The sequence below is a fragment of the Pseudomonas sp. SORGH_AS_0211 genome (assembly GCF_031453455.1).
GTDB classification, from domain to species: domain Bacteria; phylum Pseudomonadota; class Gammaproteobacteria; order Pseudomonadales; family Pseudomonadaceae; genus Chryseomonas; species Chryseomonas aestiva.
This window is the reverse complement of record NZ_JAVIZV010000001.1, coordinates 170987-227552: the sequence shown is the minus strand read 5'-3', so window position 1 is coordinate 227552 and position 56566 is coordinate 170987. Positions and strand designations below refer to the sequence as shown.

The window sequence follows — 56566 nt, the reverse complement described above, 5'->3', positions numbered from 1 at the left end:
GGCTCCTCCAGCAGGGTCTGGTAGCAATCCGCGACGAAATCCGGCAGCGGTTGCTCGGCATAGTCGTGCCAGAGGCGCGCCAGGCAGTGATCGAAGAAGACATCCACCAGCAGTCCGGCCACCCGCCGCCGCGCCGCGGGCAACCGTGTCTTGGCCCTGATCACCAGGAGGTGGTCGTCGGTATAGACATCGATGCGCCGGTGCAGCCGGATACCGGCGGCGATTCCAGCGGGCCAGGCGTCCGCCGAGCCCTTGACGAAATCGCCATAGAGACTGCCAAGGCGGTCTTCGCGGCTGGGGCCGCCCAGGTGCAGGTGCGCGAGATAATTCATCCCCTCAGCATACTCCAGCCGCAATCGGGCGGTTTTCCTGGACGACCCGCGGCTGCTAGGCTCGGACCTCCCTTCCCTTTCCGCTGGAGTCGTCATGCCCGTTCGCGCCGTGTTCCTCGACTATGCCTCTCTCGACCTCGGCGATCTGGACCCGGCGCCCTTGCGCGCGGTGTTCGACGAGCTGGAACTCCATCCGGCGAGCGCCCCGGACGAGGTTGCAGCGCGCCTGGCCGGTGCCCAGGTCGCCATCGTCAACAAGGTGGTGCTGGACGCCCGGACCCTGGCCGCCTGCCCGGAATTGAAACTGGTACTGGTCAGCGCCACCGGTACCAACAACATCGACCTGGAAACCACACGCGCTCAGGGCGTGCGCGTCTGCAACTGCCAGGGCTATGGCACCGCCTCGGTCGCCCAGCACACCCTGGCGCTGCTGCTGGCCCTAGCCACCCGCCTGCCGGATTACCAGACGGACGTCCGCGCCGGGCGCTGGCAGACCGCCAGCCAGTTCTGCCTGCTTGATCACCCCATCGTCGAGCTGGAAGGCAAGACCCTCGGCCTGCTCGGCCTCGGCGAGCTGGGCAGCGCGGTCAAGCGGCTGGCCGAAGCCTTCGGCATGCGGACCCTGGTGGGCCAGTTGCCCGGTCGCCCGGCCCGCCCGGGCAGCCTGCCGCTGGCCGAGCTCCTGCCCCAGGTGGATGCCCTGACGATGCACTGCCCGCTGACCGAACAGACCCGCGGCTTGATCGGCGCAGCGGAACTGGCGGCGATGAAATCCACGGCCTTCCTGGTCAACACCGCCCGCGGCGGCATCGTCGACGAACAGGCCCTGGCCGATTGCCTGAGACGCGGCCACCTGGCCGGCGCCGCCACCGATGTGCTCAGCGTGGAGCCCCCGCGCGACGGCAATCCGCTGCTGGCCGGGGACATTCCGCGGCTGATCGTCACCCCGCACAACGCCTGGGGCAGTCGCGAGGCGCGCCAGCGGATCATCGGCCAGCTCGCCGCCAATGCCGAAGGCCATTTCGCCGGCACGCCGCAACGGGTGGTCTGCTAAAGTTCGCGCTTTTTTCGCCAGGTAGCCCCATGGATCCGCGCAGCGAAGTCCTCCTCCGTCACCCCGAGCGCTTTGGCGGCGCCTTGCTGCTGGCCGGCTTGCCGGCCGATGACCTGCTCGGCACCCTGCCCGCGGCCAGCGGCTGGAGCTGGCATGCGGGCGAGGCCGAACAACTGACACGGCGCTTTCCCGGGCGCGTCAGCCTGGGGATCGAACCCCCGGCGGGCGACTTCGCCAGTGCCGTGCTGTTTCTGCCCAAGTCCCGTGAGGCCACCGACTTCCTGCTTACCGCCCTGACTCGCTGCCTGCCGGCCGAGGGCAGCCTCTACCTGGTTGGAGAAAAGAAGGCCGGTATCGAACGCGCCGCACGCCAGCTGGGTGCCTTCGGTAAGGCCAGCAAGCTCGACAGTGCCCGCCATTGCCAGCTGTGGGTGGTCCAGGGACCGCGCACCTCGGCCGATCCGCAGCCGGACGCCTGGCTGCAACGCCAGCCACTGGACCGGGCAGGGGTGAACCTGGACATCCTCAGCCTGCCGGGCGTGTTCAGCCACGGGCGGCTGGACGTGGGCACGGCGCTGCTGCTGGAACAGCTCGACGGTCTGCCCGAGGGCGCGGTGCTGGACTTCGGTTGCGGCGCCGGCGTGGTCGGCGCCGCCCTGGCTCGCCGCTATCCCGCCAGCACCCTGCATCTGCTGGACGTGGACGCCTTCGCCGTCGCCAGCAGTCGCCGGACCCTGGCGGCCAACGGTCTGAGCGGAACGGTGATCAGTGGTGATGGCATCGCCGCGGCGCCCACGGGACTGGCCGCCATCGTCAGCAATCCGCCCTTCCACAGTGGCGTGAAGACCGACTATCGCACCACCGAGACCCTGCTGGCCGAGGCGGTGCGTCATCTCAGGCCCGGCGGCGAATTGCGCCTGGTGGCCAACAGCTTCCTGCGCTATCCGCCACTGATCGAGGCGGCCTTCGGCAATTGCCGTACCCTGGCCGAACGCGACGGCTTCAAGATCTACAGCGCGCGACGGCGGTAGCGAAAAGCCTGGCCGTTGGGCTTCGCTGCGCTCAGCACCAACCTACGCGGCATCCGCAGGTTGGGTTGAGACGGCGCCATCGTCGAAGCCCAACAGTTGCGGTCGAACCGCGGCAACGTTGCCCCCGCAGTACCCAACCAGCCCCCTCTCCCCCTTGGAGAGGATTGGGGTGAGGGAATCCTCAACCCCAGGACCGAAAAACCTCAACCCTTCTTCGCCGCCTCGTACAGCGGCATCACCTTGGGAATCGCCGCCTGCAAGGCCTTGGTACGGTTGGCGTCGGACGGGTGGGTACTGAGGAATTCCGCCGGCTGCTTGCCCTGGCTGGCCTGGGCCATCTTCTGCCAGAGGGTGATGGCGGCATTGGGGTTGTAGCCGGCGCGCGCCGAGAGCTCCAGGCCGATCAGGTCGGCCTCGTTCTCGTTGCCACGGCTGAACGGCAGGGTCAGGGCCACCTGGGACACCTGGTCGGCCAGCTGCATGCCACCCTGACCGACGCCCAGCAGGGCGCCACCGAGGTTCTCGCCCATCTGGATGGCATAGGCCCGCGACATCTGTTCGCGGCTGTGCTCGCGCAGGGCGTGGGCGATCTCGTGGCCCATTACCGCCGCCAGCTCGTCATCGGTCAGCTTGAGCTGATCGATCAGCCCGCTGTAGACGAAGATCTTGCCACCCGGGCCGCAATTGGCGTTGAGTTCGTCGCTCTGCACCAGGTTGACCTGCCAGTCCCAGTTCACCGCATCCGGGCGGAAGGCCGCGGTCTGCGGGATCAGGCGCTTGGCGATGGCGGCCACGCGCTTGCCGTCGGCGGTGTCGTTGGCCAGCTTGCCGGCGGACTGGGCCTCGCTGACCGTCTTGGCATAGGACTGGGCGTACATCTGGTTGACCTGCTGCTCGGACAGCATGCTGAACATGTACTGCTTGCGCTGCACCCCGACCGCACCACCCGAGGTGGTATTGACGGTCTGGCAGGCGACCAGCAGCAGGCTCAGGGACAGGCCTGCGAGGGGAAGGATACGGCGCATGGGAATCTCCAGGTATCGAGGCGGATACAGTCTAGAGAGGGGCGTCAGACCCGGCAACGTCCGGTAACGCCCGGCAACGCTCTCTTGCCAGGCGACCGGAGGCCTCAATGGATAGACGTTACCGCCGATAGCCCCGGCATCGAACGTTCCCGGAGTCCCCCATGAATTCCCGCTCCATCCGCACCTCCATCACCCTGCTGGCCGGTGCCTGCATCCTGGCGGTGGTCGCTGCCCTGATCGCCTATACCCTGTTCGCCGGTCAGCGCACCCGCGCCCTGGTCGACAGCCACACCGAGGCGCTGGCCGCCACCGCCGCCGAAGCCCGCCTGACGGCCGAGGCCGAGGCCGTGGGCAACCAGCTGCAACGCCAGCTGGACGTCCCCCTGCAACTGGCCAATCAGCTGGCGCAACTCAGCGTGGCCATGGGCAGTCCGGGCGACCAGCAGGTCGAGCTGGATCGCCAGGGCCTGGTCCGCCTGCTGGGCCAGACCCTCAAGCGCCAGCCCGGCCTGCTCAGCCTCTATACCGTCTGGGAGCCCAATGCCATCGATGGCCAGGACGACCGCCATCGGGGCGACGCCGCGGCCGGCTACGACGAGCAGGGGCGCTTCACCCCCTGGTGGCACAAGACCCTCGACGGCGACGTGACGGTGGAACCGATCGGCCCGACCGTGGAAAGCCAGACCCGCCTGCCCTCGGGCGTGCGCGAAGGCGAGTACTACCTCTGTCCGCGGGAAAATCGCACCACCTGCGTGCTCGACCCCATGCCCGACACGGTCAACGAGCAGCAGGTGCTGATCGCCTCCTTCAACGTGCCCATCCTGGTCGGCGCCGCCTTCAAGGGCGTGGTCGGTGCCGACGTGCCGCTGGACTTCATCCAGCGCCAGCTGGTCAAGGCCAATGGCCGCCTCTATGGCGGCGTGGGCCGCATGGCCCTGGTGGCCGGGCGCGGCACCCTGGTCGCCTACACCGCCGACGCCAGCCAGCTGGGCAAACCGGCCGAACCGGCGCTGGGCGCGACCCTGGCCGGCCTCAAGGACCTGGGCGACGGCGTCACCCGTCGCTTCGACGCCCAGAGCGAGCGCTATCAGGTCTATCTGCCGCTGCGCTTCGCCGGCGACGACCGCCAGGTCTGGACGCTGATCATCGAATTGCCCCGCGAAGCCGTGCTGGCCGACCTCTACAGCCTCAAGGACACCCTGGGCAGCCAACGCCACCAGGACGTGGTCGGCATGCTGCTGGTGGGCCTGGCAGTAGCCGGCGCCGGTCTGCTGGTGCTCTGGCTGATCAGCCTGCGCATCGCCCGGCCGCTGCGGCAGATGGTGACCATGCTCGACGCCATCGGTCAGGGTGACGGAGACCTCACCCAGCGCCTCGCCACCGAGCGCCGCGACGAGGTCGGCGCCATGGCCGGCGGCTTCAACCGCTTCCTGGCCTCGCTGCAGGGCCTCATCGGCAAACTGATCCATTCGGTGGGCGAGGTGGCCTCGGCCGCCGAGCACACCTCCCATATCGCCCAGCGCACCCGCGACGGCGTGGAGCGCCAGCTGCAGGAGATCGAGCAACTGGCCACCGCCATGCAGGAGATGACCGCCACCGCCCAGGACGTAGCCGGCAACGCCGGTCGCGCGGCGCGGGCGGCCACCGAGGCGGACGGCGCGGTCAACCAGGGCCAGCGCCTGGTGCAGCAGAACGTCGCCAGCAGCGCCGCCCTCGCCGAGGAGATCGAGCGCGCGGTGGAGCAGGTCCGGCGGGTCGCCGAGGACAGCGAGAACATCGGTTCCATCCTCACCACCATCAATGGCATCGCCGAGCAGACCAACCTGCTGGCGCTCAACGCCGCCATCGAGGCGGCACGCGCCGGTGAGCAGGGTCGCGGCTTCGCCGTGGTGGCCGACGAGGTGCGCAACCTGGCGCAAAAGACCCAGGTGGCCACCGGCGAGATTCAGGCGATGATCCAGCGCCTGCAGCAAGGCACCCGCGAAGCGGTGACGGTGATGCAGGCCAGCGGTGCCCAGACCAGCAACCAGGTCGCCCAGACCGAAGCCACCCGGCGCGCCCTGGACACCATCCTGGCGGCGGTAGGCGAGATCACCAGCATGAATCTGCAGATCGCCAGCGCGGCGGAAGAACAGAGCGCGGTGGCCGAGGACATCAACCGCAATGTGGTCAACATCGGCCAGAGCGCCCAGGCGGTCCACGGCGAAGCCGACAGCGCCTCCCGCGCCGGCCAGCAGCTGCGCGAACTCGCCGAACAGCAACGCCAACTGGCAGGGCGGTTCCGGGTCTAGCCCCCTTGCCCTCGTGCGCTACCCCGTCCCACTGGGAGAAGGCCGCGTCTGCAGCGGCAACGGGCCGGCGCAAGGACGCAGGGCTACAGCGGCGTCAGACACTCCGGCCCGTCCACCTCGGGTCGGTTGACGATATCGGCCAGCACTCGCTCGCGCAGCGGCATGCCGCCCGCGGCCAGCAGCTCCTGCAGGGCTTCGGGCGAGCTGTCCGGATCCTGCCAGAGGGCACGCCCCGCTTCATCGAGCAGGATGGGCCGCCGTAACGGGCCGGCGGCCTGGGTGACCATGGCCACCGACAGCCAGAGCTGATCCCCGGCCGGATAGGCTTCCCAGAGCGCGGCGAACCAGGCCAGGGGTTCGCCATTGAGCATCCAGTAGGGGCGCTTGCGGTGGTTGCCGCGCCATTCATAGAAGCCGTTGGCCGGCAGTAGGCAACGCCGCAGGCGAAAGGGCTCGCGAAACATCGGCTGGGTGGCCAGGCTTTCGGCGCGGGCATGGGTGGGGGTGCGGGAAAGATCGGTGAGCCAGGGCGGGGTCAGTCCCCAGCGGCCGCTGTCGACCCGCTCGCCCTCCGCCGTGCGCCGCTGCAGCAGCACCTGCTGATGGGGAGAGATGTTCCAGCGCGGCGGGTGTTTCTCGGCAAATCCCGGCAGGGTGGCGAATTCGGCAGGCCAGCGGAACAGGGCGTAGCGTCCGGACATGAAGACCTTTTTAGCAGACGAGGATGCCCTGCTCGGGAGAAGGATCCTCTCCCGGCAGGGGCGTGGCGGCATTGTACGCGGCGATCAGCGCCTGCGCGCGCTGGGCCTCCTCGTCATCGACCAGCAGGCCGAGCAAGCCTGCCGCTGGCAGGTCGCCGATGCCACCGAGCAGGTGGCGACCGGCGAGGAAGCCACTGATGCCCTCGCTGGCGAGCACCGCCAGGAGCAGTTCGCCCTCGTGCAGCGACCCCGGCTCATAGATGCGGCGCATCAGTCATCCTCCCGCCGAACCTCGAGATTCCAGTCCTCGCCGTCGGTATGCAGGCCGAAGCGGATCGGTCGGCAGCAGACTTCGCAGTCTTCGTAGTAGTCCTGATCACCGCCGCTGAGGTCGAGCACCACCTCGCCCGGTTCGCCGCAATAAGGGCAATCGTATTCCTGGCTTTCCAGCATCTGCCTGTACTCCTTGACCGCCAACCTGCCGCCCATCCGGCCACTGGCGCTTGCATCTGGCGCCACGCCCACTACTATGGCCGCCGGAATTTCTACAAGAGAACACCATGGGCGAGTTCGAAGCCATTCGACCCTATAACGACGCGGAAGTCCCCGGGGTTCTGGCCCGCCTGATCGACGACGACCACTTCATCGGCATCCTTGCCGGCTACCGGTTCCCGCGCCTGTCCAGGGGACTGGGCTGGGTAGTGCGCCCCCTGCTGCGCACCCGCCTGCGCCAGGAACTGAGTGGTATCCAGAGCGTCGCCGCGCTGCAGGACAAGCTCGAACCCTATGTGGATCGCGCCATCGAGAAGGCCTCCGACGGCGTTACCTACTCCGGCATCGACCAGCTGCGTAGCGGCCGTGCCTATCTGTTCCTGGCCAACCACCGCGACATCGTGATGGACCCGGCCTTCGTCAACTATGCCGTCTACCACGCCGGTCTGCCAACGCCCCGCATCGCCATCGGCGACAACCTGCTGCAGAAGCCCTTCGTCAGCGACCTGATGCGGCTGAACAAGAGCTTCATCGTGCACCGCTCCATCAGCGGCCGGCGCGAAAAGCTGGCGGCGTACCAGAATCTGTCCGCCTACATCAATCACTCGATCCGCCAGGACGGCCAATCCATCTGGATCGCCCAGGCCGAGGGCCGGGCCAAGGACGGCGACGATCGCACCGATTCGGCCATCCTCAAGATGTTCCACATGAGCTGCAAGGACGAGCCCTTCGCCGAGCTGGTCAAGGCGCTGAACATCGTCCCGGTGTCCATCAGCTACGAATTCGATCCCTGCGACCAGGCCAAGGCCCGCGAACTGCACACCCGCGCCGCCACCGGCAGCTACGCCAAGGCCCCGGGCGAGGACGACGTCAGCATCGCCCGGGGCATCACCGGCTACAAGGGCCGGGTGCACGTGGCCTTTGGCGAGCCGGTCACGGGTGAGTTCGAGGATGCCAAGGCGCTGGCCCAGGAAATGGACCGGCAGATTCTCGGCAACTACCGGCTGTTCCCGGCCAGTTACCTGGCCTATGCCGCCTGGGAGGGCCGCGATCCGGACCTGGCCGTGCCCGCGGTGGACACCCTGTTTCCCGCCGAGGAAATCGAGGTCGCCCGCGGCGAGTGGGAAAGGCGTCTGGCCGAGTGCCCGGCGGAATACCGGACGCAACTGGTGCGCCAGTACGCCCAGCCGGTGCTGAACAAGTACCGCGTCCTGGCCGGTCTGGAATAGCCCACGCGCGCTCATGAAAAAGCCCGGCACGAGCCGGGCTTTTTTGTGCGCGTCAGGTGCTCAACGACCGCTGAGCACCTGGACCACGGTCGGATCCTTGAACACCCGGGTCAGGGCGTCGCTCAGCACATCGCTGACCAGCTTGGTGTTGGCCTCGGCGTTGGGCGCCATGCCGAAGCGCTGGTTGAGGCTGGCGCCATAGCGGCCGCGGTAGCCGCGCTGGCTGTTGCGCACGTCGACCTGGAAGGCCGCGGCGACATCGGAGGCGGTGACGTACAGCTCCTTGGGCGACTGATAGTTCAGTTCGGCCAGGGTCAGGGTCAGCTGGGGCGCGCCCGGGCCGGCATTGGGCGACGGGGTGAAGCCCATCTGACGGACCGCCTTCTCGGCTTCGGCCTGCAGCTTGGGAATCACGTCCTGGGTCTGCACCACCACCACGCTGGTGTCGGGATAGAGACCGCCGCGGGTGCCGAGGGTGAAGGAGGAGCGGCCGTCGACCACCCGGACCGAGACCGGCTGGCCCTGGCCGACCGGGGCGATGGGCGCGGTGATCTGGGGTTGCGGACTCAATTGCTGAGGGCTGCTGGCGCAGCCGGCCAGGGTCAGACCAGTGGCGGCGAGCAGGCCGAGCAACAGGCGATAGCGCATGCAGAGACTCCGAAGAAAGGGACAGGGGGCAGTATACCCAGCCCCCCAGCGGCGTCGATAGACCGGCCTTCCGGACAAGGAAACGCCGGCACGGGGCCGGCGTCGTTCAGACCAGGTGTTACGGCTTGGCCGCCAGCGGCGGCCGGGTCTGGCTGCGTTCCAGCCAGCCGCCACCGAGCGCCTTGTACAGGGTGACCTCGCTGTTGAGCTGGTTGAGTCTGTCGGTGATCAACTGCTGCTGGGCGCTATACAGCGAGCGCTGGGCGTCGAGTACCGTGAGGTAGTTGTCGATGCCCTGGCGATAGCGCAGGTTAGCCAGGTCGTAGTACTCCTGGCTGGCCTGCACCAGGTCCTGCTGGGCCTGCAGCTGGTCGTCGTAGGTGCCCTTCGCCGCCAGGGCATCGGCCACTTCACGGAAGGCGGTCTGGATCGACTTCTCGTAGGTGGCGACGTTGATGTCCTTCTGGATCTTCGCCGCATCCAGGCTGGCCTTGAGACTGCCGGCCGTGAAGATCGGGATGTTGATGCTTGGCGAGAAGGTCCAGTAGCCGGAACCGGCGTCGAACAGGCCATTGAGATCCCGGCTGGCCGTACCGCCCTGGGCGGTCAGGCTGATGCGCGGGAAGAAGGCCGCCCGGGCCGCGCCGATGTTGGCGTTGGCGGCGCGCAGCTGCAGTTCGGACTGGAGGATGTCCGGACGCTTCTGCAGGAGATCCGACGGCAGGTTGGCCGGCAGATCGGCGAGCAGATCGGTGCCGTCCAGCCCCTTGCTCTGCGGCAGCTCCGCCGGAATCGAGGTACCCAGCAGCAGGGTCAGGGCATTGCGATCCTGGGCCACCTGGCGGGTGTATTGCGCCAGATTCGCCCGCGCCCCTTCCAGGGCGGTGCGCGACTGGCGCAGGTCCAGGCCGCTGGCCACGCCATTCTCCACGGTCTGGCGGGTCAGGTCGTAGGAGCGCTGATAGGCCGCCAGGGTCTCGCGGGTCAGTTGCAGCATGCGCTGGTCGGTGAGCCAGGCGTAGTAGGCGTTGGCCACTTCCGAGACCAGCGAGATCTGGGTGCTGCGGCGTCCTTCGCTGGTGGCGAAGTAGTTGAGCAGCGCCTGCTCGCTGAGGCTGCGCAGGCGACCGAAGAGGTCCAGCTCATAGGAGGTGAACCCCAGGGTCACGCTGTACTGGCTGCTGATGCTGCCACCACCGCCGCCCGCGCCATTGGCGCTGTTGCCGGCGAGCAGTTCGCGGATGGCGGAGACCTGGCTCAGGTCCTCCGGCTGGCGGGTACGGGTCCCGGTGCCGCTGACCGCGATGTCGGGAAACAGCTCGGCGCGCTGCACGCGGTATTGCGCCTGGTAGAGGCGCACGTTCAGCGCCGCCTGGCGCAGGTCGCGGTTGTTGTCCAGCGACAGCTGGATCAGCTGCTGCAGGGCCGGATCGCGATAGAAATCGCGCCAGCCGATGTCGGCCGCCTGCTGGTCGCGATTGACCGTCAGGGCATCGTAGGCCTGGCCATGGGGCCAGGCGTTCTCCACCGGCGCATTGGGTCGCTGGTAATCGGGGATCAGGCTGCAGCCGGACACGGCCAGCATGCCCACGACCACCGCCAAGACAGACTTCTTCATATCAGTGTCCTTCCTTGCCATGGGCTTCCTGGTCCTTGGTGGCCTTGTCCTTGAACAGGCTGCTGACCACCACGTAGAACATGGGAATCCAGAAGATCGCCAGGATCGTGGCGGTGAGCATGCCGCCGATCACGCCGGTACCCACGGCGTGCTGGCTGCCGGAGCTGGCGCCCGAGGAGATCGCCAGGGGCACCACGCCCAGGATGAAGGCCATGGAGGTCATGATGATGGGGCGCAGGCGCATGCGCGAGGCTTCCACCGCCGCATCGACGATGTTCTTGCCGCCTTCGTGCAGCTCCTTGGCGAATTCCACGATCAGGATGGCGTTCTTCGCTGCCAGGCCGATGGTCGTCAACAGACCGACCTGGAAGAAGACGTCGTTGGCCAGACCACGGAAGTAGGTGGCCAGCAGGGCCCCCACCACCCCCAGCGGCACCACCAGGATGACCGCGATCGGGATCGACCAGCTCTCGTACAGCGCCGCCAGACAGAGGAACACCACCAGCAGCGACAGCGCATAGAGCGCCGGCGCCTGGGAGCCCGACAGCCGCTCCTCGTAGGACAGACCGGTCCAGGCGATACCCACGCCCTGCGGCAGGTCCTTGGCCATGCGCTCGATCTCGGCCATGGCGTCACCGGTGCTGTAGCCGGGCGCTGCGGAACCGAGGATCTCCAACGAGGAGATGCCGTTGTAGCGCTCCAGCTTGGGCGAGCCGTAGATCCACTCGCCGCGGGCGAAGGCCGACACCGGCACCATCTCGCCAGCGCTGTTGCGCACGTACCACTTGTTGAAATCCTCGGGATTCATTCGCGCGCTGGCTTCGCCCTGCAGGTACACCTTCTTCACCCGACCGCGATCGATGAAGTCGTTGACGTAGCTGGACGCCCAGCCGATGGACAGTGTCTGGTTCACGTCGCTCTGCGACAGGCCCAGGGCGCGCACCTTTTCGTCGTCGACGATGAGCTTGAACTGCGGCTCGTCGTTGAGGCCGTTCGGACGGGTCTGCATCAGCTTGGAATTCTGCGCGGCCATGCCGAGCAGCTGGTTGCGCGCGGCCATGAGCGCCTCGTGGCCGATGCCGCCCTGGTCCTGCAGGTAGAAGTCGAAGCCGGTGGCGTTACCCAGCTCCAGTACCGCCGGCGGGACGATGGCATAGACGATGGCGTCCTTGATGCCCGACAGGTAGCCCATGGCCCGACCGGCCACGGCGCTGGCGCCGTCCTTGGCGTCCGGGCGCTGTTCCCAGGGCTTGAGCTGGATGAACGCCAGACCCGAGCTCTGGCCGCGACCGGCGAAGTTGAAGCCGTTGACGGTGAACATCGAGCTGACCGCGCTCGAATCGTTCTTCATCATCATCTCGCGCATGGTGTCGAGCACCTTCTGCGTCCGCTCGGCACTGGAGCCCGGCGGCGTGGTGACCTGGGCGAAGATCACGCCCTGGTCTTCTTCCGGCAGGAAGGACGACTGGATGCGGGTGAAGAGGAACACCATGACGCCGACAATCAGCACATAGAGCAGCAGGAAGGGCACCTTGTGCCGGATCACCGTGGCCACGCTGCGCTCGTAGCGATGCTGACCGCTTTCGAAGGTGCGGTTGAACCAGCCGAAGAAGCCACGCTTCTCGTGATGGCCCTGCTTGACCGGCTTGAGTAGGGTGGCGCACAGCGCCGGGGTCAGGATCAGGGCCACCAGCACCGACAACACCATCGAGGAAACGATGGTGATGGAGAACTGGCGATAGATCACCCCGGTGGAGCCACCGAAGAAGGCCATGGGCACGAACACCGCCGACAGCACTAGGGCGATACCGACCAGGGCGCCCTGGATCTGACCCATGGACTTGCGGGTCGCCTCCTTGGGCGAGAGCCCCTCCTCGGCCATCACCCGCTCGACGTTTTCCACCACTACGATGGCATCGTCCACCAGCAGGCCGATGGCGAGCACCATGCCGAACATGGTCAGGATGTTGATGGTGAAACCGGCGGCCAGCAGCACCGCGAAGGTGCCCAGGAGCACCACGGGTACGGCGATGGTGGGGATCAGGGTGGCCCGGAAGTTCTGCAGGAACAGGAACATCACCAGGAACACCAGCAGGATCGCCTCGCCCAGGGTCTTGACCACCTCGTGGATCGAGGCGGTCACCACCGGGGTGGTGTCATAGGGATAGACCACTTCCATGCCCGGCGGCATGAACGGCTTGAGGCGTTCGATGGTGGCGCGGACCGCCTTGGCGGTGTCCAGGGCATTGGCCCCGGTGGCCAGACGCAGGGCCATGCCGGAGGCCGGCTTGCCGTCGAACTGGGCATCGATGGAGTAGTTCTCGCCTCCCAGTTCGACCCGCGCCACATCGCGCAGGCGTACCTGGGCACCGCTCTGATCGACCTTGAGGAAGATCTTGCCGAACTCCTCGACGCTGGTCAGGCGGGTCTTGCCGATGATGGTGGCGTTGAGCTGCTGCCCTGGCACCGCCGGCAGGCCGCCGAGCTGACCGGAGGCGATCTGCACGTTCTGGCTCTGGATGGCGCTGCTGACGTCGACCGGCGTGAGCTGGTACTTCACCAGCTTCTGCGGATCCAGCCAGATGCGCATGGCGTACTGGGCGCCAAACACCTGGAAGTCGCCGACACCGGTGGTCCGCGCGATGGGATCGCGCATGTTGGAGACGATGTAGTTGGACAGGTCTTCCTTGGTCAGGGAGCCGTCCATGGACACCAGGCCCACCACCATCATGAAGTTGCGCTGGTACTTGGCGACGCGCATGCCCTGCTGCTGGACTTCCTGCGGCAGCAGCGGCGTCGCCAGCTGCAGCTTGTTCTGCACCTGGACCTGGGCGATGTCCGGGTTGGTACCCTGGTTGAAGGTCACGATGATGGTCATGCTGCCATCGGAGTTGGACTCCGAGGAGATGTACCTGAGGTTGTCGATCCCGTTCATCTGCTGTTCGATGACCTGGACCACGGTGTCCTGCACCGTCTGCGCCGAGGCGCCCGGGTAGCTCACCTGGATCGAGACCGCCGGTGCGGCGATGTTCGGGTACTGGTTGATCGGCAGATTGAGGATCGACAGGATGCCGGCGAGCATGATCACCAGGGCGATTACCCAGGCGAAGATGGGCCGGTCAATGAAGAACTTGGACATCAGGCGCTCCCCTTACTGACCCTGACCCGCCGGCTTCTGCTCGGCGGAGGCGATGTTGCTCGCCGGCTTGGCGGTGACGGTGGCACCCGGCTTGATCTTCTGCAGGCCTTCGGTGATGACCTTGTCACCGGCCTTGAGGCCGTCGGTAACCAGCCAGTCGGAGCCCACGGTTCGCTCGGTCTTGAGGATCCGCTGCTCGACCTTGCCTTCGCCGTTGACCACCATGGCGGTGGGCTGGCCCTTGAGATCGCGGGTCACGCCCTGTTGCGGTACCAGCAAGGCATTCTGGCGCACCCCGGACTGCAGCTCGGCACGGACGAACATGCCGGGCAGCAGCAGCTTGTCGGGGTTGGGGAATTCGGCGCGGATGGTCACCGAGCCGGTGCCCTGGTCCACCGACACCTCGGCGAACTTGAGCTTGCCGGGACGGCTATAGGCACTGCCGTCTTCCAGCATCAGCTTGACCTCGGCGGCATTCTCGCCCTGCACCTTCTGCAGCTGACCGCTGTCCAGCTCGCGGCGCAGGCGCAGCAGATCGGTGGCGGACTGGGTCACGTCGACATAGATGGGATCGAGCTGGGTGATGCTGGTCAGGGCGGAGGTCTGGTCGGCAGTGACCAGGGCGCCTTCGGTCATCATCGAGCGTCCGATGCGCCCGGAGATGGGCGCGGCGACCTTGGTGTAGGCCAGGTTGATCTCGGCATTGCGCAGGGCGGCCCTGGCCGACTCCACCTGGGCTTCGTTCTGCCGCTGCATGGACAGCGCATCGTCGGCTTCCTGCTTGCTGATCGCCTGCTCCTTGACCAGGGCGCCATAGCGCTGGGCCTTGAGCCGGTTGGAAGCCAGGGTCGCCTGGGCCTGGGCCAGGGAGGCCTTGGCCGAATTGACGTTGGCCTCGTAGGTGCGCGGATCGATCTGATAGAGCTGGGTGCCGGCCTTCACGTCGGCGCCTTCGGTGAAATAGCGCTTGAGCAGGATGCCGCTCACCTGCGGCCGCACCTCGGCGATGCGGAAGGCGGCGGTGCGCCCGGGAAGCTCATCGGTCAGGGTCACGGTACGAGGATGCATCGTCACCACCCCGACCTCTGCGGGCTTCTGCTGCTGTTGCTGCTGGTCCTTGTTGTCCTGCTTGCCGCAGGCACCCAGGGCCAGGGCCACGGCCAGCAGGGCGGGAGCGAAAAAGGCATGCGCCGGCTTGATCTGCATATCAAAAGTCCTTGAAAGCGGGGAAATGAGCATGCGCAGCGCGCCTTGTGGATCCGCACCGGCTCGAGCATAGGAATTATTATCAGACGAATATACTTACGTTCACGACTGTTTGTAAATAACCCAAGCGCCATGCTCGGGTATCGCCGGATGCTCCGACGCCTCGTGAAAACGGCTATTCCGACAAAAGTCAGGCCCGTGCGACCGACCTCGGTAGCAGACCATGAGGTGCGAGCCGAGTTCTGCCGGGGAATCCCGGTGTCGCCCGCCTCGTCGGCAAAAACGACCAGGCATAAAAATGCCGGACGAATCCGGCATCTTTGGTTACAACCCGAGGGCGTCCCGTTACTGGCGCACGCCTTCGAAGGACAGCATGAATTCCACTTCCTGGGATTTCGGGCCGAGGTCCTTCTGGATGTTGAAATCCTTGAGCTTGAGGGTGGTGGTGCCCTCGAAGCCGGCGCGGTAGCCACCCCACGGGTCCTTGCCCTCGCCCATGAAGTGGGCCTTGATGGTGACCGGCTTGGTCACGCCGTTCAGGGTCAGGTTGCCGGTGACGTCGGCGGTGCCGTCGCCGGTGGCGGTGACCTTGGTGGATTCGAAGCTGGCCTGGGGGTGGGCGGCGACGTTGAGGAAGTCGGCGCTGCGCAGGTGCTTGTCACGCTCGGCGTGGTTGGTGTCGACGCTGTCGGTGTTGATGGTCACCTTGACCTTGTCGGCGGACGGATCCTTGGCATCGAAGCTGAAGTTGCCATCGAAGTCCTTGAAGGTGCCGTACAGCCAGCTGTAGCCCAGGTGCTGGATACGGAACTGGATGAAGGCGTGCTGGCCCTGCTTGTCGATCTTGTAGTCGGCGGCCATGGCCTGGCCGGCGCCCAGCAGAGCGGTACCCAGGGCCAGGGCGGCAACGGTTTTCTTCAGCATTGGATGGAGCTCCAGGTGGTGGTGGGAAGCGAACATCAGGAAGGGGTATGGACCCGGCCGAGCATGCGGACCAGGGTGCCGTCGCGGTCGACGAAATGGTGCTTGAGTGCGGCCAGGATGTGCAGACCGGCCAGGACGATCAGCGTCCAGGCGAACCAGAGGTGGATCTTGCCGGCGGTATCGGCCTGATCCGGCAGGCCGCTCAGGATCGCCGGGACGTTGAACCAGCCGAACACATCGATGGCCACGCCATCGGCGGTGGAGATCAGGTAGCCAGCCACCATCACGGTGAGCATCAGCCCATAGAGCAGGAAGTGCCCGGCACCCGCGGCGCGGCGTACCAGGGGGCTGCCCTCCACCGGCGGCGGCGGACTGACCAGGCGCCAGAGCAGGCGCAGCACCAGGGCGATCAGCAAGAGGATGCCGGCGCTCTTATGCAGTTCGGGGGCGGTGTGGTACCAGGTGTCGTAGTAGTCCAGGGTGCGCATCCACAGGCCGGAGGCGAACATGGCGACGATCGCCAGGGCCATGACCCAATGCAGAACCAGACTTACCAGACCGTAGCGAAGGCCATCGTTGCGCCAGTGCATCGCTTTTATCTCCTGAAAAAGCTTTGCCTAAGCCTAGCCGCAAACGTATCGATGGAAAGCGAAAAAAGTATCGAATCAATATCGAAGGAATCGATGGATCGGACGGCACGCGAAGGCCCCGTCCGCTCCGGCCCAGACGCTGCGCGATGGCAGCGCCCGAGCCTAGGCCGGGATCAGAACGACCAGTGGAACAGCTTCCAGAAGAAGCCGTGCTCGCCACTGTCCTTGGCCGGCGCAGCTGCGGCAGCCTTGGGCGCGGAGGTCGGCTGGGCAGCGGTCTTGGCACTGGCCACGACCGGCACCACGGCCTTGCCGGCCTTGAGGTCGCGGACCTGACCGGCAGCGCGCTGACCGCTGGCCAGGGCGCCTTCCAGGGTGCCCGGATGCAGCGGATCGGTGTGCTCGCCGGCGAAGATCACCCGGCCGGCGGGCTTTTCCCACAGCCGCCAGTAGCGGGTGATCTGGCCCGGACCATAGGCCAGATAGGCACCGCCCACGCCCGGATCGCGGCTGTAGCGGCGGACCTCGTAGCCGGAGAAGGCCCCGCGCGCCTTGGGATAGAAGGCGTGGAAGCGGATCAGCACCTGGTCGACCATCTGCTTGTCGCCAAAGGCCTGCACCAGACGCGCGCTGTCACCGGCCAGGTTGACCAGCACATTGGCGCCGCCCTTGACGTCCGGCTCCACCCACAGCATGCCCAGGCCCTGGTCGCTGTAGATTTCGCCACTCATGCGCGACTTGCTGTCCCACACCGGGGTCTTGAACTTGAGCAGGATCTGGTCGCGCCAGCCATAGGTGGTGCCCTTGATCGCCGCCTGCTGAGTAGCATCCAGCGCCGGGGTCATCTGCACCTGGCCGAGGGCGCGCAGCGGCACCGCCATCACCACGTAGTCGGCCTTGTAGCCGGTGGCACCGGCCTTGACCACGACACCGTCCTTGTCCTGGACGATGCTGGAGACCTTGTTGTCAGTCTTGATCGTCTTGATCTGCTTGACGAAGGCCTGGGCCAGGACGTCGCTGCCACCGGGCAGACGGGAGGCGCGCAGGTCCTTGTCCTCGACGCCGCGATAGACGCGGGTCTGCTGGGCCAGATAGAGCAGCGACAGCCGCGAGGGCTCGTCGTAGCGGACGCGGATGCGCTGGTTGATCAGCTGGCGGGCCACCGGCGGCAGGTTCTGCTTGTCCAGCCAGGTGGCGGCGTTGATCTGGTCGAGGGCGTGCAGGGTCGGGGTGGCGGTCGGCTGCAGCGGATCGCTGATGGCGGCGGCCAGGTCGTCCAGGGACTTGTCGACGCGCTTGAGGGCATCGGCCACGGCCGGCATCTTCTGCGCCAGGTCTTCCTGGGAATAGTACTGGCCTTCGATCAGATAGCCCGGGGTGCGCACGAAGGACGGCGCGTCCACGGTCTTGAGCTTGAAGGTGTCCAGGTAGTGGTTGAGCACCGGCTGGGCCTTGGTGTCGCCGATCCATTCGCTGGAGGCGAGACCGGAACGACCGCCGACGCGCGCGCCGGCTTCCAGCAGGGTCACGTTCCAGCCGGCCTGCTGCAGTTCATAGGCCGAGGCCAGGCCGGCCATGCCGGCACCGACCACGATCACCGAGGGACCACTCGGCGCGACGGGTGCCGCGGCAGCCTTTTCCGGCGCCTTGTGCGTCTCCTTATGGGCCTTCTCGGCAGCACCTGCGCTCAGGCTGGTAGCGAATACGCCGGCTGCCAAGCAGACGGTAAAACCTGTCCAACGCGACGACATCTTTTCTAGACTCCTGGGACCGGGAAACGGCGGTGGCGCAGCATACGCCAGCGGCCCCTGAGCCACTAGCTGCCGCCACGACCGGCAATCGGCCCGCGCCTTGCTCCCGTCGCGCGCCCTGGCTTAGGCTTGCGCCCCCTTTTTCTCGCCAGGCCCGCCGCCAGGAGACGCCAATGACCAATCACGACTGGATGCGCCGTGACCTGGAGGTGCTCTGGCACCCCTGCACCCAGATGAAGGATCACGAGCAACTGCCGGTGATCCCGATCCGCCGCGGCGAAGGCGTCTGGCTGGAGGACTTCGACGGCAAGCGCTACCTGGATGCCGTCAGTTCCTGGTGGGTCAATGTCTTCGGCCACGCCAATCCGCGCATCAACGACCGCATCAAGGCCCAGGTCGACCAGCTGGAGCACGTCATCCTCGCCGGCTTCAGCCACCAGCCGGTGATCGAGTTGTCCGAGCGCCTGGTCGCCCTGACCCCGGCCGGCCTCGACCGGGTGTTCTATGCCGACAACGGCTCCTCGTGCATCGAGGTGGCGCTGAAGATGAGCTACCACTACTGGCGCAACGTGGGCCAGCCGGAAAAGCGCCGCTTCGTCACCCTGACCAACAGCTACCACGGCGAGACGGTGGCGGCCATGTCGGTGGGTGACGTGGCGCTGTTCACCGAGACCTACCAGGGCCTCTTGCTGGACACCCTCAAGGTGCCCAGTCCCGATTGCTACCTGCGTCCCGAGGGCATGGACTGGGAAGCGCATTCGCGGCAGATGTTCGCGCACATGGAGCGCACCCTGGCCGAGCACCATGCCAGCGTCGCCGCGGTCATCGTCGAGCCGCTGATCCAGGGCGCCACCGGCATGCGCATGTACCATCCGGTCTATCTGCGCCTCCTGCGCGAGGCCTGCGACCGCTATGGCGTGCACCTGATCCACGACGAGATCGCCGTGGGCTTCGGTCGCACCGGCACGATGTTCGCCTGTGAACAGGCCGGCATCCGCCCGGATTTCCTCTGCCTGTCCAAGGCCCTCACCGGCGGCTACCTGCCGCTGGCCGCCTGCCTGACCACCGATGCGGTCTACCAGGCCTTCTACGACGACTACCACACGCTGCGCGCCTTCCTGCACTCGCACAGCTACACCGGCAATCCGCTGGCCTGCGCTGCCGCCCTGGCGACCCTGGACATCTTCGCCCAGGACGACGTCATCGAGGCCAACAAGCCCCTGGCCCGACGCATGGCCGAGGCCACCGCGCACCTGGTCGATCATCCCCACGTCGGCGAGGTACGCCAGACCGGCATGGCCCTGGCCATCGAGATGAGCGCCGACAAGGCCCGCCGCACGCCCTACCCCTGGCAGGAGCGCCGCGGCCTCGCCGTCTATCAGCACGCCCTCTCCCGTGGCGCCCTGTTGCGGCCCCTGGGCAACGTGGTCTACTTCCTGCCGCCCTATGTCATCACCCCCGAGCAGATCGACTTCCTCGCCGAGGTGGCGAGCGAAGGCATCGACCTCGCCACCCGTACCTCGGTCAGCGTCGCCCTGAGCGACCTGCACCCCAACCACCGCGATCCCGGCTGATCTGGAGTCCGCCATGCGTCTCACCCGCTGCCACCTCGACCTGCCCCTGGCCCTCGGCCACCTCGACCTGCCCGAGGCCCAGGCCCACTACCTGGGCCGCGTGCTGCGCCTGGCGCCGGGGGATGCCGTGCAACTGTTCGACGGCAGTGGCCGGGAATACCTCGGCCAGGTCGTTGCGGTGGGCAAGAAGACCCTCAGCGTCGACCTGACCGAGGAACTGCCCGGCCAACCCGATTCGCCGCTGCGGATCCACCTCGGCCAGGGCCTGTCCCGCGGCGAGCGCATGGACTGGGCGATCCAGAAGGCCACCGAACTGGGCGTGGCCGAGATCACCCCGCTGGTCAGCGAACGCTGCGAGGTGCGCCTCAAGGACGAGCGCGCCGACAAGCGCCTGCAGCACTGGCGCCAGGTGGCCATCAGCGCCTGCGAACAGTGCGGTCGCTCCACGGTGCCGCTGATCCATCCGCCGCAGCTGCTGGCCGACTGGCAGGCCGGGCTGGACGCCGACCTCAAGCTGGTCCTGCACCCGGTGGCCGCCGCCCTGGAAAGCCATGCCCGGCCCACCCGCCTGGCCCTGCTGATCGGCCCGGAAGGCGGCCTGAGCGAGGCCGAAGTCACGGCCGCCCGCGCCGCCGGTTTCCAGCCGGCCCGCCTGGGGCCGCGGGTGCTGCGCACCGAGACCGCGCCGGTGGTGGCCCTGAGCGTGGCCCAGCAACTCTGGGGTGATTTCCAGACCCCTTGATCTGCCCCGCGGGCCGCTGTCCTCGGCGGTCCGTCCCTTCCCCACGGATAGTTTTGGAGCCCCGGATGACCCTGCCCTCTCGCCCTTACGCCGCCTTCCTGTTCGACATGGACGGCACCCTGCTCACCAGCGTGGCATCCGCCGAACGCGCCTGGAGCACCTGGGCACTCGGCCACGGCCTCGATCCGGCGGACGTCCTCGCCGTGATGCACGGGGTGCGGGCGGTGGAAACGGTGAAACGCTTCGCCCCGGCGGGTGCGGACATCGACGCCGAGACCCGCGCCATCACCGAACTGGAGATCGCCGATGTCGCCGACATCCAGGAGATCCCCGGCGCGGCAGCCTTCCTCGCCAGTCTGCCAGCCGGCAGCTGGGCGCTGGTCACCTCGGCCTCGCGCCGGCTGGCGGAAGTGCGGCTCGCCGCGGCCGGCATGGCCCTGCCGCCAGTGATGATCTGCGCCGAAGACGTCACCCAGGGCAAGCCCGCGCCGGACTGCTTCCTGGCGGGTGCGCGCAAGCTGGGGGTGGCGATCGGCGACTGTCTGGTGTTCGAGGATGCCCACGCCGGCTTTGCCGCGGCCAAGGCCGCCGGCGCCGATGCGGTAGCCATCACCGCCACCCATCGCCAGCCACTGGAGCTGGGCCTGCCGACCCTGGCGGACTACCGCGGAGTTGCTGTCAGCCTGGATGAAAACGGCGGGATGCGCCTGACCCGGAAGGACTAGGGTGGTGTTCAAGAAGTTCGTGCACGAATTGGCGAGCGATTTTTGGGCTTGGGCCAGGCGCCGCGACGAGTCATAGCAGGGCTATGGCGAGGAGTGGCAACGCCGCCCAGGACGAAAAATCATCGCCGAAATTGTGCAGTCAACGTCTGAAGCACCACGCTAGAACACGCCTGCAGCGGCCAGCCGTTCTTCCACGCCGATCAGATCGGGAATGCGCGCCGTGCCGCCTTCGTAGGCCACGGCGCCCAGCTCCAGGGCGGCCAGGGGCACCTCGGCGGCGACCAGCTCGGGGGTGATGCGCAACGAGCGCGGAATGCTGCGGATCAGCAGGGCCAGGAAGCGCACCCGCTCACGCCCGCCCAGGGCGTTGAGGATGGCCACCCGCGCATGGCGATCGCCATCGAATTGCGCGGCACTGCCGCTGGACAGCGCCTCGAAACTGATCAGCGGCAGGCGCAGATCGCGCCAGGCGACCTGGCCCAGGCACCAATCCGGCTGCACCGGCAGCGGCCGGATCTCGCGGCAGGGCACCAGCTCGGCGACCGCCGCGTTGGGCAGCAGCAGGGTACGATCGGCCAGGGTCAGCAGCAGACCGGTCAGGTGTTCGGCGGGAGCGGCGGTCGACATGGGTAATTCCTTTAGCTTCGCTGCTCGGCCAGGCGCGCCACCAGGGCTTCGGCCAGGCCGCGGGGATCGGCGGTAAGGGTCGCGAGACCCGATTCGCGCAGGCTTTCCGGCATGCTCGGGACGATGCAGGTGCTCGCCGACTGGGTCCAGAGCGTGCCACCGCGACGCCGCACATAGGCCGCCGAGGCGGTGCCGTCGTTGCCCATGCCGCTGAAGACGATGACCCCGCAGCGCGCGCCGAAGTGCTGCGCCAGGTTGAGCATCATCTGGCTGATCGACGGCGTATAGGGCTCGGGCCAGGCGCGCTCGACGATGTCCAGGGCACCTAAGGCGCGAAAGGTCAGTTCCTGCTGGGTCGGCACCACCACCACCTCGCCGCAGCGCACCGGCTCACCCGGGCGCGCGCCCTGGATATGCCACTGACTGTGCCGGCCGACCGCGCGCAGCAGGCTGGCGGCAAAGCCGTCGCCGATATGCTGGGCATAGAGGAAGCCGACCGGCAGACCACCCGGCAGGGCGTCGAGAAAGGCCTTCACCGCCGCCGGACCGCCCAGGGAGGCAGCCAGCAACCAGACCTCGGGGGCCGGATCGCCGGCTGGCAGCGGCAGATTGGCTAGGGGTTCCGGCAGGGTCAGGCGCGGCGGTCGCGGCTGGTCCTGCAGCAGGGTCTCCAGCGCCGGGCCGACCGCCGCCACCGGATCGCCGATCAGCCGCTTGAGCTTGCCGATCAGGCGCTTCTCCCATTGCGTGAAGGGGTTGGTGAAACGCTCTGGGGCCTGGCCTTCACCGAACAGGATGGGCACCTCGGCGCCCTCCAGCAGTGCGTCCACCAGCGGCGACTCCTCCGTCTGGCTCAGATCGATCAGCCACAGGTCGGTCGCTACCGTGGGCCAGGCCGCTTCGTCGAAACGCTCCGGATCGCTGTTGAGGACGACGTGATAGCCATTGTCGGCCAGCACCTGCTGCAGCACGTGGCGCTGCAGCGGACTGTCGGCCAGGATGGCGACGCGGGCGGTGTGCATCTCAGTCATCTTGCCTGACCAACCGATGGATGTGGGCCAGGAGTTCGCTCTCCTGGTAGGGCTTGCCCAGGTATTCGTTCACGCCTAGGCTCAGCGCCCGCTCGCGGTGCTTTTCCCCGGTCCGGGAGGTGATCATCACGATCGGTAGGTCCTTGAGGCGCGCGTCATGGCGCACCAGGGTCGCCACCTCGAAGCCGTCCATGCGTGGCATCTCGATGTCCAGCAGCAGGATGTCCGGCTGCCGCTCCTGCAACTGGGCGATGGCATCCACCCCGTCCTTGGCGGTGAAGACCTCCATGCCGTGGCGTTCCAGCAGGCGACTGGTGACCTTGCGCACCGTGACCGAATCGTCCACCACCATGACCAGCGCCGGCCGGGTGACCTCGGCCACCGTGGCCGGACCCTGCGCCAGGCGGGCGAGCTCTTCGCCGCTGGCGCCCTGGCTGCGGATCATCGCCAGGAGGTCGAGAATCACCACCACGCGCCCGTCCCCCAGCAGGGTGGCACCGGACAGACCCGGTACCCCGGCGAATTGCGGACCGAGGCTCTTCACCACGATCTCCCGCGAGCCGGCCACCGCATCCACCTGCACGGCCACCGCGTATTCGGCGGAACGCACCAGCACCACTGGCAGCGGCAGACTCTGGCCGCTCAGCTTGGGCTGCTGGCCGTTGTTGAGCAGATGCCCCAGGTAGCGCAGGTCATAGTGCTGGCCGCCATATTCGAAGGTCGTCGCCCCCGGGCGGTAATAGCGCTCGAGATCGGCCGCGGTCACCCGCACGATGCCCTCGATGGTGTTCAGCGGCACGGCATAGAGGTCATCGCCGGCATGCACCATCAGCGCGCGGTTCACCGACACGGTGAACGGCAGGCGGATGGTGAAGCGCGTCCCCTCGCCCGCCACGCTGTGGATGTCCATGTTGCCGCCGAGTTGCTTCACCTCCTGGTGCACCACGTCCATGCCCACGCCACGCCCGGAAATCTGGGTGACGGTCGGCGCCGTGGAGAAACCGGATTCGAGGATGAATTGCAGCAGCTCCTGATCGGTGAGTTGCGCGTCTTCCGCCATCAGGCCGCGCTCGATGGCCTTGCGGCGCACCGCGGCCAGGTCGATGCCACGGCCGTCATCGGCCAGGGTCAGAATGATGTCGCCGCCTTCACGGCGCAGATCCAGGCTGATCACGCCCTCGGCCGGCTTGCCGGCGCGCTGGCGTCCGGCGGCGTCCTCGACCCCGTGGTCGATGGCGTTGCGCAGCATGTGCTCCAGCGGCGGAATGATCCGCTCCAGCACCGTGCGGTCCAGCTCGCCTTCGGCGTTGCCGACCCGCAGTTCGATCGGCTTGTCCAGTTCGGCGCTGACCTGGCGTACCACCCGGTGCAGCCGCGGCACCATGCGCTCGAAAGGCACCATGCGGGTCTGCATGAGGCTTTCCTGCAACTCGGTGTTGACCCGCGCCTGCTGCAGCAGCAGGGTCTCGGCATCGCGATTGCGCTGGCCCAGGGTGTTCTTCAGATCCAGGAGGTCGGAAGCCGATTCGAACAGCGCCCGGGACAGCTGCTGCAGCTGGGAATAGCGATCCAGCTCCAGGGGGTCGAAATCCTCGTAGCCGGCACGATCCACGTCTTCGTGGTGGCGACTGATGATCTGCGCCTGGGTCTCGGTATCCAGCCGGCGCAGCTGATCGCGGACCCGCTCGATGGTGGCTTCCATCTCGCCGAGGGTGGTACCGATGTCGCTGACCTGCTGTTCGACGCGACCGCGGAAGATCGAGGTCTCGCCGGCCAGGTTGACCAGCTGCTCCAGCAACGCGGCCGGCACCCGCACCAGCTCCTGGGAGGAACGCCGCTGCGCCGCCTGCTGACGAACCTGCTGCAGGCGCTGCACGAAGGGCAACGGCGCAACCACCGTCGCTGGCGTCTCGGCCGCCACCATGACGGGTGCCGCGATGTCCTGCTCAGGCGATATGGCGAGCGGGCTCGCGACGACGGACTCGGCGTCCGGGCCTGGCGTCTCGCTCTCCCCGGCCAGGTCCGCGGCCGCTGGCCGCTCAGGCGCGATCGCGGCTTCGGCTTCGGCTTCGGCTTCGGCTTCGGCTTCGGCCGGCTCGACCGGCACCGGGGCGGCGGCCGGCAGTGCCAGCTGAGCCACCGCCAGCTGCAGTCCGTCGACCCCCTGGGTCGCCAGAGCGCGTATCCGCTCGCGGTCGCCCTCGCTCAACCCCACGGCGAGCGAGCGCAATTCCGCCAGTTGCTGTTCCAGGTCATGGGCCTGCTCACCCAGGCCGTGCAGACCGGCCAGGCGCGCCCCCCCCTTGAGGGTATGCAGGCAGCGCAGCAACTCGTCCACCGCCACGTCGGGCGCGGCCGGCCAGTCCGCCAGGGCCTCGTCCATGCTGACCAGCAGGTCCTGGGCTTCCTCCATGAAGATTTCGAGGATTTCGGCATCGGTGTCGGCGTCGAAGACCGGTGCGGCGACCACGGGCGCGGCCGTCACGCTGGCCGTCAGCGGCTCGCCGCGGTAGTCACGCAAGGCCTCGACCAGGTCGGCGGCCGGCGCCGGGGCCTGCCCCCGGGCCAGTACTTCGAGTTGCTCGTGCAGGCGGTCGTGGCAGCGCTGCAGCAGGCTGCCCAGGTCGGCACCGGGCTTGATCCGTCCCCGCGCCAGCCCCTCGTAGAAGGCCTCCAGGGCATGGGCCAGATCGCCGATGGCATCCACCTCGGCCAGACGCGCACCGCCCTTGAGGGTGTGCAGGTCGCGCAGCAGGGACTCCAGTTCGAGACTGTTGTGCGGTTCGGCTTCCCAGGCGCGCAGCGAGGTCGCCATGCTGTCGAGCAGGTCGCGACTCTCTTCGATGTAGATGGCCAGCAACTCGGCGTCGGGCCCCTCGTCCGCCTCCGGCGCGGCGGCCAGGGGCGGCGGCGCCCACAGCGGCGACTCGGCATCCGTCGGCTGGTCCGCGATAGCTTCGCCGAGCTCGGGCTCGCTCGGGGCAGACCCGGCGGCGTCCGACCCCGGCCGTTCATCGAGCTGACCGGTACGGATGCGCTGCAGGCGCTCCACCTGCTCGGCGTGCTCACTCACCGGGTCACCCGCCGCCAGCTCTTCGAGCTGCGCGGCAAGGCAGCCATGGGCGTCACGCAGGGGGTTGGCCAGTTCGGCGCCACCGGCGAGACGGCCATCGAGCAGGCCTTCATAGATGGCGTCCAGCTCCGTCGCCAGATGCGCGACCGGCATCACCCCGGCGAGATGGGCGCCGCCCTTGAGGGTATGCAGATCGCGCTGCAGGGTGCCGAGGTGGAAGCGCTGCTGCGGCTCCACCAGCCAACGCTTCAGTGCCCGGTCGGCGCTGTCCAGCAGGTCCTGGGCTTCCTCGAGGAAGATCAGCTGCATCTCCGGATCGACCGGCTCGGGCTCGACCGCGACGGCATCCGCCGGCTCGCTGTCCACCAACGGCGGCAGCGGCTCTTCCGACGGCTCCGGCGACTCCAGATCAGGCTCGGCTTCGGCTTCGGCTTCGGCTTCGGCTTCGGCTTCGGCTTCGGCTTCGGCTTCGGCTTCGGCTTCGGCTTCGGCTTCGGCTTCGGCGGGCAGTTCGACGTCCAGCGCCAGCTCGGGTGCGACCGGCGTGGCCGTTGCCGGATCGAAGAGGTCTTCGGGTTCGGGCTCGGCCAGCAGGGTGGTGGCCGCCATGGGCAACCCGGCGAGAATGCCGGCCAGCAGGCCGCGCAGGCCCTGGATCCGCTCCTCGCTCGGCGTGGCCCGCATGCCACCGGCCAGCTGGTTGAGCATGCTGATCAGGGCTTCCTGGGCCTCTGCCGTTTCGCGGAAGAAGGCGTCGTCGGCGGGCAGCGAACCGCTCGCCGCGGCGGCATAGACCACCTGCAGCGCTTCAGCAAGTTGCTCGACATCGGCCAGTCCAACCCGGGCGGCCCCATCGGCAAAGGTATTCAGGCGCTCGGCCAGCAGATCCGGGCAGGCCGCCTGGTCACCACCGGTCCGCCAGGCATGCAGGCGCTCATCGGCCTCCAGCAGCAGGTCCATTCCCGGCATCAGGAAATCGGTCAGCCGCAGGATGTCACGCTGCTCCGGCAGCGGCGCCTCGGGCAGCGGCAACTGGGGATCCAGCTCCTCCAGCAGCGCTTCGCAGGACGAGATGACTTCCGGCGCGCCTGCCAGCGGCGTTGCCAGCGCCCCTTCGTCGAGTTCGCCCAGTCGCCGCTCCAGCAACTCGGCACCCCGGGCCAGCAAGGCGCACTCGGATTCGGCGAAGGCGACATGGGCGAGCTTGTATTCCTTGGCCAGCCGTTCCAGGGCGGATGCCAGCTCGGCCATCGGCGAGCTGCCTGCCATATGGGCACTGCCCTTGAGGGTGTGCAGGGCACGCAGCAGATTGTCGGAGACCGGCTGGGCACTGCCGGCTTCGGACTGCTCGAGAAAGCGGCGCACGGTTTCCAGGTGCGCCTGGGCCTCGGTGCGGAAGATATCCAGCAGCTGGGTATCGGCTTCGGCGGCGACGGGTGCCGCGACCTCAGGCTCAAGCCCCTCCGCTTCGGGGGGCGTCGCCGGCGCGGAGGCGGCTGTGCTGCCCGGTGGGGTACGCTCGGGCAAGGCTTCGTTACGGGCTAACGCATGAGCGGCGTGGGCCAACCAGTCGACGTCGTCGCGCTGCCGCTGCCGATTCTCGGCGTACTCCTCGACCAGCTCCGGCAGCAGGGCGCAGGTCTGCTCGACCACCGTCTGCAGGGCGGCGCTGTGGGCGACGCTGTGGTCCAGGCGGCGATTGAAGAGATTTTCCAGGGCCCAGGCCAATTCGCCGATGACCAGTGCCTGGACCATGCGGCCACTGCCCTTGAGGGTGTGAAAATTGCGCCGCAATTCACTCAGCGCGGTGCGCTGCTCGGGTTCGGCCTCCCAGATCGGCAGCCAGCGTTCCAGCTCCGCCTGGACCTCGCCGGCCTCTTCGATAAAGACCTCGCGCAGTTCGTCCTCGACCGGCTCGGCGTCGGCCGCGGGTGGCAGCAGCGCTTGCGGCACCTGCGCCGCCGGAGGATTGATGGGATTGACCGGCGCGGCCAAGACCTCGGCGATCGCATCGGCATCGGCGGTCGCCAGCGACAGGCTGTCCGCCTCGCTGTCGGCCGGCAGCTCCCGGGGTTCCTCGTGCGCGGGCGCGGTCTCGCCAAGCGGCTCGTCATCCGCCCCCTCGGCGTCTGCGTCTGCGTCTGCGTCCAGAAGATCGGCGGTCAGCGGCGCTTCCGCTGCGATTGGCTCGAGTTCGTCGGGGGCAGCTTCGCCAGCCGCTACAGGCTCCTCGACCGGCAGGGCGATGAGTTCCAGCACCTCTTCGGCCATCGGCTCCGCAACCAGGGGCTGGTCTTCCGGCAGATCCCGGGCCGGCGCGATCTCGCTGGAGGCCAGGGGCGCTGCCGCCGCCTCGCCGTCGCCAGCCGCCCTGGGCGGATAGCCGAGGGCGATGAGACTCTCGTCGGCGATGTCGAGGATCATGTCGTGGGGCGTGGAGGGATCTTCCGCCAGGCGTTCCAGGTAGTACTCGACGCTGGTGATGGCGTCGGCCAGGGTGTCCAGGCTCTGCCAGTCCGGCACGGCCTGCTTGCCCAGCAGTTGCTGGCAGATGTAGTCGTTGGCCGCCTGCACCTGGGCCGCGGCCCGTTCCAGCGGGATCATCGCCAGGCCGCCACGGACCTGGGTCAGCAACAGGGGCACCGATTCCAGGTGGACATGGTTCCACTGGGAGGCGATGAACTCGATGATGGCGTCCTTGGATTGCTCCAGGCCATTGCGCGCCTCGCGCACCACCACCCGGTGCAACTGATCGATGTCGGTGGTGGGCAGCCGGCTCTCTTCGGCATCGCCCACCTCGTTGCCGCTGACCATGCCGGCCAGGGTGGCTTCGACATAGAGCAGCGCCCCGGCAATATCCATCAGGGCGGCGTCGCTGGCCTCGCGCACGCCCTCGGCCAGTTCGGCGACGGCTTCGTGCTGTTCGAGCACCACCTTGCGCGGCTGACCGAAGCCCAGCACCGCCAGGGTATCGGCGATCTGCTTGAGCGGGGCCAGCAGGCCACGCAGGCTGGCGGGCTGCTGGCGATCGCTGCGCACGAACAGGTCCAGGCTGTCCTTGATCTGCACCAGCTCTTCGCACAGCGCGGTCACCACCGAGCGCATGGCTTCGCGATCCGGACCGACGATGCGCGAGCGCTCGAAGCCCACCAGCTCGGCATCCGGCAGGGCCTCATCGAGGCGATAGTGCGCCTTGAGCGCGGCGATGCGCGGACTCTGCACCGGCGCCTTGGCCAGGTAGAACAGCAGATTCTTCAGCAGATCGGCCGGTGCCGGCTGGTTGAGGGTGGTCACCCCATCGCTGATGAGCCGCTTGAGTTCGCGATCCAGTTGCCGCAACAGGCCGCGGATCGAACTGCTGTTGTCCAGCTCGCCGGCCTGCAGCAACTCGGTGAGGCCTGCCGCCACCGGCCAGAGCGCGCCGAAGGGCGAACCGGCGCAGAGCTGGTCCAGGCGCTCGAAGACCCGCAGCAGGTAATCCAGGTGCAGCTGGACATCGCGGTCGCGGAACAGTCCGACCTGAGCGCCCTGCAGCGCCTGGCGCAACTTGCGCAGGCGCGGCAGCCAGTCCGGCGCGGCGCGATCGGCCAGTTCGGCGTCGCTCAGCGACAGCGGCGTGGCGGAGAGATCCGGCGAGAACAGGCTGGTCTCGGAGAGCAGCTTCTCGCCGCGCGCCGAACGCAGGTCGTTGAGCAGCGGCAGGATGGCCAGAGGCAGATCGCGACGGGCCTCGAGGACCCGATCCAGATAGGGCGGTACCTGCAGGATGGCCTGCATCAGCACTTCCAGCGCCTCGTCGGAGCTGTTCACCCGCTCTTCGTGAAGAGCCTGCAACAGCAGCTCCATCTCCTCGGCGAGCAGCGCGGCGCCGTAGAACTCCACCATCTGCAAGGTGCCGTAGACCTGATGCACATAGGTCCGGCAGAAACCCAGGCGGCTACGGTCGTGCGGATTGTCGACGAACGCCTCGAGCGCCTTGCGGGCCTGCTGCAAGGTTTCGGCGATCTCGCCCTTGACCCACTCGAGAGCTACGTAGTCGTGTCGATCGATCATCTCGGCTCCTGTCATGCCGGGGGGGCCAGCTGGCGGGTGAACGCCAGGACTTCGGGATGATCGACGGGTGTCAGTTGCGGGTGGCTCCAATTGCTCACCTCACCGACACCCAGGACCAAGAGCCCACCCGGTGCAAGCCGCTGGACCAGCTGGTTGAGCAGGTCTCGACGCAGCCAGCGGCGGAAATAAATCAGCAAGTTCTGACAAAAAATGACGTTGAGCCCCTGCAAGGGGGCCTGGCCCAGTTCCAGCACATTGAGCCGCGCAAAGCACAGTCGCTCCGCCAACCCGGCGGCAACGTCGAAGTTGCCGTCGCCGCGGGGACGAAAATACCGCTCGCGCAGGGCGGCCGGCACCCCGGCCAGCCGCTGCAGGCTGTAGGTACCCTGCCGCGCCTGGCGCAGGGCTTCGCTGCTGATGTCGGTACCGGTCAGGGCGAACGTCAGCGGGCGCGCCTGCCGCGTGAGCACTTCGGCGGTGCTGATGGCCATCGAAAAGGCTTCCTCGCCACTGGCACACCCCAGGCTCCAGAGGGTCAGGCTGTCGCCCTCGGCGGTCTTGGCGAACTCGTTCACATAGGTTTCCAGCAGTGCGAAGGACGGCGGATGGCGAAAGAAGCGGGTGGCCTGGATGGTCAGTCGATCGAGCAGCCGGACCCATTCGATGCGCCCGCCGATGCCTGCACAGACGACCTGGTAGTAGCTGTCGTAGTCCGCGATCGCCAGTTCGCGCATGCGCGCGGCCAGCTGGATCTGCAGAAAGCTGCGCTGGCGGTCGTCCAGCACCATGCCGGCGCGGGTTTCCAGCAGCTGTCGCCAACGCTCGAAGTCTGCATCCGGCAGCTCGGGAGCACGGCGCAACGCCCAACTCGACTCCCCCACGCCGTCTCCCCCTCGCCACACCGCGATGTGGCCGCTGTGTTCAGCCCAGCGGCTGCTCGTTCGGCAGATTGAAGCCCGAGACCGAGCGCCGCATCTCGCTGGCCAGCTTGGCCAGCTCGCCGATGCTGCGCGCGGTGGCGGTGGTACCGGTCGAGGTCTGCGATGTGATCTCCTGAATCACGTTCATGGTGCTGGAGATGTGGCTGGCGGACGAGGACTGCTGGCGCGCGGCGTTGGAGATGTTCTGGATCAGCCCGGCCAGGCTCTGGGAAACCTTCTCGATCTCTTCCAGGGCCACACCGGCGTCCTGGGCCAGGGCGGCCCCGCGCACCACTTCCGAGGTGGTCTGCTCCATGGAGATGACCGCTTCGTTGGTGTCGGTCTGGATCGCCTTGACCAGGGCCTCGATCTGCTTGGTGGCTCCCGAGGAACGCTCGGCGAGGCGCTGGACCTCGTCGGCGACCACGGCGAAGCCGCGGCCGGCGTCACCGGCCATGGAGGCCTGGATGGCGGCGTTCAGGGCCAGGATGTTGGTCTGGTCGGCGATGTCGTTGATCAGGCCGACGATGTCACCGATCTCCTGGGACGATTCGCCCAGGCGCTTGATCCGCTTGGCGGTGTCCTGGATCTGCTCGCGAATGCTGTCCATGCCGATGATGGTGTTGTGCACCACCTGGTTGCCCTTGTTGGCGATGGCCACGGAGCGCTCCGCCACCGCGGTGGATTCGGAGGCGTTGGTGGATACCTGGTCGATGGACACGGCCATCTCGTTGATCGCCGCGGAAGCCCCGGCGATTTCCTGGGCCTGGTGTTCCGAGGCCTCGGCCAGCACCGTGGCGGTGTCCTGGGACTCCTGGGCGGCGGCGGCCACCTGGACGGCGGTCTGGTTGATGGTTTCCACCAGTTCGCGCAGCTGGTCGATGGAGTAGTTGATGGAGTCGGCGATGGCGCCGGTGAAGTCTTCGGTCACCGTGGCCTGCACGGTCAGGTCACCGTCGGCCAGGTCGGCGATCTCGTCCAGCAGGCGCAGAATGGCGGTCTGGTTGCGCTGGTTCTTCTCGTCGGTCTCGGCCAGGCGGCGGCGGGTGTCGCGGACCAGGATATAGCCGATGCAGAGGATCGCGCCGAGGGCGATGAACACCAGCAGATAGCTGCCCACGGTGTTGATCTTGCGACTCTGGGCCAGGGAGGCATAGCTGCCACTGAGGTCGGAGGCGGAACCGAGCAGCGCCTGGGAGCCGCGATAGATCAGGCCCACGGCGGAACGGATCTGCAGCAGCTCGGGCGAGGTGGCGAGAATCTCGTCGACGTTGCCGGAGACGAATTCGAACAGCTTGTTGGCTTCGTTGAGTCGGCCCACCGCCTCGGGGTCGGTGATCTTGGCGATGCCCATGGAGGCATTGCCTTCGCGCATGGCCTTGAGCACCCGGCCGAACAGGCTGGCGTCGCGGCCAAAGCTGTCGGCGGCCTGCACGGCGGCTTCGTCGCCGGTGAGGATCTTGTTGATGGCACCGAGGATCCGCTCGGCGAGCAGCGCCTGACGCTGGGCCACCACCACCTGACTGGCGGGCGCGCCGCGCTCGATCAGGATGTCGACGATCTCTTCGTTCTCGACCTGCAACTGGGGAATGGTGTCGGCCAAGGCGCCGGACAGCTGGTGCAGGGACAGTACGGTCTGCTCGCTGCCGAGCATGGTGTCGACCTGCTTGCGCTGGGTATCCCACTGGGATTCCAGGGTATCCAGGCGCGGGCCGAGGATCGCCGGCGAAGGCGGCAGGCCGGTCTGCGGGTCACCGCTGCGCAGGATGTTCAGGCGGCGCTCGAACTCGGCACGGGCCTGACGCAGGTCCTTGAAGGCCTCGGCCTTGCCGGTGGCGGCCTCACTGGCGCTCTTGGCCAGCTGCTGCGAGAGGATGCGCAGCTCGGTGGCCTGGCCCTGGTACTGGTTGTCGTAGTTGGTCTGGGTGCCCAGGTACGCGAAGTTGGCGAACAGCAGCACGATCGCGACGATCAGCACCACGAACATGCCCGCGACCCACGCGTTGAGTTTCCCGGTATTGAGTTTGTTCATCAGCGGCCCCCGCCTGGACCTTGGTTCCTTTAGTTCTATCCTTGTCGGACGCCGGACCGGTTCGCTTGAAGCCGGTGCTCGGTGCCCTACCCCCACCCGTCGGCGACGGCTCCTGCCATCCCGACCCCGATCCGCCTTGCAGCGTCCGGACGTCTGGCGACCTAGGCCGCGACGTCCATGAACTCGGGATGCTCGACCAAGGCGCGCGGGCTGCAGACCAGCCAGGGCACGTCGCGTTGGAAGACCCCTTCCAGAAAGAAGTGCAGGCCCGACGGCACGCTGTCGGCGTGCTCGCGATAGGCCTCGATGTCGAAATGCTGCATCCCCAGGACTTCGTCAACCGCCAATCCGACGAAGAGGTCGCCATGGTCGACGATCAGGATCCGCCGCTGTTTGCGCAGGGCCTGGATCTTCACGCCGAGGAATTGCCCCAGGTCGGCGATCGGCAGCAGGCGACCGCGCACGTTGGCCACGCCCTTGAGCCATGGCTTGACGCCGGGCAAGGCGGTGAAACGCGGCTCCGGCAGGATCTCGCTGACCTCGCCCATGGGAATCACGAAGCGCAATTCACCGAGGCGAAAACCGATGCCACTCCAGCTGCGCTGGTTTTCCTGTTGCGCCGGCAGACCGGCTGCCCGCTCGCGGCAGCGCAGATCGATCAGGCGCAAGAGCTCGTAGGGCGTGGTGGCGTCGCTCATAGGATTCCCTGCCCAGTGGGGCGCTGCCGCGAGAAACGGACGAAAGACCTCAGCCTTGCAGGACACCCGCCAGGGTGCGCAGCAGGGTGTCTTCGTCGATGGGCTTGGTGAGGTAGTCCTTGGCGCCCTGGCGCTTGCCCCAGACCTTGTCAGTTTCCTGGTCCTTGGTGGTGACGATAACCACCGGAATATGGCTGGTCTCGGCATCCTTGGTCAGCTGCCGGGTCGCCTGGAAGCCGTTGAGGCCGGGCATGACGATATCCATCAGGACCGCGTCCGGCTTCTCCTGGCGGGCCAGGGCGACGCCGTCGGCGCCGTTCTCGGCCTTGAGCACCTGATGACCATGCTTTTCCAGCATGGCGGTGAGCTTGTACATCTCGGTGGGAGAGTCGTCGACGATCAGAATTCGAGCCATGAAAATTTCCTACTAGATAGAATCGCCCGCCTCAGGACACTCAGGACGCTTGTTCGAGCGGAGTGAAACTGGGGACGTGGGTCTTGATCGCACCGATCAGCTCTTCTTTGCTGAAGGGTTTGGTGAGGTACTGGTCAGAGCCGACGATGCGGCCCTTGGCCTTGTCGAAGAGTCCGTCACGGGAGGAGAGCATGATGACGGGCGTCGCGCGGAAGGCGCTGTTGTTCTTGATCAGCGCGCAGGTCTGATAGCCATCCAGTCGCGGCATCATGATGTCCACGAAGATGATGTGGGGATGACTATCGGCGATCTTGGCGAGCGCATCGAATCCATCGATGGCAGTGATGACCTCGCAGCCAACTTTCTTGAGCAGGGTCTCGGCGGTCCGACGAATCGTCTTCGAGTCGTCGATCACCATGACCTTCAGCCCTTCCGAATACTGTTCCATGTTCAAGCTACCAGCTCATCGTCGATGCAACGTGAATGATGTCGATCCGGGCACTTTGGCGGCGCCTCTTTGTAGCACACAATACCGTGACGTACCACGCAGATCCCCTGGTGGCGGACCACCGGCCCGCCCGCCACGACGATCGCGCAAGCATTGGCACTGAAGGGGATCGAAGGGCTATCCTCTGACGCCTCGCCCACGTAGAACCGAGGTCTAGCGTCAATGAGCATCCGTCTGGGGATCGTCATGGATCCCATCGAACGCATCTCCTATAAGAAGGACAGCTCCATGGCCATGCTGTGGGCGGCCAAGGCGCGCGGCTGGAGCCTGCACTATTTCGAGATGCAGGACCTGTACCAGGTCGATGGCGAGGCCCGCGGCCGTGGCCGGCAGCTGGACGTGTTCCAGGATCCGGAGCGGTGGTTCGCCTTTGGCGAAGACGTCGACCTGCCCCTGCGCGAGCTGGACGTGATCCTGATGCGCAAGGATCCGCCCTTCGACAACGAATTCGTCTATGCCACCTACCTGCTGGAGCAGGCCGAGCGTGGCGGCACCCTGGTGGTCAACCGTCCCGCCAGCCTGCGCGACTGCAACGAGAAGTTCTTCGCCACCCTGTTTCCCGAGCTGGCGCCGCCGACCCTGGTCAGCCGTCGCGCCGACATCATCCGCGAATTCGCCCGCACCCACGGCGACGTCATCCTCAAGCCGCTGGACGGCATGGGCGGCAGCTCGGTGTTCCGTCACCGCGAAGGCGATCCCAACCTCTCGGTGATCCTCGAGACCCTGACCGCCCACGGTACCCAGCAGATCATCGCCCAGCGCTATCTGCCCGGCATCAAGGACGGTGACAAGCGCATCCTGATGATCGACGGCGTACCCGTGGACTATTGCCTGGCGCGCATTCCGGCCCAGGGCGAGACCCGCGGCAACCTGGCCGCCGGTGGCCGCGGCGTCGCCCAGCCGCTGTCGGCACGGGATCGCGAGATCGCCGCGACGGTGGGCCCGGAATTGCGCAGGCGCGGCCTGCTCTTCGTCGGTCTGGACGTGATCGGCGAGCACCTGACCGAGATCAACGTCACCAGCCCGACCTGCATCCGCGAGATCGATGCGGCCTACGACACCCGCATCGCCGAGCGTCTGATGGACGTGATCGCGCAGCAACGCGCGGGCTGAGGCGCGCGTCCATGCCGCCCGTGGCGGCATGGACAACCGCGGACACAATCCGCAGACTGGCGCCAGCCCTGCCGCGCGTCCTCTGCCCTTGCCGACCCAGTCAATGCCCAGCACCGCCTCCTCCCCCGCCGCCCAGGTTCGTCCCGCCGACCGCCTGGGCTTCACGCTGCTCATCGCGACCCTGCTGCACGTCGTGCTGATTCTCGGCGTCGGCTTCTCGCTGCCCGAGCCTACCCAGATCAGTCGCACCCTGGAGGTGACGCTGGCCAGCTTCAAGAGCGACGAGGCACCCAAGCAGGCCGACTTCCTCGCCCAGGAAAACCAGCAGGGCAGCGGTACGCTGGACAAGGCGGCAGCGCCGAGCACCCCGGTGCAGGCGCCCTTCCACGACAGCGAGATCCGCCAGGCCGCGCCCCCGGCTCGCCCGCCGGCGGCGGATCGCGCCCAGGCGCCCAAGGCCGCGGTGACCACCCGCGCCGCGCGCCCCACCAAGGCCGAACCCAGTCGCGAAACGCCGGAGCGGGAGCAGCGCGATGCGCCCAGCCCCGAGTCCGACAGCCAGGCCGCCGAACTCGCCAGCCTGGAAGCCCAACTCGCCGAGGAGCGCCAGCAATATGCCAAGCGGCCGAAGATCTGGCGGATCAACGCCGCCTCGACGCAAAAGGACAAGGGCGCCCGCTACAAGGAAGAATGGCGGCGCAAGATCGAACGCATCGGCAATCTCAACTACCCCGAGCAGGCCAAGCGCGACCGGCTCTACGGCAGCCTGCGTCTGCTGGTGGCCATCAACAAGGACGGCTCGCTCTACGAGGTCCAGGTTCTGGAATCCTCGGGACGCCCGGTACTCGATCAGGCGGCGCTGCGCATCGTCCGGCTGGCGGCGCCCTTCGCCCCCTTCAGCGGCGACCTGGCCGACATCGACCGGCTGGAGATCATCCGCACCTGGCGCTTCGAGCGTGGCGACCGCCTGTCCAGTCAATAGTCCGGGACGCCGTTGGACTTGAAGCCGGACCGCGCAACCGGGAAACTTGCCGGTCATGAAGCCGACCTCCAGCACCACCCTACAGCACCAGCTCCTGATCGCCATGCCGCAGATGGACGATCCCAATTTCGCCGAGACGGTGATCTACCTCGTCGACCACGGTCCGGATGGCGCCATGGGCCTGGTGATCAACCGCCCCAATGGCCTGCACCTGGACGACCTGCTCGAACAGCTGCGTCCCGAGATACCGGCCACCCAGGAAGATGCCCGGGTCGAGCTCTATGCCGGCGGCCCGGTACAGACCGATCGCGGCTTCGTGCTGCACGACGCCGGCCCGGTGTTCCAGAACACCCTGGAACTCAAAGCCCTCAGCCTGACCACCTCGCCGGACGTGCTCTTCGCCCTCTCCGACGGCAACGGCCCGACTCGCCACCTGATCACCCTGGGCTACAGCGGCTGGGGGCCCGGCCAACTGGAAGAAGAACTGGCCGCCAATCTCTGGCTCACCACCCCGGCCACCAGCGCCCTGCTGTTCGAGACGCCGAGCGAGCAGCGCCTCGGCGCGGCCGCCGCCCTGCTGGGGGTCGACCTGCGCCTGCTCTCGCGCCAGGCGGGTCACGCATGAGTGCGCCCAGCGGTCTCTATCTGGGCTTCGACTACGGCACCCGACAGATCGGCGTCGCCGTCGGCCAGGCCGTGACCGGCCAGGCCCGTGAACTGCTCACCCTCAAGGCGCAGAACGGCGTACCCGACTGGCAGCAGATCCAGCGCCTGCTGGACGAGTGGCGTCCCACCGCCCTGGTGGTCGGTCTGCCACTGAACATGGACGGCACGCCCAGCGAGATGAGCGAGCGCGCCGAACGTTTCGCCCGCCGCCTGCAGGGGCGCTACGGCCTGCCCGTGCATACCCATGACGAGCGCCTCACCACCTATGCCGCCAAGGGCGAGCGCCTGCAGGGCGGTCAGCGCGACGGTTATCGCGAACGCCCGGTGGACGCCCTCGCCGCCGCCCTCCTCCTGGAAGGCTGGCTGACCCAACAACTGGAACGGGCCGCGCGCCCGCAATCGGAGTAGCCATGCACCTGCCCTCTCCCGCCGAGCTCCTGCCGCGGCTGGCCGCCGACCTACGTCTGTCGCTGGATCGCCGTGGCATCACCGATCCCGGCTTCGTCGGCATCCACACCGGCGGCCTTTGGGTCGCCGAGGCCCTGCTGGCCGAACTCGGCCTGGACACCCCGCTGGGCAGCCTGGACGTCTCCTTCTACCGCGACGACTTCACCCAGAAGGGCCTGCACCCGCAGGTGCGCCCCTCGGCCCTGCCGTTCGAGATCGACGGTCGCCACCTGGTGCTGGTGGACGATGTGCTGATGAGCGGTCGCACCGTGCGCGCGGCGCTCAACGAACTCTTCGACTATGGCCGTCCCGCCAGTGTGACCCTGGTCTGCCTGCTGGACGTCAATGCCCGCGAATTACCGATCCAGCCCGACGTGGTGGGCGCCACCCTGAGCCTGGCCCCCACCCAGCGCGTCAAGCTGACCGGCCCCTCGCCGCTCGCCCTCGAATACCGCGACGTCCCCGCCGCCTGACTTGGATTCGCTGCCATGACCGACGCTACGCGCTCGCTGCAACTCAACGCCCAGGGCCAATTGCGCCATTTCCTGTCACTCGACGACCTGCCTGCCGAACTCCTCACCGAATTGCTCGATACCGCCGACTCCTTTCTGGAGGTCGGTGCCCGGGCGGTGAAGAAGGTGCCACTGCTGCGCGGCAAGACCGTGTGCAACGTCTTCTTCGAGAATTCGACCCGCACCCGCACGACCTTCGAACTGGCCGCCAAGCGACTGTCGGCGGACGTCATCACCCTCAACGTCTCCACCTCTTCCACCAGCAAGGGCGAGACGCTGTTCGACACCCTGCGCAACCTGGAAGCCATGGCCGCCGACATGTTCGTGGTGCGCCACGCCGATTCCGGCGCCGCCCACTTCATCGCCGAGCACGTCTGCCCGGATGTGGCCATCATCAACGGTGGTGACGGCCGCCATGCGCACCCCACCCAGGGCATGCTCGACATGCTGACCATCCGCCGCCACAAGGGCGACTTCGCCAACCTCTCGGTGGCCATCGTCGGCGACATCCTGCACTCCCGGGTCGCCCGCTCCGACATGCTGGCGCTGCGCACCCTGGGCTGCCGCGACATCCGCGTGGTCGCGCCGCGCACCCTGCTGCCGGTCGGCCTCGAAGAGCTCTATGGCGTGCGCACCTGCACCGACCTGGCCGAGGGCCTGGAAGGGGTGGACGTAGTGATCATGCTGCGCCTGCAGCGCGAGCGCATGCAGGGCGGCCTGCTGCCCAGCGAGGGCGAGTACTACCGGCTGTTCGGCCTGACCCGCCAGCGCCTGGCCCGCGCCAAGCCCGATGCCATCGTCATGCACCCCGGCCCGATCAACCGCGGCGTGGAGATCGAATCGGCGGTCGCCGATGGCGAGCAATCGGTCATCCTGAACCAGGTCACCTACGGCATCGCGGTCCGCATGGCGGTGCTGTCGATGACCATGAGCGGGCAGACGGCCCAGCGTCAGCTACAGGAGAATGCGCAGTGAGCCTGAGCATCCGCAATGCCCGGGTGATCGACCCGGCCACCGGTCTCGACCAGATCGGCGATGTCCATGTCGACCAGGGCCGCATCCTGGCCCTCGGTGAAGCGCCCCAGGGCTTCCAGGCCGACGAGCAGCTGGACGCCAGCGGCCTGATCCTGGCCCCCGGCCTGGTCGACCTGGATGTCGCCCTGTGCGAACCGGGCCTGACCCGCAAGGGCAATGTCGACAGCGAAACCCGCGCCGCCGCGGCCGGAGGCGTCACCAGCCTGTGCTGCCCGCCCACCACCCGTCCGGTGCTGGACACCACCGCGGTAGCCGAACTCATCCTCGACCGGGCGCGCACCGCCGATCACGCCCGCGTCTACCCTATCGGCGCCCTGACCAAGGGCCTGGCCGGCGAGCAGCTGTCGGAGCTGATGGCCTTGCGCGACGCCGGTTGCGTGGCCTTTACCAACGGCCTGCAGCCCTTCGAGAATCTACGGGTACAGCGGCGCGCGCTGGAATATGCCGCCACCTTCGACCTCACCGTGGTCTTTACCGCCCTCGACGCGGATCTGGCCCATGGCGGCCTCGCCCATGAAGGCCCCACCGCCAGTTTCCTGGGGCTCACCGGGATCCCGGAGACCGCGGAGACCATCGCCCTGTCCCGCGATCTGCTGCTGGTGGAACAGAGCGGCGTACGCGCCCACTTCGGGCAGCTGACCAGTGCCCGTGCGGTGGAGATGATCGCCGCCGCCCAGGCCCGTGGCCTGCCGGTGACCGCCGATGTGGCGCTCTACCAGCTGCTGCTCACCGACGAGGCGCTGCAGGGCTTTTCCAGCCTCTACCACGTCAAGCCGCCGCTGCGTACCGCGCGTGATCGCGACGCCCTGAGAGCCGGGGTGTGCGACGGCGTGATCGGTGCCATCTCCAGCCACCACCAGCCCCATGAGGCCGATGCCAAGCTGGCCCCCTTCGCCGCCACCGAGCCGGGCATCAGCAGTGTCGAACTGCTGCTGCCACTGGCCCTGACGCTGGTGGAAGACGGCCTGCTGGATCTGCCGACCCTGCTGGCCCGCCTGACCCATGGTCCGGCCCGGGCCCTGCGCCTCGACGCGGGCCGTCTGGCCAAGGACCTGCCAGCCGACCTGGTGCTGTTCGCCCAGAAGCCGACCGCCCAGGCCGCGACGCCCTGGCTGTCCCGCGGGCGCAACTGCCCCTTCCGCGACCTCACCCTGGCGGGACGCGTCGAGCGCACCCTGGTAGGTGGCCGCACCACCTACCGGCGTGACGCCTGAATAGAAGAAGGGGCTCCGCGGAGCCCCTTCTTCTTGCCGTTCAACCGAACCTAGCGCACCAGCCGCCGGCGGTTCTCTTCGGAGATCTGCGAGTTGAGCGTCCAGAAGTCGTAGAGCACGCCCAGCAGGAAGAAACCCGCCGTAAAGAAATAGAGGATGGCGGTGATCCACTTGCCCAGGTAGAGACGGTGGACGCCGAAGATGCCGAGAAAGGTCAGCAGGATCCAGCCGAGACTGTAGTTGAGGGAGCCGGACTGGAAGCGCAGATCCGCCTCGCGATCCATGGCCGGGATCAGGAACAGATCGATCAGCCAGCCGATGCCCAGCAGGCCCAGGGTGCAGAACCAGATCGTGCCGGTGACTGGCTTGCCATAGTAGAAGCGATGGGCGCCGAGAAAACCGAAGATCCACAGCAGATAGCCCATGACCTTGCTGTGAGTGTCCTGATACCGCATGCCTACGACCTCGCGACTTAAGGAAAAGACCCGCCTTACCTACACCCTTACCTTCACCGTGACTTTATGTCGAAAACTGGATGAATGCCCAGGGAGTCTCACTGGTTGGCGCTCAAGGGACCTCACTTTCCGCTAAAAATTACATAATTTCTTGATGAGAGGTGCACAAAATATCCACAGGGTTGGTATAGAATCCCTCGCTTCGATCTTCAGACACCCCTACGACAATGCGTTTATTTCTTCTGACATGGCTCTCCGCCTGTCTTGTACTGCCAGCGGCGGTGCAAGCGAAAGAGAACTCTGCAGCGCGCACTGCCGCTCCGGTCCACAAGGTCGCAGCCCGGCATGTCACCGCCGCTTCAGCTCCCAAGACCGCCGCCCGGCACGCCTCCGCTGCTCCCGCGCCCAAGGCCGCCGCTCGCCGCGTCGCGAAGGTGGATCCTACCCAGGCAGCCTCCGCCGCCCGCGCCAAGCACGCCGCCCGCGCCACCAGCGCCCTGCACCGTAAGCAGGCCACCGCCCAGGCCGCCACCCGCAATGTCGGTGCCCAGGTCGCGACCCGCGCCATGGACCTGGTCGGTACGCCCTATCGCTTCGGCGGTACCAATCCGCAAAACGGCCTGGATTGCAGCGGCCTGGTGAACTACGTCTATCGCGACGTACACAACGTCAAGCTGCCGCGTACCTCCCGTGAGCTGTCCCAGCTCAAGGGCCCCAAGGTCGCTCGTGGCGATCTCAAGGCCGGCGACCTGGTGTTCTTCAAGACCGGTCAGCGCAGCGGCATCGATCACGTCGCCATCTATCTGGGCAACGATCGGTTCGTCCATGCCCCGCGCAGTGGCGAGAGCGTGCGCGTCGACCACCTGAGCAAGCCCTACTGGACCAAGAGGTTCGCGTCGGCCAAGCGCGTGCTGCAGCAGCCCAACACTCTGGCGGCGGAAACCGATCCCGTCGCGGACAAGCCGCGTACCAAGCGTACCCGCAAGTCCTGATCCCTCCCCTCGCTCCGCCGGGTCGCTACCGCCCGGCGGAGTGTCGCTCCACTCGGCGCCGCCCGGCGCAAAGCCATTGAACGACGCTCCGCTTCCTGGATACTGTATGCAATCACAGTCCAGGAGATCTCGATGGAGCTCGCCGACAAGCTGATCATTCTCGCCGATGCCGCCAAGTACGACGTGTCCTGCGCCAGCAGCGGCGCGCCCAAACGCAGCTCGAAGGGCAAGGACGGCCTGGGCTCGACCGATGGCATGGGCATCTGCCACAGCTTCACCCCCGATGGGCGCTGCGTGGCGCTGCTCAAGGTGCTGCTGACCAACTTCTGCCAGTACGACTGCCAGTACTGCGTCAATCGTCGCAGCAGCAACGTGCCGCGGGCGCGCTTCACGCCCGAGGAAGTGGTGCAGCTGACCCTCGACTTCTACCGGCGCAATGTCATCAGCGGACTGTTCCTCAGCTCCGGCATCATCCGCTCCTCCAACTACACCATGGAGCAGATGACCCGGGTGGCCCAGCTGTTGCGCGAACAGCACCAGTTCCGCGGCTACATCCACCTCAAGACCATTCCCGATGCCGATCCCGAGATCATCGCCCAGGCGGGTCTCTATGCCGATCGCCTGTCGGTGAACATCGAGCTGCCCACCGAGAGCAGCCTGATCAAGCTGGCGCCGGAAAAGAACGGCAGCAGCATCCGCAAGACCATGGGCAACATCCGCCTGGGGCTGGAGGAAGCCGAGGCCGAAGCCAAGGCACCACGCTTCGCGCCGGCCGGCCAGAGCACCCAGATGATCGTGGGTGCCGATGCCACCGACGACCGCACCATCCTCGACACCGCCCAGACGCTCTATGGCGCCTATCGCCTCAAGCGCGTCTACTACTCGGCCTTCAGCCCCATTCCGGAAAGCCCGGGCACGGTGCCGCTGCAACCGCCGCCGCTGCTGCGCGAGCACCGCCTGTACCAGGCCGACTTCCTCATGCGTGGCTATGGCTTCCAGGCGGAGGAGTTGCCTACCGAAGATGGCCAGCTGCCGCTGGACGTGGACCCCAAGCTGGCCTGGGCGCTGCATAACCGGGCCATCTTCCCGCTGGATCTCAATCGGGCGGACCAGGCGCTGATCGCCCGGGTGCCCGGCATCGGCGTGCTCTCGGCCAAGCGGCTGGTGGAGCTCAGGCGCGAGCGGCGCATCCGCTACGCCGACCTGATCCGCCTGAAATGCAGCGTGGAGAAGGCACGGCCCTTCATCATCACCCAGGACTATCGCCCGCAACCGCGCCTGGCCGAGTCCCTCGACCTGCGCCGGCAACTCGCCGAACCGCCCGCTCAGCTCGCCCTGCTCTAGATGCAGAGAGTCGACTTCGACGGCACCTTCGCCGGCTGGCGCAAGGAAGCGCGCCGGTTGCTCCAGGCGGGTATCGCCCCGGCCCAGGTGAGCTGGCAGGAGAGTCGTGGGCTGGGCGATCTGTTCGACGAACCGGTCGAGGCGGTGGCTCCCCCACCCAACGGCACCGTGCGCATCCCGCCGCAACTGGCAGAAGCCTTGACCTACGCTGCCTGCTTTCGCAGCGATGATCGCTGGGCACTGCTCTACCAGGTGCTCTGGCGGGTCGCGCGGGGGGAACGTGCGGCCATGCTGGCCGGTGACGAGGATGGCAGCGAATTGCAGCGCCGGGTCAAGGCGATTCGCCGCGAGATCCACCATGTACATGCCTTCCTGCGTTTTCGGCCGCGTGCGGAAAGCGCGGGGCCGCCGGCCTGGGTGGCCTGGCACCAGCCGGCCCACGACGTCCTGGCCCTGGCGGCGCCACATTTCTGCGACCGCATGGGTAATAGCAGCTGGCTGATCGCGACCCCCGAGGCCGCCGCGCTTTGGGATGGCGAGGCGTTGCAACTGGTGGAGCCCTGCCCCGGCGAGTTGCAGCAGCTGGCGCGGCAGACGCCGGAAGACGATGACCGCAATGCCGGCGATGAACTCTGGCGCGCCTATTACCGCAGCACCTTCAATCCGGCGCGGGCCAATCTGCGCACCCTGAGGGGCAACATGCCGGCGCGCTTCTGGAAGGATCTGCCGGAGGGACCGCTGATCCCGGCGCTGCTCAGCGAGGCCCGAGCCGGCGCCCAGCGCCTGGCCCAGGCCGAGGCCGTGGGCCGCCAGAGCGGCCGTGAGGTGCTGATCGCCGCCGAGCGCGCTCAGCCGGAACGGCCGCTGCCTACCACCCTCGACGAGTGCCGCCGCTGCGAGCTGTGGGAAAAGGCCACCCAGCCGGTGGCCGGCGAAGGCCCGCGCACGGCGCGCATCCTGCTGCTGGGCGAGCAGCCCGGTGATCAGGAAGACCTGGCGGGTCGCCCCTTCGTCGGACCGGCCGGGCAGGTGCTGATGGCGGCGCTGGCCGAAGCCGGCCTCGAACGCAGCCAGGTCTTTCTCACCAACGCGGTCAAGCACTTCAAGTGGATCCCCCAGGGCCGGAGACGCAAGCACGTCACCCCGGGACCGGAGATCGCCCCCTGCCGCTACTGGCTGGAGCAGGAACTGCGCGACATCCAGCCGATCGTGGTGGTGGCCCTGGGCTCCACCGCCCTGGAAGCCCTGCTCAAGCGCAAGCCACGGGGCCTGGCGCAATTCATGGGCCGACCGTTGCGGCTGGACGAGCGCTGGATCATTGCCACCTATCACCCCTCCTACATCCTGCGCACCCCGGACGCCGAGCAGCAGGCACAGGCGCGCCAGGCCCTGGTGGCAGCCCTGCGCGAGGCGCGGACCTTGGCAGCGGAGAACGAAGGGGGGGTCTAGCGGAAGCGCTTGGGCGGATCGTCGCCCATGTCCACCGAGAGATTACGGGTGGTCTGATTGAGGTGATCGGCATCCGTCTCCGACCCCAGCTTGATCATCAGCCGCAGGTCGTTGGCGGAATCGGCGTGGGCCAGGGCCGCTTCGTAGCTGATCTCACCGTCACGATAGAGGCTGTAGAGCGACTGGTCGAAGGTCTGCATGCCCAGTTCGCCGGACTTTTTCATCAGCGCCTTGAGTTCATGCACCTCGCCCTTGCGGATCAGGTCGGCTACCAGCGGGGTGTTGAGCAGCACCTCGATCACCGCGCGGCGGCCCTGGCCATCGGTGGTGGGTACCAGCTGCTGAGCGACGATGCCCTTGAGGTTGAGCGACAGGTCCATCCAGGTCTGGCCGTGCCGATCGGCCGGGAAGAAGTGGATGATGCGATCCAGCGCCTGGTTGGCATTGTTGGCGTGCAGGGTGGCCAGGCACAGGTGACCGGTCTCGGCGAAGGCCAGGGCGTGCTCCATGGTGTCGCGGCTACGGATCTCGCCGATCATGATGACGTCCGGTGCCTGGCGCAGGGTGTTCTTCAGCGCCACCTCGAAGGACTCGGTGTCGATGCCCACCTCGCGCTGGGTGACGATGCAGCCCTGGTGCTGGTGGATGTATTCGATGGGGTCCTCGATGGAGATGATGTGCCCCGCCGAGTTCTTGTTGCGGTGGCCGATCATGGCCGCCAGCGAGGTGGACTTGCCGGTGCCGGTGGCGCCGACGAAGATCACCAGGCCACGCTTGGTCATGGCCAGCTTCTTGATGATCTCCGGCAGGCGCAGCTGCTCGACCGTGGGGATGTTCACCTCGATGCGGCGCAGCACCATGCCCACCAGGTTGCGCTGATAGAAGGCGCTGACCCGGAAACGGCCGATGCCGCGGGGCGCTGATGGCGAAGTTGCACTCGCGCTTCTGCTGGAATTCCTGGCGCTGCTCGTCGTTCATCACCCCCAGCACGATGGCTCGGCACTGATCCGGCGTGAGCGAATCCTTGGTGACCGGCGTCATGCGGCCGTTGATCTTCATCGAAGGGGGCACGCCGGTGGTGATGAAGAGGTCGGACGCCCCCTTGTCCACCATCAGCTGCAGGAACCTGTCGAAATCCATCAGAAGTTCTCCGGCGTCTTGGCCTTCTCGCGGGCCGCGTCGCGGCTGATCAGCCCCTTGGCCAGGAGCGCCTTGAGGCACATGTCCAGGGTTTGCATGCCCAGGCCGCCACCGGTCTGGATCGAGGAATACATCTGCGCCACCTTGTCCTCGCGGATCAGGTTACGGATGGCCGGGGTGCCGATCATGATCTCGTGAGCCGCCACCCGGCCGCCGCCGACCTTCTTCAGCAGGGTCTGGGAGACCACCGCCTGCAGGGATTCGGACAGCATGGAGCGCACCATGGATTTTTCTTCCGCCGGAAAGACGTCCACCACCCGGTCGATGGTCTTGGCCGCCGAGGTGGTGTGCAGGGTGCCGAACACCAGGTGCCCGGTCTCGGCCGCGGTCAGCGCCAGGCGGATGGTCTCCAGGTCGCGCAGCTCGCCGACCAGGATGATGTCCGGGTCCTCGCGGAGCGCCGAGCGCAGGGCCTCGGAGAAGCCCAGGGTGTCGCGATGCACCTCGCGCTGGTTGACCAGGCACTTCTTGGATTCGTGGACGAATTCGATGGGGTCCTCGATGGTGAGGATGTGGTGGTACTTGGTGTTGTTGAGGTAGTCGAGCATGGCCGCCAGGGTGGTGGACTTGCCCGAACCGGTCGGCCCGGTCACCAGCACCAGCCCGCGCGGAACGTCGGTGATCTTCTTGAACACCTCGCCCATGCCCAGCTCTTCCATGCTCAGCACCTTGGAAGGGATGGTCCGGAACACCGCGCCGGCGCCGCGATTCTGGTTGAAGGCATTGACCCGGAAGCGCGCCACGCCCGGCACCTCGAAGGAGAAGTCGGTCTCCAGGAATTCCTCGAAGTCCTTGCGCTGCTTGTCGTTCATGATGTCGTAGATCAGCGCGTGCACCTGCTTGTGCTCGAAGGCCGGCAGGTTGATGCGGCGCACGTCGCCGTCGACGCGGATCATCGGCGGCAGGCCGGCGGACAGGTGCAGGTCGGAGGCGCCTTGCCGCGCGGAAAAGGCCAGCAATTCGGTGATATCCATGGGACTCCCAGATGTCGAGCAAGCAGGTAGAATGCCGCGCAGCACTGGCGGTCTGACCTGGTCACCGCCACTCACTCATCCGGTACGCCGAGGCCTGCCGGATGCGCCGACGCAAGCAGGGGCTGAATGTCCACGATAGCCGAGAATAGCGCAACCGTACTCGAACGCATCGCCGCCGCCAGCCGGACGGCAGGCCGCGATCCCGCGACTGTCGGCCTCCTGGCGGTGAGCAAGACCAAGCCCGCCGCCGCCTTGCGCGAGGCCGCCGCCGCGGGCCTGCGCGACTTCGGCGAGAACTACCTGCAGGAGGCGCTGGACAAGCAGCCGGCGCTGGCCGACCTGCCACTGGTGTGGCATTTCATCGGCCCCATCCAGTCCAACAAGACCCGCCCCATCGCCTGCCACTTCGACTGGGTGCATTCGGTGGATCGCCTGAAGATCGCCCAGCGCCTGGCCGAACAGCGTCCGCCCGAGCGCGGGCCGCTGAACATCTGCCTGCAGGTCAACGTCAGTGGCGAGGCCAGCAAGTCCGGCTGCCACCCCGACGACCTGCCGGCCCTGGCCGCCGCGGTCAGCCAGTTGCCCAATCTGCGCCTGCGTGGCCTGATGGCCATCCCCGAGCCCACCGAGGACCCGGCCAGCCAGCGCGCCGCCTTCGCCCGGCTGCGCACCTTGAGCGAAGCCCTGAACCTGGGCCTGGACACCCTGTCCATGGGCATGAGCCAGGATCTGGAAGCCGCCATCGCCGAGGGTGCCACCTGGGTCCGCGTCGGTACCGCCCTCTTTGGCGCCCGCGACTACGGCGCCGCCTCTTCAACCTAGGAAGTCTCGATGAACGACACCCGCATCGCCTTCATCGGCGCCGGCAACATGGCCGGCGCCATCATCGGCGGACTGCTCGCCCAGGGCGTGCCGGCCCGGCAGCTCAGCGCCAGCAATCGCAACCCGGCCAAGCGCGAAGCCCTGGCCCGGGAGCACGGCATCCGCGTCGAGGCCAGCAACAGCGCCGTGCTCGCCGACGCCGACGTGGTAGTGCTGGGGGTGAAGCCCCAGGTGATGAGCGAGGTCTGCCAGGAGCTGGCGCCCCATCTGCGCCCGGACCAGCTGATCGTCTCGGTCGCCGCCGGCATCACCTGCGCCAGCCTGACACGCTGGCTGGGCCAGCGTGCGCTGGTGCGCTGCATGCCCAACGTGCCCTCGCAGCTGCGCCTGGGTGCCAGCGGCCTGTTCGCCAACGACCAGGTCACCGCCGGGCAGCGCGCCCGCGCCCAGGAGATCCTCGCCGCGGTCGGCCTGGCCCTCTGGGTCGAGGAAGAGCGGCAACTGGACGCGGTCACCGCCGTCTCCGGCAGCGGTCCGGCCTATTTCTTCCTGCTGATGGAAGCCATGACCGAGGCCGGCACCAAGCTCGGTCTGCCGACCGAGGTCGCCCAGCAGCTGACCCTGCACACCGCCCGCGGCGCCGCCGCCATGGCCTGCCAGGGCGACCGCAGTCCCGAACAATTGCGCCGCTCGGTGATGTCCCCCAAGGGCACCACCGAACGCGCCATCGAAACCTTCCAAGCCGGGGCCTTCGCGGACCTGGTGGAAGAAGCCCTCACCGCCGCGGCCGACCGGGCTGCGGAACTGGCCCAGTTGCCGGATCGATAAGGAGTATCCATGTCCGCTTTCGCCCAAGCTCTCGTCTATGTCATCCAGACCCTCGGCAGTCTCTATCTGCTGATCATCCTGCTGCGCTTCATCCTGCAGCTGGTGCGGGCCGACTTCTACAATCCGCTGTCGCAATTCACCGTGCGCGCCACCCAGCCGCTGCTCAAGCCGGTACGGCGCATCATCCCCGGCTTCGGCGGCGTCGATCTGGCGGCCCTGGTGCTGGCGATCCTGGTCCAGCTGGCGCTGATGATGGTCGTGGTGGTGGTGCTCGGCGCCAGCATCGGCGGCCTGTTCCCCGCCCTGCTGATCTGGGCCCTGCTGGGCGTGGCGTCGCTGTTCCTCAAGGTGTTCTTCTTCGCCCTGATCGTCAGCGTCATCCTCTCCTGGGTCGCGCCCCAGACCCACAATCCGGCCGCCGAACTGGTCAACCAGATCTGTGAGCCGTTGCTGGCGCCCTTCCGCCGCATCCTGCCGAGCCTGGGTGGCCTGGATCTGTCGCCGATCTTCGCCTTCATCGTGATCAATCTGCTGGACCGCTTCGTCATCGGCCAGCTGGCCGCGGCCACCGGCATGCCGCAGATTCTCGCCCCCTTCCTCTGACGCACCACTCGCGCCTCCGCCACGACCGCCTGCCGCGTCGTGGCGGAGGCGGCATTGACGTCCCGCTGGACGCTGGGGCACCGTCCAGCCTTTGCTGTTCAGGTCAAGGAAGTCCCCTATGGAACGCCTGTTCCGCCACGTCGATGCCTATGCCACGTGGAAAGCCGAACTCGATACCCAATTGGGCCGCTACCGCGACTGGTTGCAGCGTAATCGTCTCGCCTCCCCCGCGCTGGACGCCGCCCTGGCGACCTGCCAGAGCGAACTGCAGGCCGACGGCATCACCCTGGCCTTCGCCGGCGAGTTCTCGCGTGGCAAGACCGAGCTGATCAACGCCCTCTTCTTCGCCGACTACGGCCAGCGCATGCTGCCGTCCCAGGCCGGGCGCACCACCATGTGCCCCACCGAGATCTTCTTCGACGCCGCGGCCGACGGTCCCTATCTGCAGCTGCTGCCCATCGACAGCCGCCTGGACGAACGCAGCCTGATCGCCTGGCGCAAGGCGCCCGAGGCCTGGCAGCGCTTCGCCCTGGACGACCGCCACCCGGACGCCATGGCCGCCCTGCTGGCCAAGGTCACCGAGACCCGCGAGGTGGAAACCGCCGCCGCCGTGCAGCTGGGCTTCGATCCCGAGCAGCTGGAACAACTCGACAGCGACGGCCTGGTCAGCATCCCGGCCTGGCGCCACGCGCTGATCAGCATCGACCATCCGCTGCTGCGCCAGGGCCTGCGCATCCTCGACACCCCCGGTCTCAACGCCCTCGGCGCCGAGCCGGAACTGACCCTGTCGCTGCTGCCCCACGCCCAGGCCGTGCTCTTTCTGATCGGTGCCGACACCGGCGTGACCGCCTCGGACCTCGCGCTCTGGGAGCAGTGCGTCAAGCCATCCCTGGGCGATGCCCCGGAGCGGCTGTTCGCGGTGATGAACAAGATCGACAGCCTCTGGGACGACCTCGGCGGCGTTGCCCATGTCGCCCAGTCCCTGGAAAACGTCCGCCAGGCCAGCGCCCGGCAACTGGCGCTGCCGGCCGAGCACATCCTGCCGCTGTCGGCCAAGCAGGCGCTGCTGGGCAAGGTCCGCGGCGATCTGGAACTGCTTGCGCGCAGCCAGCTGGACAGCCTCGAACAGCTGCTCGCCGAACGCATCGTCGGCGCCCGCGAGCGCCTGTTGCAGCAGCGCATCGTGCAGCAGGCCAGTGGCCTGCTGGGCGCCAGCCGCACGCTCATCGAACAGCGCCTGGAAGCCATTCGCGCCCAGTACGCGCAACTGGCCGACGAGGAACTGCCCGGTGCCGGCCTGGAGTTGCAGACTGCGCGCACGCGCCAGGAATACGACCTCTACCACCGCCGCCTGCTGGATCTGCGCACCACCCAGAACATGCTCGCCGGGCAGCGCAAGCTGCTGACCGACCTGGTCGCACCGGAGCGGCTGGATGCCCATCTGGACACCGCCCGCCGGGAATTCCGCACCAGCCTGACCACCGTCGGCATCAACCAGTCCATCGCCCGCTTCTTTCGCGTGGTCGAGCATGACCTGCTGGCCCTGGACAACGAGGCGGACCGGGCCAACAAGGTGCTCGGCGCGGTCTACCAGCGACACAATGTCGAGAATCCGCTGCATCCGCTGGAAGCGCCGCGACTGCGCATCCGCCCCTATGTCCGCGAGCTGCGCCAGCTGCAACTCAAGACCGAGGAGGTGCAGCGCCAGGTCAAGACCCTGCTCACCGAGCAGAGCGCCCTGGGTCGCCGCTTCTTCGCCACCGTCGCGCAGGAGGTCCAGGCGCTGCAGGAAGGCGCCCATGCCCAGGTGCTGCGCTGGAACGACGGCGCCCTGACCCCGCTGGTGCAGCACACCCGCGAGCAGAAGCAGTTGCTGGAAACCAGCATGCTGGCGCTCAAGCAGCTCACCCAGCAGAATCTCAACAGCCAGGAGCAGGTGCGCCGGCTGCAGGTGCACGAGGACGTCCTGCACGGGCAGCTCAGCGAGGTCAGCGACATGCTCAAGCAGATCAATCGGCCGGCGCCGTCCCAACGCCACGACAACGTGGTCGCCCTGCCGCTGGCGCGGGTCGGCTAGCCCCACCCGCCACAGCTGGCGCGGTCCCTGGCCGCCGCGCCGCGCCTGCCCTTGCCGCTCCCGGCGGTGCTCTTTAGACTGGCGAGCCCCGCCCCGGACGAGCCGTCAATGCCCAGCGTCATTCCCGAAGATTCCGTCGGCCTGGTCACCCCCGAGCTGCTGCACTTCAACGAGCCCCTGGCCCTGGCCTGTGGCCGCACCCTGCCGGCCTACGACCTGATGGTCGAGACCTATGGCGAACTCAACGCCAGTCGCAGCAACGCCGTGCTGATCTGCCACGCGCTCTCCGGCCATCACCACGCGGCCGGCTACCACAGCATGGACGACCGCAAGCCGGGCTGGTGGGACAGCTGCATCGGTCCCGGCAAGCCCATCGACACCCGCAAGTTCTTTGTCGTCGCCCTCAACAACCTGGGCGGCTGCAACGGCTCCACCGGCCCCAGCAGTCCCAACCCCGACACCGGCCGGGCCTATGGCGCGGACTTCCCGGTGCTCACTGTGGAGGACTGGGTCAACAGCCAGGCACGCCTGGCCGATCGCCTGGGCATCGCCCAGTGGGCGGCGGTGATCGGCGGCAGCCTGGGCGGCATGCAGGCGCTGCAGTGGACCATCAGCTATCCCGAGCGCATCCGCCACTGCCTGGCCATCGCCTCGGCACCCAAGCTGTCGGCGGAAAACATCGCCTTCAACGAGGTGGCGCGCCAGGCCATCCTTTCGGACCCGGATTTCCACGCCGGCCACTTCCAGGAAAAGGGCGTGATCCCCAAGCGCGGCCTGATGCTGGCGCGCATGGTCGGCCACATCACCTACCTGTCCGACGAGGCCATGGGCGAGAAATTCGGTCGCGAACTCAAGACCGACCAGCTCAACTACGACTTCCACAGCGTCGAATTCCAGGTGGAGAGCTACCTGCGCTACCAGGGCGAGGAATTCTCCGGCCGCTTCGACGCCAACACCTACCTGCTGATGACCAAGGCGCTGGACTATTTCGATCCGGCCCATGCCCAGGGCGGCGACCTGGCCAAGACCCTGGCCGGGGTGCAGGCGCGTTTCCTGATCGTCTCCTTCACCACCGACTGGCGCTTCTCGCCGGCGCGCTCCAAGGAGATCGTCAACGCCCTGATGGCCGCGCGCAAGGACGTCAGCTACCTGGAGGTCGACGCACCCCAGGGTCATGACGCCTTCCTCATCCCCATCCCGCGCTATCTGCAGGCCTTCTCCCACTACATGACCCGCATCGAGGTATAGCTGCCGTGCGCGCCGATCTGGACATCATTCAGGAATGGATCCCCGCCGGCAGCCGGGTCCTCGACCTCGGCTGCGGCACCGGCGAGTTGCTCGCCTGGCTGCGCGATCACAAGCAGGTCACCGGCTACGGCCTGGAGATCGACCCGGACAAGATCGCCGAATGCCTGCTCAAGGACGTCAACGTCATCGAGCAGGATCTCGACGGCGGCCTGGCCAACTTCGCCAGCGACAGCTTCGACGTGGTGGTCATGACCCAGTCGCTGCAGGCCATGCAGTATCCGGATCGCATCCTCCAGGAGATGCTCAGGGTCGGCCGCCAGTGCATCATCACCTTTCCCAACTTCGGTCACTGGCGCTGCCGGCTGTACCTGGGCGGCCGGGGGCGGATGCCGGTCTCGGATTTCCTGCCCTACACCTGGTACAACACGCCGAACATCCACTTCTGCACCTTCGAGGACTTCGAGCGCCTCTGCCGCGAACAGCGTGCCCAGGTACTGGATCGCCTCGCCGTGGATCGCCTGCACCGCCATGGCTGGGCCAGCAAGCTGTGGCCGAACCTGCTCGGCGAGATCGGTATCTACCGGGTCAGCGCGCCGCACCTGCACGACCTGCGCGTCGCGATATGACGTAAGGCACGGGTGGCGCAGCCAGCCTGGGCACGGCTTCGCGTACAATACGCCGCCCTTCTCAACGCGACGCGGTGTCTCCCATGTCCGACCTTACCGAACTGGTTCTCGCCAGCCACAACGCCGGCAAGCTCAAGGAACTCCAGGCCATGCTCGGCGACCGGGTGAAGGTGCGCTCGGTGGGCGAATTCAGCCAGGTGGAACCCGAGGAAACCGGGCTGTCCTTTGTCGAGAACGCCATCCTCAAGGCGCGCAACGCGGCGCGGCTGTCCGGTCTGCCGGCCCTGGCCGACGATTCGGGCCTGGCGGTGGACGCCCTCGGCGGCGCTCCCGGCATCTATTCCGCGCGCTACGCCGACGGCCAGGGCGATGCCGCCAACAACGCCAAGCTGCTCGAGGTTCTGCAGGACGTGCCCGACGCCGAGCGCACCGGCCAGTTCGTCTGCGTGCTGGCGCTGGTGCGCCACGCCGACGACCCCTTGCCGATCCTCTGCGAGGGCCTCTGGCCCGGGCGCATCCTGCATGCTGCCCAGGGCGAGCATGGCTTCGGCTACGATCCGCTGTTCCAGCCCGATGGCGAAGCGGTCTCCGCGGCCGAACTGGCGCCGGCGGAAAAGAACCAGCGCAGCCATCGCGCCCGCGCCATGGCCCAGCTCAAGCAACGGCTCGGCCTGTGACCCAGGTGTTCGCCCTGCCGCCACTGGCGCTCTACATCCATATCCCCTGGTGCGTGCGCAAGTGCCCCTATTGCGACTTCAACTCCCATGCGGCCGGCCCGACCCTGCCGGAAGCCGAGTATGTCGACGCCCTGCTGGCGGACCTGGACAACGACCTGGCGCACGTCCATGGCCGCCCGCTGACCTCGATCTTCTTTGGCGGCGGCACGCCCAGTCTGTTTTCCGCCGAGGCCCTGGGCCGTCTGCTGGACGGCGTGGCCCGGCGGCTGGCCTTCGCGCCGGACATCGAGATCACCCTGGAAGCCAATCCCGGTACCTTCGAGCAGGCCAAGTTCGTCGCCTATCGCGGTCTGGGCATCAATCGGCTGTCGATCGGCATCCAGAGCTTCCAGGACGCCAAGCTCAAGGCCCTGGGGCGCATCCACGGCCGCGAGGAAGCCATCCGCGCCGCCGACCGGGCGCGCGCCGCCGGCTTCGACAATTTCAACCTGGATCTCATGCACGGCCTGCCCGCGCAGAGCGTCGCCGATGCCCTCGGCGACCTCGAACAGGCCATCGCCCTGGCGCCTACGCACCTGTCCTGGTACCAGCTGACCATGGAGCCCAACACGGTGTTCTGGAGCCAGCCGCCGGAGCTGCCCGAAGACGACACCCTCTGGGACATCCAGGAAGCCGGCCAGGCGCGACTGGCGGCCGCCGGCTACCACCAGTACGAGACCTCCGCCTATGCCCAGCCCGGGCGCCAGGCGCGGCACAATCTCAACTACTGGGGCTTCGGCGACTTCCTCGGCATCGGCGCCGGCGCCCACGCCAAGCTCAGCGCCCCGGACGGTACCCTGCTGCGCACCTGGAAGACCCGCCTGCCCAAGGACTACCTGGATCCGGGCAAGGCCTTCCGGGCCGGCGCGAAACCCCTGGAGCCGGCCGACCTGCCCTTCGACTTCATGATGAACGCCCTGCGCCTGGTGGACGGGGTACCCGCGGCCTGGTATCCGCAGCGGACCGGCCAGTCCCTGGACAGCCTGGCGCCCGCGCTGGCCGCGGCGCGCCGCGCCGGCCTGCTGGCCGAGGATGAGCAGCGGCTGCGCCCCACCGCCCGCGGCCAGCTGTTCCTGAACGACCTCTTGCAATCCTTTCTGCCTGACTGACGAGGAGCTCTGCCTTGGACTTCGTACTCGACCATATCGCCGACCTCTCCCGCTGGAGCCGCAGCCACCTGGACGAGGTGGCCCTGGCGGTCACCGCCACCCTGCTGGTGCTGTTCGGCAGCCAGGTCAACGCCTTCATCCAGGCGCGCCTGGGCAGCCTGCCGACCGCCGTTCGGGTTCCGGCCTTCGCCCTGGCCTGCCTGGCCATCTATGGCGCCGCCATGACCTTCCTGACCCCCTGGGTGGTCAAGGGCCTGGCGCAGTTCAACAACTATGCCCTGGCCCCGGTGCTGCTGATCGGCGTCTGCCTGCTGGGCGTGCTGGCCGAGCGGAGGAGCTAGTAGAACACCGGCGTAGCGTCCTTGGCGCCGGCCAGCAGCAGGAGGCTTTCCAGCGACTGTGGCCGGCCGAGCAGGAAGCCCTGAAAGGTATCCACGCCCAGGTTCTTGAGCAGTTCGAACTGCGCCTGGGTCTCCACGCCCTCGGCGACGATCTGCATGTTGAGCGCCCGGCACAGGCTGACGATGCCGGCCAGCAGTTGCCGCGAGCGCGCGTCACGATCCACCGACAGCAGGAAGCTACGGTCGAGCTTGATGGTGTCGAACGACAGCCGGTGCAGGTAGCTCAGCGACGAATAACCGGTACCGAAGTCATCCATGGCCACGCGGAAGCCTTGGTCGCGCAGCCGGCCTAGGCGCCGTTCCGGCGTGCCGCGCTGCAGGAACACCGACTCGGTCACCTCCAGCTCCAGGGCCCGCGGCCGTACGCCGAACTCGGTACAGGCACGCTCCAGCACCAGGCCCAGCTCATCATCCGCCACCTGGCGCGCGGAGATGTTCACCGCCACTGGAATGTTCACTCCCGCCCGCTGCAGGTCGCGGGCATAGGCGGCAGCACGCCGGATCGCCAGGCGACCCAGGGAAGATGCCATGCCATTCTGCTCGGCCAGGGCGACGAAGACGCTGGGCAACACTACACCCACGCCGGGACATTCCCAGCGCGCCAGCAATTCGGCACTGACCAGCCGCCGCTGGGCATCGAACTTGGGTTGCAGGACGAATTTGATTTCTTCCGCCTCGATGGCGGCATGCAGGTGGGCCAGCAGCGTGACCTTGCGCAACGCCTCGGCGGTGAATTCCGGATCGTAGAAGCGTGCCCGGCTCTTGCCGGCGCTCTTGGCCGCGTACATGGCGGCATCGGCATTGCTGAGCAGGGTCTCGGCGTTCTGCCCGTCCTCGGGGCTCAGGCTCAGGCCTATGCTGGCGGATACCCGGATATCGTGCTCGGCGATGCGTTGTGGCCGGCCGACCACCTGCAGCAGACGCTCGGCGATCTGGCGGGCCTGGCTGCGACCGTCCACCGCGACGGCGGCGACGAATTCATCGCCGCCCCAACGCGCCAGGAGTTCGCCCTCCCCCAGGCTGTCCTGCAGGGACGCGGCCAGGGTTTTCAGCAGCTCGTCGCCCGTCTCGTGGCCCAGGGAGTCGTTGACCTCCTTGAACCCATCCACGTCTATGAACAGCACGGCCAGGCTACGGTCTGGCGCCAGGGCGCGCAGGCAATCTTCGAAACGGCGATAGAAACCGGAACGGTTGGGCAACTGGGTCAAGCCATCGCTCAGCGCCAGACGCTCCAGCGCCTGTTCGGCCCGCTTGCGCTCGGTGATGTCGCGCAGGCTGGCGATGACATAGCCCTCGGCTCCGCCTTCGCCAGCGAAACGACTGA

Annotated in this window: 49 protein-coding genes and 2 pseudogenes (2 of these 51 cut by a window edge); 27 read left to right on the top strand and 24 right to left on the bottom strand. The window is 67.5% G+C overall.

Annotated features, from left to right (window positions below; genetic code table 11):
- Nucleotides 1-332, bottom strand: the 5' portion of a protein-coding gene (locus QE393_RS01050) for an ACP phosphodiesterase (protein WP_273810080.1). The gene continues 256 nt to the left of window position 1, outside the view; 332 of the gene's 588 nt are visible here — the first part of the coding sequence; it begins with the start codon at nt 330-332; its stop codon lies off the left edge, out of view.
- Nucleotides 333-426: 94 nt separating this feature from the next.
- Here QE393_RS01050 and QE393_RS01045 point away from each other — a divergent pair, with 94 nt between their 5' ends.
- Nucleotides 427-1386 (top strand): 2-hydroxyacid dehydrogenase, encoded by a 960-nt coding sequence (locus tag QE393_RS01045; protein WP_273810082.1) that lies wholly within the window; start codon nt 427-429, stop codon nt 1384-1386.
- A 29-nt stretch (nt 1387-1415) separates the two neighbouring features.
- Nucleotides 1416-2417, top strand: a complete 1002-nt coding sequence (locus QE393_RS01040; RefSeq protein WP_273810084.1) for a class I SAM-dependent methyltransferase — start codon at nt 1416-1418, stop codon at nt 2415-2417.
- A gap of 203 nt (nt 2418-2620) precedes the next feature.
- Here QE393_RS01040 and QE393_RS01035 read toward each other — a convergent pair whose 3' ends face one another.
- Nucleotides 2621-3442, bottom strand: coding sequence for a M48 family metallopeptidase (locus QE393_RS01035; protein ID WP_183633614.1), 822 nt, complete (start codon nt 3440-3442; stop codon nt 2621-2623).
- A 161-nt stretch (nt 3443-3603) separates the two neighbouring features.
- On the opposite strand from QE393_RS01035, the pseudogene QE393_RS22425 reads away from it, so the two are divergent.
- Both QE393_RS22425 and QE393_RS22420 read left to right on the top strand, forming a co-directional pair.
- Nucleotides 3604-4875: pseudogene (locus QE393_RS22425) on the top strand (HAMP domain-containing protein); the annotation flags it as partial.
- Nucleotides 4849-5733 carry a methyl-accepting chemotaxis protein gene (locus QE393_RS22420; RefSeq protein ID WP_405046270.1) on the top strand — a complete coding sequence of 295 codons (885 nt, stop codon included), beginning with the start codon at nt 4849-4851 and terminating at the stop codon, nt 5731-5733. The pseudogene QE393_RS22425 and the gene QE393_RS22420, both read left to right, overlap by 27 nt.
- Before the next feature lie 83 nt (nt 5734-5816).
- Here the strand turns inward: QE393_RS22420 and QE393_RS01025 are convergent, their stop codons facing one another.
- The 3 genes from QE393_RS01025 to QE393_RS01015 are packed head-to-tail and all read right to left on the bottom strand — an operon-like array spanning nt 5817 to nt 6887.
- Complete coding sequence (locus QE393_RS01025; RefSeq protein ID WP_273810088.1) at nt 5817-6434, bottom strand: SOS response-associated peptidase; 618 nt, start codon at nt 6432-6434, stop codon at nt 5817-5819.
- Between the two features lie 10 nt (nt 6435-6444).
- Complete coding sequence (locus QE393_RS01020) at nt 6445-6705, bottom strand: putative signal transducing protein (RefSeq protein WP_133861431.1); 261 nt, start codon at nt 6703-6705, stop codon at nt 6445-6447.
- A complete protein-coding gene (locus QE393_RS01015) occupies nt 6705-6887 on the bottom strand; it encodes a CPXCG motif-containing cysteine-rich protein (RefSeq protein ID WP_017639858.1) in 183 nt (60 codons plus the stop codon). Before QE393_RS01015 ends, QE393_RS01020 begins: the two co-directional genes overlap by 1 nt.
- 107 nt (nt 6888-6994) lie before the next feature.
- Here QE393_RS01015 and QE393_RS01010 point away from each other — a divergent pair, with 107 nt between their 5' ends.
- Nucleotides 6995-8155, top strand: a complete 1161-nt coding sequence (locus tag QE393_RS01010; protein ID WP_273810091.1) for a 1-acyl-sn-glycerol-3-phosphate acyltransferase — start codon at nt 6995-6997, stop codon at nt 8153-8155.
- Nucleotides 8156-8215: 60 nt separating this feature from the next.
- Here QE393_RS01010 and QE393_RS01005 read toward each other — a convergent pair whose 3' ends face one another.
- From QE393_RS01005 to QE393_RS00975, 7 genes are all read right to left on the bottom strand, one after another.
- Entirely contained in the window at nt 8216-8803 is a 588-nt protein-coding gene (locus QE393_RS01005; protein ID WP_007161696.1) for a YajG family lipoprotein, read from the bottom strand.
- A 118-nt stretch (nt 8804-8921) separates the two neighbouring features.
- Nucleotides 8922-10421, bottom strand: a complete 1500-nt coding sequence (locus tag QE393_RS01000; protein ID WP_310041660.1) for an efflux transporter outer membrane subunit — start codon at nt 10419-10421, stop codon at nt 8922-8924.
- 1 nt (nt 10422) lies between these two features.
- Nucleotides 10423-13560, bottom strand: a complete 3138-nt coding sequence (locus tag QE393_RS00995; RefSeq protein WP_273810095.1) for an efflux RND transporter permease subunit — start codon at nt 13558-13560, stop codon at nt 10423-10425.
- 12 nt (nt 13561-13572) lie between these two features.
- Nucleotides 13573-14766: an efflux RND transporter periplasmic adaptor subunit gene (locus QE393_RS00990; RefSeq protein ID WP_273810097.1), complete on the bottom strand. Its 1194-nt coding sequence runs from the start codon at nt 14764-14766 to the stop codon at nt 13573-13575.
- Between the two features lie 345 nt (nt 14767-15111).
- Nucleotides 15112-15690 carry a YceI family protein gene (locus tag QE393_RS00985; protein ID WP_208693888.1) on the bottom strand — a complete coding sequence of 193 codons (579 nt, stop codon included), beginning with the start codon at nt 15688-15690 and terminating at the stop codon, nt 15112-15114.
- A gap of 35 nt (nt 15691-15725) precedes the next feature.
- On the bottom strand, nt 15726-16280 hold the full coding sequence (locus QE393_RS00980) for a cytochrome b (protein ID WP_273810098.1): 555 nt from the start codon (nt 16278-16280) through the stop codon (nt 15726-15728).
- A gap of 173 nt (nt 16281-16453) precedes the next feature.
- Nucleotides 16454-18031 carry an FAD-dependent oxidoreductase gene (locus QE393_RS00975; protein WP_310041655.1) on the bottom strand — a complete coding sequence of 526 codons (1578 nt, stop codon included), beginning with the start codon at nt 18029-18031 and terminating at the stop codon, nt 16454-16456.
- Nucleotides 18032-18204: 173 nt separating this feature from the next.
- On the opposite strand from QE393_RS00975, the gene QE393_RS00970 reads away from it, so the two are divergent.
- The 3 genes from QE393_RS00970 to QE393_RS00960 all read left to right on the top strand — a co-directional run bounded on the left by QE393_RS00970 (nt 18205) and on the right by QE393_RS00960 (nt 21072).
- Nucleotides 18205-19605, top strand: coding sequence for an adenosylmethionine--8-amino-7-oxononanoate transaminase (locus tag QE393_RS00970; protein ID WP_273810100.1), 1401 nt, complete (start codon nt 18205-18207; stop codon nt 19603-19605).
- 13 nt (nt 19606-19618) lie between these two features.
- The gene (locus QE393_RS00965) at nt 19619-20347 is read left to right on the top strand and encodes a 16S rRNA (uracil(1498)-N(3))-methyltransferase (RefSeq protein ID WP_310041651.1); all 729 of its coding nucleotides are present in this window, start codon (nt 19619-19621) and stop codon (nt 20345-20347) included.
- Between the two features lie 65 nt (nt 20348-20412).
- Nucleotides 20413-21072 carry an HAD-IA family hydrolase gene (locus QE393_RS00960; RefSeq protein ID WP_310041650.1) on the top strand — a complete coding sequence of 220 codons (660 nt, stop codon included), beginning with the start codon at nt 20413-20415 and terminating at the stop codon, nt 21070-21072.
- A 159-nt stretch (nt 21073-21231) separates the two neighbouring features.
- On the opposite strand, the gene QE393_RS00955 is transcribed toward QE393_RS00960, so the two are convergent.
- The 8 genes from QE393_RS00955 to pilG all read right to left on the bottom strand — a co-directional run bounded on the left by QE393_RS00955 (nt 21232) and on the right by pilG (nt 34369).
- Nucleotides 21232-21699 (bottom strand): chemotaxis protein CheW, encoded by a 468-nt coding sequence (locus QE393_RS00955; RefSeq protein WP_007161686.1) that lies wholly within the window; start codon nt 21697-21699, stop codon nt 21232-21234.
- Between the two features lie 11 nt (nt 21700-21710).
- Nucleotides 21711-22730, bottom strand: coding sequence for a chemotaxis protein CheB (locus QE393_RS00950; protein ID WP_310041648.1), 1020 nt, complete (start codon nt 22728-22730; stop codon nt 21711-21713).
- Nucleotides 22723-29856, bottom strand: a complete 7134-nt coding sequence (locus QE393_RS00945) for an Hpt domain-containing protein (protein WP_310041645.1) — start codon at nt 29854-29856, stop codon at nt 22723-22725. The genes QE393_RS00950 and QE393_RS00945 overlap by 8 nt, the downstream gene beginning before the upstream one ends.
- An 11-nt stretch (nt 29857-29867) precedes the next feature.
- Nucleotides 29868-30716 (bottom strand): protein-glutamate O-methyltransferase CheR, encoded by an 849-nt coding sequence (locus tag QE393_RS00940; protein WP_273810107.1) that lies wholly within the window; start codon nt 30714-30716, stop codon nt 29868-29870.
- A 61-nt stretch (nt 30717-30777) separates the two neighbouring features.
- Entirely contained in the window at nt 30778-32808 is a 2031-nt protein-coding gene (locus tag QE393_RS00935) for a methyl-accepting chemotaxis protein (protein ID WP_273810108.1), read from the bottom strand.
- A 161-nt stretch (nt 32809-32969) separates the two neighbouring features.
- Complete coding sequence (locus tag QE393_RS00930) at nt 32970-33506, bottom strand: chemotaxis protein CheW (RefSeq protein ID WP_133861446.1); 537 nt, start codon at nt 33504-33506, stop codon at nt 32970-32972.
- A gap of 49 nt (nt 33507-33555) precedes the next feature.
- The gene (gene pilH / locus QE393_RS00925) at nt 33556-33921 is read right to left on the bottom strand and encodes a twitching motility response regulator PilH (RefSeq protein WP_007161680.1); all 366 of its coding nucleotides are present in this window, start codon (nt 33919-33921) and stop codon (nt 33556-33558) included.
- Nucleotides 33922-33961: 40 nt separating this feature from the next.
- Nucleotides 33962-34369: a twitching motility response regulator PilG gene (gene pilG / locus QE393_RS00920; RefSeq protein WP_007161679.1), complete on the bottom strand. Its 408-nt coding sequence runs from the start codon at nt 34367-34369 to the stop codon at nt 33962-33964.
- Nucleotides 34370-34591: 222 nt separating this feature from the next.
- Here pilG and gshB point away from each other — a divergent pair, with 222 nt between their 5' ends.
- The 7 genes from gshB (at nt 34592) to QE393_RS00885 (ending at nt 40398) form a co-directional block, all read left to right on the top strand.
- Complete coding sequence (gene gshB / locus QE393_RS00915; RefSeq protein WP_310041642.1) at nt 34592-35542, top strand: glutathione synthase; 951 nt, start codon at nt 34592-34594, stop codon at nt 35540-35542.
- Between the two features lie 103 nt (nt 35543-35645).
- A complete protein-coding gene (locus QE393_RS00910; protein WP_183633636.1) occupies nt 35646-36524 on the top strand; it encodes an energy transducer TonB in 879 nt (292 codons plus the stop codon).
- 55 nt (nt 36525-36579) lie between these two features.
- Nucleotides 36580-37149: a YqgE/AlgH family protein gene (locus QE393_RS00905; protein WP_273810120.1), complete on the top strand. Its 570-nt coding sequence runs from the start codon at nt 36580-36582 to the stop codon at nt 37147-37149.
- On the top strand, nt 37146-37598 hold the full coding sequence (ruvX, locus tag QE393_RS00900) for a Holliday junction resolvase RuvX (protein ID WP_007161675.1): 453 nt from the start codon (nt 37146-37148) through the stop codon (nt 37596-37598). Before QE393_RS00905 ends, ruvX begins: the two co-directional genes overlap by 4 nt.
- A gap of 2 nt (nt 37599-37600) precedes the next feature.
- Nucleotides 37601-38110, top strand: a complete 510-nt coding sequence (gene pyrR / locus QE393_RS00895; protein WP_158893599.1) for a bifunctional pyr operon transcriptional regulator/uracil phosphoribosyltransferase PyrR — start codon at nt 37601-37603, stop codon at nt 38108-38110.
- Between the two features lie 15 nt (nt 38111-38125).
- Nucleotides 38126-39124, top strand: coding sequence for an aspartate carbamoyltransferase catalytic subunit (locus QE393_RS00890; RefSeq protein ID WP_158893597.1), 999 nt, complete (start codon nt 38126-38128; stop codon nt 39122-39124).
- Complete coding sequence (locus QE393_RS00885) at nt 39121-40398, top strand: dihydroorotase (RefSeq protein ID WP_273810123.1); 1278 nt, start codon at nt 39121-39123, stop codon at nt 40396-40398. Before QE393_RS00890 ends, QE393_RS00885 begins: the two co-directional genes overlap by 4 nt.
- Before the next feature lie 50 nt (nt 40399-40448).
- Here the strand turns inward: QE393_RS00885 and QE393_RS00880 are convergent, their stop codons facing one another.
- Nucleotides 40449-40853: a TM2 domain-containing protein gene (locus QE393_RS00880; protein ID WP_007161671.1), complete on the bottom strand. Its 405-nt coding sequence runs from the start codon at nt 40851-40853 to the stop codon at nt 40449-40451.
- 434 nt (nt 40854-41287) lie between these two features.
- On the opposite strand from QE393_RS00880, the gene QE393_RS00875 reads away from it, so the two are divergent.
- The 3 genes from QE393_RS00875 (at nt 41288) to QE393_RS00865 (ending at nt 44638) form a co-directional block, all read left to right on the top strand.
- Complete coding sequence (locus tag QE393_RS00875; protein WP_133861455.1) at nt 41288-41845, top strand: C40 family peptidase; 558 nt, start codon at nt 41288-41290, stop codon at nt 41843-41845.
- A 132-nt stretch (nt 41846-41977) separates the two neighbouring features.
- On the top strand, nt 41978-43189 hold the full coding sequence (locus tag QE393_RS00870; protein ID WP_017640984.1) for a putative DNA modification/repair radical SAM protein: 1212 nt from the start codon (nt 41978-41980) through the stop codon (nt 43187-43189).
- Nucleotides 43190-44638 (top strand): UdgX family uracil-DNA binding protein, encoded by a 1449-nt coding sequence (locus QE393_RS00865; protein WP_310041639.1) that lies wholly within the window; start codon nt 43190-43192, stop codon nt 44636-44638.
- On the opposite strand, the pseudogene QE393_RS00860 reads toward QE393_RS00865, so the two are convergent.
- Together QE393_RS00860 and pilT are read right to left on the bottom strand one after the other, a co-directional pair.
- Nucleotides 44635-45778 (bottom strand): annotated as a pseudogene (locus QE393_RS00860) (PilT/PilU family type 4a pilus ATPase). The gene QE393_RS00865 and the pseudogene QE393_RS00860 overlap by 4 nt on opposite strands.
- Nucleotides 45778-46812, bottom strand: coding sequence for a type IV pilus twitching motility protein PilT (gene pilT, locus QE393_RS00855; RefSeq protein WP_007161666.1), 1035 nt, complete (start codon nt 46810-46812; stop codon nt 45778-45780). Before pilT ends, QE393_RS00860 begins: the two are co-directional and overlap by 1 nt.
- A 126-nt stretch (nt 46813-46938) precedes the next feature.
- Between pilT and QE393_RS00850 the strand changes: the two genes are divergently transcribed.
- The 9 genes from QE393_RS00850 (at nt 46939) to QE393_RS00810 (ending at nt 55182) form a co-directional block, all read left to right on the top strand.
- The gene (locus tag QE393_RS00850) at nt 46939-47634 is read left to right on the top strand and encodes a YggS family pyridoxal phosphate-dependent enzyme (RefSeq protein ID WP_310041635.1); all 696 of its coding nucleotides are present in this window, start codon (nt 46939-46941) and stop codon (nt 47632-47634) included.
- 9 nt (nt 47635-47643) lie between these two features.
- Complete coding sequence (proC, locus tag QE393_RS00845; RefSeq protein WP_310041634.1) at nt 47644-48462, top strand: pyrroline-5-carboxylate reductase; 819 nt, start codon at nt 47644-47646, stop codon at nt 48460-48462.
- A gap of 9 nt (nt 48463-48471) precedes the next feature.
- Complete coding sequence (locus tag QE393_RS00840) at nt 48472-49065, top strand: YggT family protein (RefSeq protein ID WP_310041633.1); 594 nt, start codon at nt 48472-48474, stop codon at nt 49063-49065.
- A gap of 118 nt (nt 49066-49183) precedes the next feature.
- On the top strand, nt 49184-51142 hold the full coding sequence (locus QE393_RS00835; RefSeq protein ID WP_310041632.1) for a dynamin family protein: 1959 nt from the start codon (nt 49184-49186) through the stop codon (nt 51140-51142).
- A 108-nt stretch (nt 51143-51250) separates the two neighbouring features.
- A complete protein-coding gene (locus tag QE393_RS00830) occupies nt 51251-52390 on the top strand; it encodes a homoserine O-acetyltransferase (RefSeq protein ID WP_310041630.1) in 1140 nt (379 codons plus the stop codon).
- Nucleotides 52391-52395: 5 nt separating this feature from the next.
- On the top strand, nt 52396-53016 hold the full coding sequence (gene metW / locus QE393_RS00825; protein ID WP_133861462.1) for a methionine biosynthesis protein MetW: 621 nt from the start codon (nt 52396-52398) through the stop codon (nt 53014-53016).
- A gap of 83 nt (nt 53017-53099) precedes the next feature.
- Complete coding sequence (gene rdgB / locus QE393_RS00820) at nt 53100-53693, top strand: RdgB/HAM1 family non-canonical purine NTP pyrophosphatase (RefSeq protein WP_273810135.1); 594 nt, start codon at nt 53100-53102, stop codon at nt 53691-53693.
- Nucleotides 53690-54841 (top strand): radical SAM family heme chaperone HemW, encoded by a 1152-nt coding sequence (gene hemW, locus QE393_RS00815; RefSeq protein ID WP_310041627.1) that lies wholly within the window; start codon nt 53690-53692, stop codon nt 54839-54841. Before rdgB ends, hemW begins: the two co-directional genes overlap by 4 nt.
- Nucleotides 54842-54855: 14 nt before the next feature.
- On the top strand, nt 54856-55182 hold the full coding sequence (locus QE393_RS00810) for a DUF3392 family protein (RefSeq protein ID WP_158893577.1): 327 nt from the start codon (nt 54856-54858) through the stop codon (nt 55180-55182).
- On the opposite strand, the gene QE393_RS00805 is transcribed toward QE393_RS00810, so the two are convergent.
- Nucleotides 55179-56566 carry the 3' portion of an EAL domain-containing protein gene (locus QE393_RS00805; RefSeq protein ID WP_310041625.1) on the bottom strand. Its footprint extends 352 nt past the window's final position, so 1388 of the gene's 1740 nt are visible here — the last part of the coding sequence; its start codon lies off the right edge, out of view; the stop codon is at nt 55179-55181. The genes QE393_RS00810 and QE393_RS00805 overlap by 4 nt on opposite strands.

What these genes read in the sequence shown, in the direction of transcription:
- QE393_RS01045 (WP_273810082.1), top strand. Translation starts at nt 427, where the DNA reads ATGCCCGTTCGCGCCGTGTTCCTCGACTATGCCTCTCTCGACCTCGGC.
- QE393_RS01040 (WP_273810084.1), top strand. Translation starts at nt 1,416, where the DNA reads ATGGATCCGCGCAGCGAAGTCCTCCTCCGTCACCCCGAGCGCTTTGGC.
- QE393_RS01035 (WP_183633614.1), bottom strand. Translation starts at nt 3,442, where the DNA reads ATGCGCCGTATCCTTCCCCTCGCAGGCCTGTCCCTGAGCCTGCTGCTG.
- QE393_RS22420 (WP_405046270.1), top strand. Translation starts at nt 4,849, where the DNA reads ATGGCCGGCGGCTTCAACCGCTTCCTGGCCTCGCTGCAGGGCCTCATC.
- QE393_RS01025 (WP_273810088.1), bottom strand. Translation starts at nt 6,434, where the DNA reads ATGTCCGGACGCTACGCCCTGTTCCGCTGGCCTGCCGAATTCGCCACC.
- QE393_RS01020 (WP_133861431.1), bottom strand. Translation starts at nt 6,705, where the DNA reads ATGCGCCGCATCTATGAGCCGGGGTCGCTGCACGAGGGCGAACTGCTC.
- QE393_RS01015 (WP_017639858.1), bottom strand. Translation starts at nt 6,887, where the DNA reads ATGCTGGAAAGCCAGGAATACGATTGCCCTTATTGCGGCGAACCGGGC.
- QE393_RS01010 (WP_273810091.1), top strand. Translation starts at nt 6,995, where the DNA reads ATGGGCGAGTTCGAAGCCATTCGACCCTATAACGACGCGGAAGTCCCC.
- QE393_RS01005 (WP_007161696.1), bottom strand. Translation starts at nt 8,803, where the DNA reads ATGCGCTATCGCCTGTTGCTCGGCCTGCTCGCCGCCACTGGTCTGACC.
- QE393_RS01000 (WP_310041660.1), bottom strand. Translation starts at nt 10,421, where the DNA reads ATGAAGAAGTCTGTCTTGGCGGTGGTCGTGGGCATGCTGGCCGTGTCC.
- QE393_RS00995 (WP_273810095.1), bottom strand. Translation starts at nt 13,560, where the DNA reads ATGTCCAAGTTCTTCATTGACCGGCCCATCTTCGCCTGGGTAATCGCC.
- QE393_RS00990 (WP_273810097.1), bottom strand. Translation starts at nt 14,766, where the DNA reads ATGCAGATCAAGCCGGCGCATGCCTTTTTCGCTCCCGCCCTGCTGGCC.
- QE393_RS00985 (WP_208693888.1), bottom strand. Translation starts at nt 15,690, where the DNA reads ATGCTGAAGAAAACCGTTGCCGCCCTGGCCCTGGGTACCGCTCTGCTG.
- QE393_RS00980 (WP_273810098.1), bottom strand. Translation starts at nt 16,280, where the DNA reads ATGCACTGGCGCAACGATGGCCTTCGCTACGGTCTGGTAAGTCTGGTT.
- QE393_RS00975 (WP_310041655.1), bottom strand. Translation starts at nt 18,031, where the DNA reads ATGTCGTCGCGTTGGACAGGTTTTACCGTCTGCTTGGCAGCCGGCGTA.
- QE393_RS00970 (WP_273810100.1), top strand. Translation starts at nt 18,205, where the DNA reads ATGACCAATCACGACTGGATGCGCCGTGACCTGGAGGTGCTCTGGCAC.
- QE393_RS00965 (WP_310041651.1), top strand. Translation starts at nt 19,619, where the DNA reads ATGCGTCTCACCCGCTGCCACCTCGACCTGCCCCTGGCCCTCGGCCAC.
- QE393_RS00960 (WP_310041650.1), top strand. Translation starts at nt 20,413, where the DNA reads ATGACCCTGCCCTCTCGCCCTTACGCCGCCTTCCTGTTCGACATGGAC.
- QE393_RS00955 (WP_007161686.1), bottom strand. Translation starts at nt 21,699, where the DNA reads ATGTCGACCGCCGCTCCCGCCGAACACCTGACCGGTCTGCTGCTGACC.
- QE393_RS00950 (WP_310041648.1), bottom strand. Translation starts at nt 22,730, where the DNA reads ATGACTGAGATGCACACCGCCCGCGTCGCCATCCTGGCCGACAGTCCG.
- QE393_RS00945 (WP_310041645.1), bottom strand. Translation starts at nt 29,856, where the DNA reads ATGATCGATCGACACGACTACGTAGCTCTCGAGTGGGTCAAGGGCGAG.
- QE393_RS00935 (WP_273810108.1), bottom strand. Translation starts at nt 32,808, where the DNA reads ATGAACAAACTCAATACCGGGAAACTCAACGCGTGGGTCGCGGGCATG.
- QE393_RS00930 (WP_133861446.1), bottom strand. Translation starts at nt 33,506, where the DNA reads ATGAGCGACGCCACCACGCCCTACGAGCTCTTGCGCCTGATCGATCTG.
- pilH (WP_007161680.1), bottom strand. Translation starts at nt 33,921, where the DNA reads ATGGCTCGAATTCTGATCGTCGACGACTCTCCCACCGAGATGTACAAG.
- pilG (WP_007161679.1), bottom strand. Translation starts at nt 34,369, where the DNA reads ATGGAACAGTATTCGGAAGGGCTGAAGGTCATGGTGATCGACGACTCG.
- gshB (WP_310041642.1), top strand. Translation starts at nt 34,592, where the DNA reads ATGAGCATCCGTCTGGGGATCGTCATGGATCCCATCGAACGCATCTCC.
- QE393_RS00910 (WP_183633636.1), top strand. Translation starts at nt 35,646, where the DNA reads ATGCCCAGCACCGCCTCCTCCCCCGCCGCCCAGGTTCGTCCCGCCGAC.
- QE393_RS00905 (WP_273810120.1), top strand. Translation starts at nt 36,580, where the DNA reads ATGAAGCCGACCTCCAGCACCACCCTACAGCACCAGCTCCTGATCGCC.
- ruvX (WP_007161675.1), top strand. Translation starts at nt 37,146, where the DNA reads ATGAGTGCGCCCAGCGGTCTCTATCTGGGCTTCGACTACGGCACCCGA.
- pyrR (WP_158893599.1), top strand. Translation starts at nt 37,601, where the DNA reads ATGCACCTGCCCTCTCCCGCCGAGCTCCTGCCGCGGCTGGCCGCCGAC.
- QE393_RS00890 (WP_158893597.1), top strand. Translation starts at nt 38,126, where the DNA reads ATGACCGACGCTACGCGCTCGCTGCAACTCAACGCCCAGGGCCAATTG.
- QE393_RS00880 (WP_007161671.1), bottom strand. Translation starts at nt 40,853, where the DNA reads ATGCGGTATCAGGACACTCACAGCAAGGTCATGGGCTATCTGCTGTGG.
- QE393_RS00870 (WP_017640984.1), top strand. Translation starts at nt 41,978, where the DNA reads ATGGAGCTCGCCGACAAGCTGATCATTCTCGCCGATGCCGCCAAGTAC.
- QE393_RS00865 (WP_310041639.1), top strand. Translation starts at nt 43,190, where the DNA reads ATGCAGAGAGTCGACTTCGACGGCACCTTCGCCGGCTGGCGCAAGGAA.
- pilT (WP_007161666.1), bottom strand. Translation starts at nt 46,812, where the DNA reads ATGGATATCACCGAATTGCTGGCCTTTTCCGCGCGGCAAGGCGCCTCC.
- QE393_RS00850 (WP_310041635.1), top strand. Translation starts at nt 46,939, where the DNA reads ATGTCCACGATAGCCGAGAATAGCGCAACCGTACTCGAACGCATCGCC.
- proC (WP_310041634.1), top strand. Translation starts at nt 47,644, where the DNA reads ATGAACGACACCCGCATCGCCTTCATCGGCGCCGGCAACATGGCCGGC.
- QE393_RS00840 (WP_310041633.1), top strand. Translation starts at nt 48,472, where the DNA reads ATGTCCGCTTTCGCCCAAGCTCTCGTCTATGTCATCCAGACCCTCGGC.
- QE393_RS00835 (WP_310041632.1), top strand. Translation starts at nt 49,184, where the DNA reads ATGGAACGCCTGTTCCGCCACGTCGATGCCTATGCCACGTGGAAAGCC.
- QE393_RS00830 (WP_310041630.1), top strand. Translation starts at nt 51,251, where the DNA reads ATGCCCAGCGTCATTCCCGAAGATTCCGTCGGCCTGGTCACCCCCGAG.
- rdgB (WP_273810135.1), top strand. Translation starts at nt 53,100, where the DNA reads ATGTCCGACCTTACCGAACTGGTTCTCGCCAGCCACAACGCCGGCAAG.